This is a genomic window from Rheinheimera baltica DSM 14885 (genome assembly GCF_000425345.1).
Taxonomy (GTDB): Bacteria; Pseudomonadota; Gammaproteobacteria; order Enterobacterales; family Alteromonadaceae; genus Alishewanella; species Alishewanella baltica.
In genome coordinates this window covers 115,344-173,014 of sequence record NZ_AUDG01000004.1, presented here as the reverse complement: position 1 = coordinate 173,014, position 57,671 = coordinate 115,344, and the positions used below count along the sequence as shown (strand labels likewise).

The window sequence follows — 57,671 nt, the reverse complement described above, 5'->3', positions numbered from 1 at the left end:
TGGGCGCGCGGTGTGGCCAATTTAACGGTGTTTGTCGTTGGGATATTATTGCTGTTGATGGGTTTTTACTGGTTAGGTTGGGGGCTGATTGTGGCGATCAGTGTGGTAGAGCTATGGGCGTTGTTTCGCGCACAAATTATTATTCAGCATTGGAATAATCAAATAATGCGCCGCTTGCTTGATAGCAAAACGCATGGAGAGGTTTAGCTGCGTGTTATTTGTGTTGTTCAACTTCAGATGCAAGTTTTAGCGTTTGCAGCCAGGTTTGCAATGCCTGATCATGGTTTTTTTCAGCGATGCTCTGCAACACCAGCTGCTGATAAGCAACTTGCTGGCTTTTTAGTTTTATTGCTTCATTGAGTAAATTAACAACGCGTTGACCACGTTCACCTTTTGAGCAAGCAAAGTAAACCAGATTAAACGGTTCAGCTTCTTGTATCGCATAATATCGCAACGACATAACGCTGCGTTCTGCAACTTTGCGATACTCCAGTGTGGCATCAATAAAACCACGTTCTAACATCGGCAGCATACTACCGGTTTCATTGCTGGAGCTGGTTCGGGTATATATTGACCAGCTGGCGTAACGCTGGCTAACCAGTGAGTCAATATTGTTGCCGTAGGTCCGGTTTAACTCTATGCCTAACAAAGGTGCTTGTTTTAATTGGAGTAAATGTGTCAAAGAGAGGGTGTTATTGTTGCCGCTTAGTCTGTCTAATAATGGTAATGCATCGGAGTCGGCGGCAACCACTAGTTGCAACGCCGCTTCAATCATATAGGGCAAACTAAACAGAAAGTCTTGCTGGCGCGCAGCAGTTTTCTTTAGCCAGGGCATGCAGGCATTATCGGCTGTTTTTTCCCATTCGCGAGCCCGATTTCGGCTCACATCGACGATACTATAATCTGCAGGATAGGCTTGCAGAAGTTGCCGCAGTAGCAGGCTTTCGTTGGTAGGTTGCGCCTGAGGCTGTAATAATGACACGGCATCGACAATGACCAACGATTCCGCCCGTAATGTTGGAGCAACTGTAAACCAGCAAGCACTGAGTAGGATCAAATACCGCCAGTAAAGTCTAACGTTTTTTATCATGGTGTATAAATTAATACCACTGGAGTTGTCAAAGTATAGTTGATGCTGTGCAGCAAAGTAGGGGCGAAAAGCGGTTAAACCGTTGACCCTGCACCTTGCTCAGTGGCTTAATGTCGGCAAGCAACAAAATAAGGAATAACGATGTTGAAACAGGCTGCTTTACTTTGTATTACGTTAGCCATGCTTACTGCATGCGCCTCGATGGATAAATCTGAATGTCTAACTGCAGATTGGCGTACTATTGGTTTTGAAGACGGTGCAAAAGGTAAAAATGAAACAGCGATTAGCGAATATCGCCAAGATTGCGCTGACCATGGTGTAACTCCTGATTTAACGGCGTATCGCCGCGGTCATCGGGAAGGTGCAGAGCAGTATTGCACCCATCGTAATGGTTTTGCAGTTGGACGTAGCGGCGGCAGTTATCAAAGTAGCTGCCCTTCGGCACTGGAAGCGGATTTTTTAAGCGGCTTTCGTGATGGTCAACAGCTATATCAGTTGCAGCGAGCTGTTAATGCGGCACGCAGTGCCTTTGACAAGCAGCAGCGGTTATTAACCCAGCTTGAGCAAGATATTGTAGTTAAAACAGAGTTGTTAGTTGAAGACGGGCTAACGCGAGATGAGCGTATTGCGTTACTTAATGAAATTGAAGATGCAAAGCACCTGTTAATTGAAACCGCGGATTACATGCCTGAATTAGAACAGAATATAAACCGCGCTGAGCAAGCGCTGGCTCGTGGTGAAAAAAACTTCGCTAAATATCAATAACAGTAAGCGCCGCATGGGTATGACTGCGGCGCTTTAGTATTACACTAAGCTTGGCGCTTAACGGCCATCGTTAATTTGATATTCTACTTTATCCTGCATAGCAGGGTTGTCCAGTTGTAGAGTGACTTGTTGCTGCAGAATTATACGGCCTTCTACCACTGCGTCGGCACCGATATGTAGGGTGGGTTTACTGTCGTTGCCCCAGCCAAAAAACGTTTTACGTTTACCACGAGGCTTATACACCAAATCTCCCTTGATCACTGTGGTGCCATTTAGCGAAATATCTCCACTAACCGTGCTGACATCTTGCGCTACTTCGCTACTGTCCAGTGTAATATCGCCGTTTACTGTATCAACATTGCCACCAATAACGGCGTTGCTGCCAGGACGTATTTTGCCGTTAACGGTTTCTAAATTTGCCGCGGTTTTTAAGCCGCCATCGGCTTCAATACTACCATTTACCGTTGATGCACTGTGAACACTAACATTTTCGCCCATCTTAATGCTGCCATTGACGACAGAGATTTCATTGGCACTGCTATCGCTGGCCATTTTTACACTGCCGTTAACCACCGAAATATCGTTGTAGTGTTGTCCGGATTCAACCGAGGCGCTGCCTAGTACCTTATCAATATCACCATAGCTATTTTCTGCTGAGGCGTTGCTAAGCAAAAAACCTGATACCACAACTAAACTGACTGCTGCAAATTGAGAGAATTTCATGCTATTACCTTTTATTATTTACTTTAAACAAGTTACAGCAAAAGGCTTGCCATTTTTAGGTTGTTGATAATTATGGAAATAATTTTACTGAGAACTTTAGCTCTAAAAATTTTGACTAATAGTTAGCAGAATAGGCCACTTTTTAAACATCAGTATTAAGTGAGGATGTAAAATTTAGATTTACCTTTAAATACACATTTGGTTATCATTTCAGCCTATTTGTTAATTGAGGCGGCAGGATGAAAATATTAACGGTGTTGTTAGTGTTAACCGGCAGTGCGCTGGCAAACCCAGCTCAACAAGAACAGCAAATAAACATGATGCTGACCATGATGGAGCGCATGGGTGAGCTAGAGCGTATATCGCAGTGTGTTGGTGTGTCACAAGATAGGCTTAAACGCGTTTATCGGCAAACCTTCGCTGAGTGTGGCATGGGTGACATGATGTCAGATGAGCCTAGCCCCGCACATCAGGCATGTTTAGAAAGTAGCATTGTAGAGCATAGCGGTGTAGCGCAGGAGCGTTGGGAGGCTTGTGACCGCGATGGTGATACGGAACAACAGGATGATCCGTTAATGGCGGAGCTTGATGCTTTATCTGACCGCATTGGCGACCGCGACCCAACTGCTGCAGAGCAACAACAAATGGACCAGCTTATCGAGCGCATGCAGCAGCATGGTGTGGCTGAGATGCAACAGATGGTTGATGCTATGATAGCGGGTAGCCAAGGTTCGGAGTCATTAATAACGTTGCCATTGTACCCAGAGGCAGAGTTGTTAATTAATATCCCTGCTCAAAGCGAGATGGAGATTGCTGAACAACGCTATGAAACATTACCGGGTGCATCGTTTATTACTAAGGCAAGTCCGGCACAAGTACTGGCTTATTATCGTCAGCAGCTGCCAACGTTTCAGATGCACAGATCGGGAAGCGATACCGTAGCGCTGATGCAAAATATACCGCCAGGTTTTGACTACAATCGCAATATGGGACAGGCGTTTAGTATTCCACATATTTATATTCAACCGGCCAGTGACAAAGATCGGCTGCGATTGGCGGGCGCGCAGACGTTATTTTTTGTGTATTACCAACCGGCAGACTAAGGTCTAGTCATCGTCATCTGCCAGGCCGGCTTTGCGTGCTTCAGCTTCAGCAAAGGCGGCTTTAATTTGCTCTAACACAGCGTCAACATCGGCGCTGTGTGTGTCTTCGGCAAATTCTCCACTTAGCTCTACGTCAGGGGTAAGCTCACCGGCTTCATACAGTGACCATATCTCCGCGGCATACTGGGTTGTTAGTAACTCAGGCGCATACAGACCATAGTAATCGCGCATATTGTTTACATCACGCTCAAACATCCACTTGGCATTATTATTTGCCGCCGCATCGACAGCTTGCGGCAAGTCAATAATAACCGGACCATGATCATCTACCAGTACGTTAAATTCAGACAAATCGCCATGCACCAGGCCTTCGCACAACATCAACACTATGTAATGGATCATGGTGGCGTGATCATCTATCGCGAGATCTGCATCCATCGCAACATCACCTAAGCGGGGGGCAACCATGCCTTCGTCATCACATACCAGTTCCATTAATAAAACGCCGTCATAGCAGCCATAAGGTTCAGGTACGCGAACACCAGCTTTGGCCAACTTAAACAAGGCATCCACTTCGGCATTTTGCCAGCTTTCTTCTTGTTGTTTACGGCCGAATTTAGAACCTTTCTCCATCGCGCGGGCACGGCGACTACTGCGAACTTTTCGGCCTTCCTGGTACAACACTGCTTGTTTAAAGCTGCGCTGGTCTGCGTCTTTGTAAACTTTAGCGCAGCGAATGTCCTCGCCACAGCGGACGATATACACAGAAGCTTCTTTCCCGCTCATTAGCGGGCGAATAACTTCATCTACTAAGCCTTCGTCTACTAAGGGTTGAATGCGTTTTGGTATTTTCATTGCGCCGTTATACCTTAGTTAACTCCGCATATAAATAGCTTGAAGTTGTTGTGTCATGAAAATAGTTGGTTGCTAACACAGATCAATATAGATCGACGAATTTAGCCTTAAAAATGTGCAACAACTATACTGATAACGTATGTTGAACTAAAAATAATGAAAGCCAGCCAGAGTATTGCTTTTTATGCTTGATTTTCGCGTTACGTCTAAGCGTTTTGGTTTTATTGTCAGTATTTTACTGTTCATGATGCCAACTATTGCCAGTGAAATTGATTTAGCCATAGAAGAAACATTAGACCGTTACATTCAGGTCATTCAACAAGACCAAACTGAAGCCAGTGTACTGTTAAATGAGTTGGCGCAAACCGACATTATGCAAGTGGCGATACAAAGCCGGGTAAGGTTAATCAGTTATTTGGTTTTTGATGCATATTACAGCAAAGACACCGCAAAAACAGAACGTCTGATGCAACAATTAATGCAGCAAGCTCAGTTCACTGAACACCCTGATGCATTGAGTGAAATATTTGCCACAGAGCTAGAATTGCTAATGTATCAACAAAAGTTAGATGATGCTGTCATTAAAGCGGATAAACTTGTGTTGCAGCTTAAAGATGCGTCAAACACCCGGGTAAGCTATTTCGCCAATAACGTTTTAGGGCGGCTGTTCAAAGCAGATAGCCAGTACGAGCGCGCACTAGAGCACTTTATTCGTGCACTCGATAGTGTCTCGGAAACAGATGATGCCTTAACTCTACGCCGTCGCGGTTTTCTAAATTTTAATATTGCCCAGGTTCATACCGAATTAAAAAACTGGCCGCAGGCGAAGGCGCTGACAAAACAGCTTATTGCTGATGCCATCAAATACCAGCATATAACAGTGTTACCCGAATTGTATTTGCTACAAGGCTATATCGCCAGTTCAGAAAAACAGTTTGATATAGCGATCAGCGTGAATAAAAAAGGTTTAGTTGCAGCTTTAGAGAACAACGACGAATACACGGCATTGACGTTTGAAAATAATTTGGGTGCTACCTATATTGAATTGCAAGATTATGCCGCGGCGAAACGTATTTTACTGCTGGCGTTGGAACGCGCTGGCAGGCTGAAAGATGAATACAGTCAGCAGCTGATTACAATGAATTTAGGATATATTCGTGTTTTTGAGGGCGAACAAAGTGCTGGTATTGAGCAAATAAAAGCGAGTATGAGCTATTTTAGTCAGCACGCGACAAAAGCTGAGTTTGAACCGTACTATGAATGGCTGGCAAAGGCATATGCTGCCGCAGGCATGTATCAGCAGCAAGCGGACACCCTGCTAGAGCAAATGACGTTACGCGAGGATATTCGCTCAGCAGGGCGTGAGGCACGGCTAAATGAACTGCAAAATCGATACAACACTAAAGCACAAGCTCAGCAAATTACTATTTTGGAACAGGAAAATAATTTAAAGGCGCAGCTGTTGGAGAATAAACAGCTACAACAGAAGCTAACCTTATTGTTTGTGCTGCTTATGTTATTTGCGGCAATGGCTTTGCTGCAATTATATCGTAAAGTACGCCGATCAAATCGGAAATTATACGAAACCAACAAGCAACTGGCATTTCAGTCGCAACGTGATCACTTAACCGGGTTATACAACCGGCGGGCTTTGCAAGAGCATATGCAATTGCGCAGTAAACAACGCCGCGAGCAGGATGCCAGCGGTAATTTAACCGGGCTGCTGTTACTGGATATCGACTTTTTTAAACGTATTAATGACCATTATGGTCATAGTGCGGGTGATGCGGTATTAATAGATATTAGTCGCCGCTTGCAAAAAACCTGTCGTGAAAATGATATGGTTGTGCGCTGGGGCGGCGAGGAAATACTGCTTGTGCTGGAGAATATTAGCCCTTCTCTGCTCGATGGTTTTATTCAGCGTATTTTACATGTCATCGCCGAACCCACGGTTAAGTTCGAGCAATACGATATTCATGTTACTGCCAGCGGTGGTTTTATTCACTTACCCTTTTCCGGCATCAAAGAAGAGCATCTCGATTGGGAAAAAGTCATGCAAATTGTGGATATGGCACTTTATCTTAGTAAAGCCAATGGCCGTAACCAGGTATGCATGATTAAAGGGTTAACTGTCAGCTTTGAGCAAGCTGAAGCATTACTATACAGCGATTTAACCGGCGCAATTCAACAGGGTATGTTGGATGTCGGCACAGTTCACGGTCCAGGTGGTACTGTAAGCTAAATGGGGTTTGCGCTTCATGTAAAATGCTTTGGCATGAAAATGGCGTTAACGACGACTTAGCCTGTAAAGTGCGTTAAAGGTGGTAATTGCAGATGAATTTTGTTAAAAACTTAAAGTATTAATATTAGCAATTTACTGGTCAATCGACGTTAAGGTGTAATGGATGTTGTGGTTAAAATGGATAAAATTGATTTTTAAGGTGGTTGCGACGCTATTGTCTATAGTAGTTACAATATACGTTGTGTTGCTTGTAATAAATTGGCAAGACGAGGCACCATCCACCGCAGCTTCTACTATGCGTACTCTGCAGGAAGTTCTGGCAGAAATTACCCCTGATAATAATGGCTATGAATACTTTCGTCAGCATGCAGGTGCAACTGAACATATGGTGTCAGACACTTTTTCTCAGTTGATGCGTCAGTGCGATACAGAAGACTGCAATACGGTTTTAGCCGCCCAACCTAATGTAGCTCAACTTATTGACGAGCATAAGCCGCTGATAGATTTTTACCAACAGGTGCGCAGTTATCCTCATTGGTATGAACCAGCATTGGCTGACGCAGCACAAGCATTGCCGTCTTATCACGGCATTATGCATGCCCAACAGCTGCTTTTTTTACAAGCCTGGCTAGCGGCACAGCAACAGGATATCCCGACTGTCAGATTATTGTTGCAGCAAGACCTTCAATTCTGGCGCACCGTTTTATCTGGTAATAATTTGTTGCTTAGCAAAATGATCAGTATTGAGGCGGTAAAACGCCACTTTAGTTTTGCCACTGTGCTTAAACAACAAATTGAACCACAACAGCAAGCCGATATGATGCCAGATAGCTGGCTAGCGCCCTTTACACCTGAGGAGTTAAGTTTGTTACAAGCATTATCGGGCGAATGGGTGTTTGGTGATAATGCTATAGCCGCTGCGCTAAAAGAAGACTTGGCTAGGGATGATATAGCAATCACAGAACAACTCAGCATAGTTCTGTTAAAGCCCTTTTTCTTAATGCAAGCTACCAGTAACGATCGTGCGGCAATGTTATTGGCACAGGCTAATGCAGAAGTACAGCCAATACAGCCGTGGTACAGTTGGGTATATAACCCCGCGGGTAAGTTAATAAATAGTGTTACCCCTGATTACTCATCGTATCAGAAGCGTTTAGAGGGACTTGAGCCACTGCGCCAGCAAGCTATCGCGATTAATTAGCGGCTTTTATCCTGGGTGGGCCTGTTGGCCTACCCAGGGCTTAATAGGTTAGCTAGACATAGGCTGGCTTTGCATTTTATCAGGCGAGTAAGAGCCTGGAACTGTATAGCGCCAATATCGCCACTGCAGATAACATCAGTACCGATAATGTCAGTATTGTGCCAAACACGCGGAATTTTAGTGGCTCAGAAACCTGACGTACGCCCCAGGCATGGCTTAGCCTGCCCAGTAGTAGTGCAATTCCGAGTATGTGAAGATAAAGCGGCGCTAATCCGCTATATTCAGCGAAAAATATCAGTAACAGCGCAAAAGGTACATACTCAGCAAAGTTACCATGCACTCGTATGGCGCGCTCCAAAGCCATTTCACCATTGCTACCAATACCCACCTTAAACTGACGGCGTTTACCAACCACTTTAAAACTCAACACAATGTAAAAGAGTGCCAGCAATGCGGCATACAATGCAGTTATCATAACGACTCCTTGGTATAGATTAACTTATGTCGTTCTATCATAACGGAATATCGAGCTATTGTAAGTGTGCTGATTTATGCATCTTATAAGCTTGCTGTCTGCTTGATTTACTATTAGTCTGAAGTATCAAATATCTGCCCGGAAACTCAATGCGTTTTGTACTATGGTGCTTAGTATTTCTGTCCGGTTATGCCGCGGCAATTCAGCAACCGCCAACCCTTCATTTATATACCGAGCATCTGCCACCGTACAGCTATATTGTTGATGGCCGGCCAGATGGTATTAATGTCGAGCTTATGCATCAGTTGTGTCAGCGTCTTGAGCTTGACTGCAATATCACGGTATTACCCTGGCGGCGGGCTTACGAAAATGCTCAGCATCAGCAGATGAGTGGTGTGTTTTCAACTGCGCGAAGCGCCGCCCGCGAACCGTTGTTTCGCTGGGTTGGGCCAATCGCATCAGACTGGGGTTATTTGTTTCGTTTAAAAGGCAGAACCGAGGTTAACCCGACTAATCTTGAGGAAGCAAAAAATTTTAAGCTGGCCGTTGCTCGTGGCGATGTGTACGAAAGCTATTTCAAGCGTCATGGCTTTGAGTTTGGTCGCAATATGTTAGATTTCGCCACTAAGTCTGAGCCCGTACCATTGTTTATGGCAAAACGGGTAGACTTGCTGGTGGGCTCTAAGCGCTCTTTACGTACCTGGTTACGTAATAACAAGTTACCAGAAGACAGTGCTGAGGCATTATTTAAATTGGAAGATGTTGGCGATAACTATCTGGCGTTAAACCTTCTCTTCCCGGTAAAGCTTGCTGAGCGCATGCAGTTGGAATTAGAACAGATGCGCCAAGAAGGCACTATTAATGTCTTAATCCAACGCTATACAGATGCTAGTAACCCATGAGTAATATCTTTACTACTCTACTGCTTCTTTTGTGCTGTTGCTGGCATCTTAGCGCCAAAGGGGATAACTGGCCCCATGGTGCTAAAGCTGCAGTTAGCCTGGCGTATGACGATACGCTGGCATCGCAGCTGGATGTGGCCATTCCGGCGCTTAATGCGTACGGCCTGAAAGCCAGCTTTTATCTGCAATTATCCAGTCCGCTTATCACGTCACGTTTAAGTGAGTGGCGTGCTGCAGCAACACAGGGTCATGAACTGGGTAACCATACTTTATTCCACCAATGCTCGGCCAGCAAACCCGGACGTGACTGGGTTGGCGCTGACGATGATCTAGATAACATCAGTGCTACGCAGCTGGTACAACAAATTCGGCTAGCCAATAGCATGTTATTTACTATTGACGGCCAAACCGAGCGCACGTTTACTGCTCCTTGCGGTGATGCGCTGGCACGAGGGCAGCCATACTGGCCGTTAATTCATAAAGATTTTGTAGCGATAAAGGCAAAGCCGGGGGCAATAATCGCCGATATGGCAGAGTTTGATGTTTATGCGGTAGAAGTCATAGTCCCTGTTGGTAGCAGTGGTGCTGAGTTAATCGCCTTCGTTAAGCAAGCCGCGAAGCACGGCACAATGGTTAATCTCACCTTTCATGGCGTCGGTGGCGATCACCTAAGTGTTTCTGCTCAGGCACATGATCAATTGCTGGCGTACCTCGCTGCAAATCGAGCGACCTACTGGACAGATACCTTTATAAATATAATGCGATACGTGAAAGCACAGTAGCCAGTTTACTGGTTGCTGGTTACGCCATAACCTGTCGGTTTATAACCTAAATTCCATTCACGCACACCGCTGACAAAAGGGTTGTCGTGGCCCATTTCTTTGGCGGTTTGCCGGTTTAGATCCTGCTCTTTTGTCGTGACAGGGTCTTGCTTGTGCCAGGCCATAAACAGCTGTTGCTGTGCACGCGACAGGTTAAGGTTATATTTGTCTGCCATATAAAAATAAATACGCGCAATATCGCCACGCACTGGCGGAGCGGGTTCAAACACGCGTTGTTTAAAATCGACTTTTACCGGACAAGCGCCATGTTGCGCCGGGGTTGAAGGCAATACACCAAAGCGATAATTGCTGCGATCGCCGTTTACCTCGCCAATGGCGGGTTTTAGGTTATATAAATCAGCTTCCATGGCACGAAATACGCTGTCGGTTTTGACGCAGTTTTTCCGGCCACCCTCTTGCCAGCACTGGCGTTGGTGGCCAAAGTGGTGAGCAGGCATAATATGTTCCCATTCTATTCTGTTGGCGCGCTGGTTGTTTTTGCGCACCTGATAACCACAGGCCGCCAAATTGGGGCTGCCTTTTTTGCCTTGCCAGCTAATATCACAATCGCAATAAAAGCTTTTGGCATCTGCTGCGTGAATACCCTGGGCTAAACGTTTTGCCTGATCAAAGTTAGCGGGTGCGGCTAAGGTAAATACCGAATACAGCAGCACCAAGCTGCCGGTACAAAAAGATAAAAATTTCATTCACTACCACTTACTTCAGTGAGACCTAAATCCAGTTCTTGGGATTCTGGCAGCTAAAAAAGCTGCATCAGCTTTGGGCTGACTTAATGCGTTTTACCGGCAATTTGCTCGATATCCTGCTGTAACGGTTTTCGCAGACCCAGTTTAAAGCTTAATTCGGCAACGATAAACAGCGGTCCAACAAAGAGCCCAATAATATCATCGACAAAAGCCGGTTTTTTGCCTTCAAAGTAATGACCAACAAACTGCAATAACCAGCCTACAACAAATAATACGATTGAACTGCCCAGCCATAGCCAGAGCGATAAGCTTGCCAGTTGTGCCGCCAGCAACAGGCAAGTTCCACTAAACAGCAGCATTACTACTGCAAAGCGCAGATCAAGCCGCAGGTAAAAAGCCATAGCGGCTATAAACAATACCAACGAGGGTGTAATAGTTAAGCCAGCCAAGCTAAAAAGCGGCCAGTACAGCAAGCCAAATACTGCAATGATAATGAGCGGGATGCCGGCGTAATGGGTGAGGATATTACGTTCGTCGCGATGGTACTGCGCGTACTGGCTTAGGTGTTCGGTTAAGTTTTTCATCGGTTACCACGTGCAGCAAACAAGGTTGGCATTAGCCTAAATCTACCGCGTAGCAGGGTCAATGAGACACTTTGTTCCTAATGTAGCTAAGTTGTAAACTTGGCGTGTATAAGCAATAAATTTTCTGGCTAAAGGCGTAGCTTAAGAGTGTGTTAACGGAGCTAGTAGTCACTAACACTTAGTGATGCTGCAGTAACAGCATCGCTGCCCGCTCATGGATGACTAGCATAAACCAATAAAAAATAAAGGATAGACACATGCAAGTAATCAAGACGTTGTTCAAGCGTCAGCTTCTCCGGCTGATGTTGCTTATTACCCCGTTGCTGTTTAGCGGCTATGCCAGTGCTGAGGCAATTTTGCACGCTTTTGACTGGCACTATGATGAAGTAGCCGCTAAAGCGACAGAAATTAAAAACCTTGGCTATAAAGCGGTGTTGGTTGCACCACCGCTAAAATCCAATGCAGCTAATTGTGCCTGGTGGCAGCGTTACCAACCTCAGGATATCCGCGTAATTGACCACTGCAAAGGCAATAAGCAGTCGTTTGTTAATATGATTAATGCGTTAAACGACAGTAACCCTGCGCGAAAAGTGGATGTGTATGCCGATATCGTGCTTAACCACATGGCAAATGAGCGCGGCGGTGCTACCGATTTCCCAGGTCAGGCGGCGCTAAATAGCTATAGTAGCAACAGCAGCTACTGGAATAACCAGAAGTTGTTTGGCAATCTTAGCCAGGGGTTGTTTAGCCCGTGGGATTTTAATCCGGCAAATTGCATTAGTAACTATAACGATGTCTGGCAAGTACAGAACTGGCGACTGTGCGGTGGTGCTGGCGATAGCGGCTTGCCAGATTTAAACCCAAATAATTGGGTGGTGCAACAACAGCGTGCTTACTTAAGTGCACTAAAAAGCTTAGGCGTAAAAGGCTTTCGGGTTGATGCTGCCAAACATATGAGCAATTGGCATATTAATCAGATTTTCACCAGCACCATCAAAAATGGTATGTACGTGTTTGGTGAAATTATTACCAGTGGTGGTGCTGGCAATAACGAATACAACAGCTTTTTATCACCCTATTTGGCCAATACTGATCACAAAGCCTATGACTTTCCTTTGTTTAATACTATTCGCAGCGCCTTTGGCTTTGGCGGCAGTTTAAGCCAGTTGGTCAATCCGGCAGCTTACGGTCAGGCATTACAAAATAATCGGGCAGTGACCTTTACCGTTACGCATGATATTCCAACAAATGATGGCTTTCGTTATCTCATCATGGACCCAACGGACGAATACCTGGCTTATGCCTATGTAATGGGCCGTGATGGTGGCAAGCCGTTGATTTTCAGCGACAGCACCGGTACCGATAATAACCGCTGGGTAAATGCTTATAAAGCCAGCCATATCAGTAAAATGCTGAATTTTCATAATCGTATGCAAGGGCAGGGCATGGAAATGTTGGCCTGGAACGACTGCGCCATTTTATTTCGTCGTGGTCAGGAAGGCGTAGTGGGCATTAATAAGTGCGGTAGCAGCCAAAACTTTAATGTTAATACCAATGGTAGGTTTTACTGGTACCGCAATTATCGTGACGCGTTAAGCGGGGCTAATTTGGTGTATATCAGCGGTGGAAATTATACCTTCAGCATTCCGGCCCGTCAGGCCAGAATGTGGTACGCCGATTAACCTAGACAGCGATAAACTTAGTCTGTAGTAAATAGCGCCAGTAAATCTTCAGCCTTACCTTGCCACGGTTGGCCTTTGCCGCCGGAGAACAATTGGTCGGCTAGCTGGCGCTTATGTTCTTGTAGTAATTGCACTTTTTGTTCTACGGTATTGCTGGCAATTAATTTATAAACAAACACATTTTTTTGCTGACCTATACGGTGAGCGCGGTCTGTCGCCTGCGCTTCGGCTGCCGGGTTCCACCAGGGATCGTAGTGAATAACGGTATCGGCAGCGGTAAGGTTTAGGCCGGTGCCACCGGCTTTTAAACTGATTAAAAACACCCGTGTTTCGCCATTTTGAAAGGCATCTATTTGCGCTTGGCGATGTTTGGTTTGGCCGGTCAGCTTGCTGTAGCGAATACCCAGTGCATTCAGGTCGTCTTCAATTAGCGTTAGCATGCTGGCAAACTGGCTAAACAGTAAAATATTACGCCCTTCTTCCAGCATTTCTGGCAGCGTATCGCGCAGCCATTGTAATTTAGCATTGCTTTGCACCGAGCGGGCATGTTCTACCGGCACTAATCTGGCGTCGCAACAGGCCTGGCGTAATTTTAACAGTGCATCAAGAAACTGGATTTGGCTTGCAGCAACGCCTTTTTGTACAAACAGTTCACGTACCTTGGTTTCCATCACCAAACGGATACTTTCGTACAGGTTGCGCTGGTCGCTTTCTAATTCCAGCAACTGCACTATTTCAGTTTTTTCAGGCAGTTCACTGGCGACTTGTGCTTTAGTACGGCGCAGCATAAAGGGAGCAATGCGGGCTTTTAACGCATGCGCGCGTTCAGTATCGCCGTGTTTTTCTATCGGTTTACGATACACCTGATTAAAATGCGTATCGTTACCCAGCAGGCCAGGTAATACGAAGTCGAAAATAGATTTTAATTCGCCCAGATGATTTTCCAACGGCGTGCCAGATAGCGCTAGTTTGAAATCGGCTTTGAGTAAACGTACTGCTTTAGCGGCCTGGCTGCCCGAGTTTTTAATATGTTGTGCTTCATCCAATATAACGGCGCTTAAAAGTTGGCTTTGGTAATACTTATGATCCCGCACCACCAACGGGTAACTGGTGACAATAACATCGTAGTCAGCTAAAGCATTAAACAACGGTTGACGCTTGTTGCCATGTATCTGTAGCACGCGCAACTGCGGCGTAAAGCGTGCCGCTTCTGCCAACCAGTTTCCTAACAGGCTGGTAGGGCAAATGATTAAGGCTGGATGTGTCAGCTCGCCTCGTTGTTTTAATGCTAACAACAAACTCAAGGTTTGTAGCGTCTTACCCAGCCCCATATCGTCGGCCAAAATGCCGCCAAGCCCAAACTCACGTAAAAAGCTTAACCAACTTAGGCCTTGCAACTGATAGTCGCGTAAAGACGCTTGCAGGCCCTCTGGCACATCGCACGGTGTTATACCTGCAAAGTTGTGCAGCAGTGAGGTTAATTTTTGTGCCCGTTGTGCATTTAAAAATTGAATGTCTCTTGCTGTTTCAGGCGGCAATAGCGCCGCTTTAAAAGCCGGTAAGTCCATGCTGAACTGTGGCCTATTGGGGTTTAGCAGCTCGATAATGGTGTCAATAAACGGTTGGATCAGTGCCAAAGGTAACGCCAATTTTCCTTGCGGTAACGACAGCCAGATGGGCTTATCGGCATCTGGCAAACCATGTTGGCGCAGCCATTGGCTGATCAGAGGTAATAGCGGCACCTGGGTGCCATCGATATCAACCTGTATTGCCAATGCAAAGCCGCCAACGGCATTGTCTTGCACTTGCAAATAGGGGTTGCCCGTGAGGATGTCCAGATTAAAGTTTTCATCGCGTGCAATATGCCAGCCTTGTTGCTCAAGCTCTGGCAGCGCATCTAGCAGCGGTTGCCAAAGTAGCGGGTTATCGGGGCCTTCACCAACGCCAAAACCACATTGGTCAGTATAAGGCGCTGCCAATGGGGGTAATTGCACTAGCTCCAGGACCCGTAACTGTTCCAAAGCATGCGTTTCGCTGCTGCGATCACGCTTTACAAATATGGTATCGCCGTCTTGTTTCAATTCGGTTTGGGCCTGTGTCAGATCTAATGGCAACAGGTAGTTGTCGTATTGAAACTGCAGTACCGCAGTAGGCTCGTTTCGTCCGCGGCTTTTTTGCGGCAACATTTTTAGCTGTAACACGGGCCTGGGTTTGGCTTTAATTTGCTTTAAACCCGGTGCAGCCGGAAGTGGCAGGCTGGTTTGTTTAAACAGTTGTTGTAGGCGGCTAACGCTAGACATTAAAGCTTGCTGCGGTATAGGCGGCATTTTGTTAAGCAGCTTGAGTTGGTTGCTACTGAGGTTGGTATCCAGTTCGCCGAGCTGATAATAACTGGTGTCTAAATAACAAGGCGGGTCGGTATAGACTAATTCAAAATCGCGGTCTGCATCGTCTAACTGCCAACCCAGTTGTTGGCCAGCTACTGTTTCTTGCCAAATAAATTGCAGTGTCCGCTTTGGCCCAGAGGTAACCGGATAGCGTGCTTCAGAGAAAAAACAGCGTTCGCTGCTTAGCAATTGTTGTAACAACTGATAGCCCCAGTCGCCTTCTAACAATGGCAGATCGCGCAAACTTTGCGCACGAAAGTAACTTAATAGCCGGTAATCCTGCTGCTCTATCCAATGCGGTATCGCCGGGCTGACCAAGTCATATTTGCCGATGGCTACGCCTTTGGTATAACCGCCTTTTTTGCTCTCTCTAACCCGACGCGGGCTGAGTTGTAAGCCCGCCTGGCCATACGACAACAGATACAGTACGACGTCTTTTTCTTCCCGAGCCGGTATTTGCGACTGCTCAACCTGGTCAAACCATTGATTAAGCTGGCGCACCGGACGCTGCTCAAGTTGCAGCTTATGTTGCTGATAATCGCGTTGCAGGCGCAATAATACGGCCAGTACATGCTTACAATTGGCGCCAACCGGGCAGGTACACCGATTCTGCAGCTGCCAGCCCGCGCTGGTGTGTTTAAGATTGATAAATTGCCGGTAGGGCGTAAATGCCGCGCCCCACACCTGAGCGCTAATGTCAGACAGGTCGCTATTGTATTCCAGCTTAACCACTTTACCCGCTTGCAGATACGCCTGCGCCCGGTGAAAGGTAACAGCATCAAACCATTGTTCCAGCTGTTGCTGGCTAAGGGGGAACGCAGTTTCTGTAGTCATAACGCCTGAAAGTTGAACGCAAAGGCGTAATGCTACCGCAGTTTTGCCTTAAGCCAAATGCGATAGCGTGAAATAAAGCAAATATCTGCAATTATTATCCAGTGAGCTAATGAGTTAACGTCAGTTTTGTCTTGAAGTGGAGGGTTAATAAAAAGCCAGCTATGTTTAAGCGGAAAAGTGGCATGGTATAACGGTTCGCCATTATTAGGGTGAAAAATATAACTATAAGGATAATTCACTATGCTAAAAAAATTATTGTTGGTCATCGGTGTGCTGGTAGCCATACCGCTGATTACTGCGCTGTTTATCAAGCAAGATTACAAAGTGGATACCACGGTAGTGATAAAGCAGCCCAAGGAGGTGGTGTTTGACTACATCCGTTTTTTATCAAACCAGGATAATTACAGCGTTTGGGCGAGCATGGACCCCAATATGCAAAAGTCTTCTCGTGGCATAGATGGTACCGTTGGTTTTGTCTCGAGTTGGCACAGTGACAACCCGGATGTGGGTACCGGCGAGCAGGAAATTAAAGCGATAGTGGAAGCGCAGCGCATCGATTATGAGCTACGTTTTATGGCACCTTTTGCTGCAACATCGCCGGCCTATATGCAGACAGAGGCCATCTCGCCCGAGCAAACCCGCGTAACCTGGGGCTTTGAGGGGCATGTGCCTTATCCAATGAACCTGATGCTGTTGTTTATGGATGTGGAAAACGTGATAGCGACAGACTTGCAGCAAGGGCTTGATAATTTACGGTTAATTTTAGAAAGCCCGACGGCAACAGAGTAAGCGGTCAAATAAGCTAGCTAAACTCAATGCAAAAATTAAAAATAATAGTCCAGACTCAGCTGAAAATAATCGTCATGTCGAATAAAGTACAGTGTGTCAGACGGAAGATTACTTTGAAATAACCAGGCGTCTATTCTAAGCCGTAGCGTGTTAGACAGCCGCATGGAGGCTTCCAGTTTGACACTCTTACTGGCACTGTTATCCAAGTCTTGCAACAGGCCCAGCAACATTTCGCTACCCGCGGCATCGTTGGCAACAAAACGGCTGCCTATAAACAGGTCGTTTTGCCCTGGTACCGGCGCGAGCTGCTGGCGGCTGTCATACTGATACTCAGCAATCCAAGCCCAATCCCAGTCGGTTTCAAATACGCCAACCTGGGTATATTCAAAGCCTAATGTGGCGGCGCTGAAATCCTGCTGCCGGGTTTTACGATAAATGCTTTCCAGTTTCCAAATCCAGCTCCCGCTGATGAGCTGCGCCTCAATGCCCAATTGCTGCATTTGCAGGTACATCGGTTGCAGGGTGTTTTCAGCGCTTGGCAGTAATATCGGCTCACGGTTGTTGCCTTCGAAATAGCTTAAAGCCAAGTCCAGGGCACCAAACTGCTGGCTCCAGCGCAAGGCGAAATCCAGATTGCGCTCAGCTTGTGCCGATTCATACAAAGGCTGATCCGAATTTACCGGCAGAGGAGGTCGTAAGCGGCCGTCCTGTCCTGCAAGTGTGCGTGGACGAAAGTACGGCAAAATATATACCGCCAGCTTGCCGGCGCTGCCATACCTATTCAGATTGAACATGGGTTGGCCAAGCTTTGCCTCACCATCAACACCGGCTATTAAATCTGTTTGATTAATGACATCTACCAGATGTTGGGACTCGGTAACGCCCCAAAACACAATGTCTACGCCGGTTTTAATATCATAGCCGTCGCCAGCGTATTGCCAGTATGCCTGGCGCAGGTCGATTAAATTACCTTCAGTATCTTGCTGATCCCAGCGTAAAAACGGTTCTAGCGCCAACAGGTGTGCACGGTCGTTACTTTGCCATACCCATTCGGCACTCACGCTGGCGCGACTATGTGATTTTGCTTGTGCCTGATCGCCTGGCTTGGCGTAATAACGTTGTTGCAAGGTTAAGGTATAATCCTGACTGGGCGGGGTAAACCCAGAGACAGAGGTTGTTGCTTGGGTTTTAGTTTGTTGTCGCGCAGGTATTGCAGGCACTGAGGTGGGTTGCGGTGGTGTATCGTCATGTTGTTCAGTTGCTTGTGTAACTACCGGTACGGCTGTTGGTTGTTCTGCTTCGGCAGCGGCTTGGTTTGATACGTTGGCAGAGGCTTTAGCGGGCCTGCCAGCAGGAATGGTAATCGCATTGTTGTACCACTGCCTGGCAACCGCAACCGGAATGCTAAGCATGTGTTGGCGCTGCGGTATATTTAATTGACTACCTTGACGTAATGCGTTGATATTATTAAGCGTAAATGCGTGCGGGTTTGCTTGCCACAATGCGTAAATGACCTGCACCATAGCTACCTGATCATCAGGCCTGGCTTGGGTAGCAAGTTTCCACAAGGTATCGGCGCTTTGTACCGGTCCTAAGGTTGTTTCAGTTGCCTGTGCCTGAGTACAAATAAGAGCCACAACTGTTAAAAGTGTACGCATTGCGTCAACGTCCTGCTGCTAGCGCGCGCGTTGCAGCGCATTGGTGTCAAAGTCAGCCGCTGTGCGGCCGGTGTTAAAGCGAATGTTGTGGATCAGTAAATCAGTACTCTTGCCGGTTTGGTGATTTTCCATGGTAAGTTTGTGCGGCCGCCAGTATTTTTCCAAATAGAGTTTGTAGTCCTCTAAGCTAAGCGTTTTCAGCAAACTGTTCTTACGGTCGTAGTAGGTTACTTTAATCGGCTGGTAATGAGTTTTATCGAGCCAGGCAACTGTTTTACTATAACTGGAGTATTCATCAGCAGGGGTTTGCTCAATAACAAAACACTGGCCGTCACCGCAGGGTTCGTCCCGCAGATAATTAAAGCGATATTTAGCCAGCTCAAATGAGCTTAAATCTTCATAGGCAAATTCGCTACCCATAAAGGGGCCGGATTTATTGCGTGATGCAATGCGTTTAACCCGTTTTAATGCGGGTAAATATAGCCATTGGTCATCCTCTGCAGTGGGGTGGGCGTGGTTTAAAAACGCGGTGCCGCGCACATCGCGAGGTTCATCAAATAGGGTTAACCCCTTGTCACCATCACCTTGTACCTCAAGCGCTGCGGTACGCATTTCGCGGCGGCTTTCGTCACCACCCGCGCTGCGTAATATCATAGAAGTAAGGCTTTCACTATCACCCCAACCTGCATCGCGGTTTTTACGTTCCTGTGCGATAGCCAGGCCCTTCGCTTCATCGGCCAATAGCGTGGCACAGTTAACCGCGCTAACCAGGCTAAGCAATAGCAATGAGGTAGAGAGATAATTACGCATGGCGCTTGGGTTCCTTGGTGTCAAATTTCAACAAAAACGCAGGTAAGAATAAAAAGTCTATTACCAGTGCGGTAAAGATAATGATAGCTGTTAACAGCCCCATGTCCGAATTTAACCGGAAATTGGATAGCATTAGTACGCTAAAACCGACGATGAGCACCGCAGTTGTGATCCAGAGTGCCCGGCCAACACTGGTAAACGCATAACGCACGGCGGCCTCGGTGTTACGGCCCTCCTGACGAGCGTGCTGATATTTCGCTAAAAAGTGTACGGTGTCATCGACAATAATGCCTAAGCTCAGGCTGGCAACAACCGATAATCCCAGGTTTATTTCACCCGAGTACCAGCCCCAGATACCAAAGCCGATAGCGGCAGGCGCAATGTTTGGCGCTAAACTAATTAACCCCATACGCCAGGATCGCAAGCTTAACGCCAGTAACAGTGAAATAAGTAACAATGCCAGTGGCAGTGTTTGTAGCATGGAGGCCATATTACGCTCGCCAATGTGACCAAACATCAATGCGGTACTGGCGGCACTAGCGGAGTATTGCGGATAATGTTGTGCCAGATAACTGAGTGCTTTTCGCTCAAACTCAGTAATTTGCTTACTACCCATATTCTGTAGCGATACCGCAATGCGTGTCGCGCTTTTATCCAGATTAAGCTGATTGTTTAAATCCAAGCCATACGGCAGTGACATTTCGTACATCAACAGATACTGTGCGGCTTCGTCCGGCGCAGTCGGTATGCGGTAATACGCCGGGTCATCGCCATGCATATTTTTATTTAACCGCTTAAAGGTGTCGCTAATAGCGTTGACGTGCACAACTTCTGGTTGTTGCGCTAACCATTGGCTAAAACTGTCTACAGCAGCAATAAACTCTGGCTGGTTTATGCCACTGCTTTGTCCGCTATTTAACGCAAAATCAATGGAAGCCGACGCGCTAAGATGTTGATCAAGAAAGTCCATCGACTGGCGAAATTGGGTATTGGGCGAAAAGTACTTCACCGCCTCATCATTAATTTTATTCAGGCTTATTAAGCCGGTAAATGCCAGCATTATGAGTAACATTATCGGCAATAACAGGTTATGGCGGCGAATAACAAAACTGGCCAACCTATCCATAACGGTACTGCTCTCTGGTTTCGGTACCAGGCTGGCCTTAAGTGGCAGTAAATACAGCAAGGCAGGCAAGGTTATCAGGCTAAAACCACATGCCAGCATGACACCGGTTGCACTCATATTTCCCAAATCCGCCAGAATAGGGACTTCGGAAAAGTTAAGTGTTAAAAAGCCAATGGCCGTAGTTGAACTGGTAATAAACACCGGCATGATATTACGTTGCATGCTGTAGCGAATAGCATTGGCTTTGTTATCGCCGCGCTGCAGGGCAAATTGCATGGATGCGATAACATGCACACAGTCTGCCACCGCCAGAGTCATTAATATGGTTGGGACATTCACTGTGGTCATACTTAAGAAAATACCAGCCCAACCTGCTAATCCTAAGGTACTAACAATAGCAATAACAATAATAATAATGGTCGCCAGTGCACCCACTATAGAACGCAGTAACAGCGCTAACATGATAATGATCATCAAAAACATCAGCGGAATAAGTGTGCGCGCGTCTTGCTCTGCTTCAGAGGCCAGTGCGTTGTTCATAGCAATAACACCGCCCAGATGGAACTGAACCTGAGGATATTGCCGACTGAACTCGTCAGTGAGTTGCTTCACAAAATTATAAGTATCAAACACCTCCCGGTTTTTATCTACCTCAGGAAATTGCACAGTAATGTTAATAGCGGCAACTTTGCCAGTGTCGGCTACAAGCCGTTTAACTATGCTTGGTTCGTTAAGAGCAATCTGGCGAATTCGGGCTAACGCCTGTGGGGCTAATGGCATCGACTGCGAGACTAGATCGCCTACCATGAGGTCATCCTCGTCGGCCTCGGTATGCTGATAGTTAGTTAACGAGTCAACCCGGATAGAGTGCGGGGTCTGCCAGGCCGCGTCAGTCAGCTGAAGGATCAGGCTGAGGGTCTCTGCACTAAACACATTGCCGTCAGCAGGGGCGATGCCAATAAGTATATTGTCACTTTTATTAAACGCATTTTGCATTTGCTCAAAGGCGAGCAATTGTGGGTTATCGGCTGAGAAGAAAATACGGTAATCGCCGCGAAACTCTAGCTTGCTAATGCCTGCACCCATTAACAAGGTTAGTAGCAATGAGCCAAACAACACCCGCCAAGGCGTGTTTAATACGCTGGTTAACCAAAGTTGTTTCATGTTTTCTCCAAAGCCCATTTTGTTATGCCGAGCAACAGCTTGAGCGATAATAATTGCCTTTCCCTGGCTCGGTTAACAGTGTAGCTGATTTAACTGCAGGCTAATTGGAATATTTATGCTTGCTAATAGTTAACATTATGCTAAACATTATTTATCTTTTAAATGTCAAAGACAGGAGACAGGATGTCACTGGCCGTGGTGTACAGTCGGGCCCGACATGGCCTGGATGCCCCTTTAGTTACCGTTGAAGTGCATATTAGTAATGGTTTGCCGGCATTTCAGCTGGTTGGTTTGCCAGAAACGTCTGTAAAGGAATCTCGCGACAGAGTAAGAAGTGCGATGGTAAACAGCGGCTTTGCGTTTCCAGACCGTAAAATTACCGTTAACCTTGCCCCGGCCGATTTACCCAAAGAAGGCGGTCGGTTTGATTTACCCATAGCGCTGGGCATTATTGTGGCCTCTGGCCAGCTTGCCGAAAAAAGTTTGCAGGGGTATGAATTTTGCGGCGAGCTGGCGTTGTCTGGTGAAATACGGACGATAGTGGGCGAAATTCCTGTGGCGATAGCGTGTCGGGATGCCGGGCGTGAAGTGGTGCTACCAATGCTTAATGCTCAGCAAGCTCAGCAGGTGCCAAAGGTGTCGGTGCACGGTGCCGAGCATTTGTTGCAAGTGCACAGCTTTTTACTGGCACAACAGGCATTGCCGGCGATACCTGCGCTTCCGGCACGTGAAGTGTCAAAGCAAGCTGATCTGGCCGATGTAAAAGGGCAGGCTCATGCCAAGCGGGTATTAGAAATTGCTGCGGCTGGCGAGCATAACTTGCTAATGCTGGGCCCTGCTGGTACCGGAAAATCGATGCTGGCGCAGCGCCTGCCCGGCATTATGCCACCGTTGACGGAACAGGAAGCACTGGCAACGGCGGCCATTTATTCTATTGCAGGCTTGCAACGTAATTTAACCGACTGGCAGCAACGGCCATTTCGTAGCCCGCACCATACCAGCTCGGCAGTAGCGTTAGTCGGGGGTGGTTCAGTGCCAAGGCCAGGTGAAATTTCGTTGTCACACCATGGCATTCTTTTTTTAGACGAGTTGCCGGAGTTTCCGCGCAAGGTGCTGGATGTTTTAAGAGAGCCATTGGAAACCGGCGTAGTGCATATTAGCCGGGCGGCACGGCAAGCCGAATTTCCGGCACAATTTCAATTGGTGGCGGCGTTAAATCCCAGCCCAACCGGACATCATCAGGATGGCCGTGCCACCCCGGAACAGGTGATGCGCTATTTAAATCGTTTATCCGGGCCCTTTATTGACCGCATTGAGCTGCAAATTGAAGTGCCGCTATTGCCCAAAGGTATGTTAAGCCAACGAACACAGGAAGAAAGCAGTGCTAAGGTGCGCGAAAGAGTACTGGCAGCACGTGAGTTGCAATTGGCCCGGCAGGGTAAAGCCAATGCGCGCTTAAGTGGCAGTGAAATTGCCGATTTTTGCCCGTTGCAACAGGCCGATGCCCAATTTCTGGAAGACACTATTCATCGCTTTAAGCTGTCGGCCCGCACCTACCATAAAATAATTAAAGTCGCCCGCAGTATTGCCGATTTGCAACAGCAACCAAAAATAAGTCGTGCACATTTAATGGAGGCACTCAGCTACCGTGCGTTAGAGCGGCTGCTGAGTTATTTAAAGAACTGACCCACGGGTAGATTAAAGCAGGAGTCGATGTACTCTAAGTCAACCGCTGCAGGCCTGGATGGCCAAATCGAGCCCCCAGGGATGGGTTTACGGCGTGTTGACGTGAGTATATAGGCTCATGCGTTACGCCTGAGCCGATAAGTTAAACTAATTTCCAGTTTAATGTTTCACCGGCATAAAACGGTACTATTGGGTTACCGTTTGGCAGGCTAATTTCATTGGGTACCTGCCACTGCTGTTTTTGCAACGTTACGGTACCGCTATTTCGCGGCAGGCCGTAAAAGTCTGCGCCGTAGTGGCTGGCGAAGCCTTCCAGTTTATCCAGACAACCTAAGTCGTCAAACACCTGAGCATAAAGCTCTATTGCACTGTGTGCACTGTAACAACCGGCGCAGCCGCAAGCGGACTCCTTGCGATGTTTTTCATGTGGTGCAGAGTCTGTACCTAAGAAAAATTTTGCCGACCCTGATGCTACCGCAGCGCGTAACGCCTCTTGATGTGTGCGACGCTTTAATACCGGTAAACAGTAATTGTGCGGCCGTACGCCGCCCACCAGCAAGTCGTTGCGGTTTAATAGCAAGTGCTGTGGCGTAATGGTGGCGGCAATATTGGCGGCATTGCTGGCGACAAAGCTGGCTGCATCCGCAGTAGTGATATGTTCAAACACTACTTTTAGCGTTGGAATACGGTTAACGATATGCTGCAGGTAACGGTCGATAAAGATTTTTTCCCGATCAAAGATATCAATATCATGATCGGTTACCTCACCATGCACCAGCAGCAACATACCCTGCTCAGCCATGGCTTCAAACACCGGGTACAAGCTATCCAATGCGCTAACGGCATCTGATGAATTAGTTGTCGCGCCAGCCGGATACAGTTTCGCCGCGACCACACCCGCCGCCTTAGCCTCAGCAATATCTGTGGCACTGGTTTTGTCAGTTAAAAATAACGTAACTAACGGCTGAAACTTGCTGCCCGCAGGGCGTGCTGCCAATATCCGCTCGCGATACGCCACCGCCATGGCTGCGGTAGTTACTGGCGGCACTAAGTTTGGCATGACGATAGCACGGGCAAACTGGCGTGCTGTTGCGGGGACGGTTTCCAGCAACATATCACCATCACGAAAATGTAAATGCCAGTCGTCCGGGGTTTGAATGGTTAAGCTAGTCATGCGTGGCTCCTGCAGGCGGTGGGGCGAAAACTGCCGACTATTCTATCAAGTTCAGTGGCGAGCTGCATTGGTTAAATCATCTTTAGCAATGGCCATTTTGTTTGCTACACTTTGTGCCATTACCTGACAGGAGCTTGACAATGTCTGACTTAGATTTCGATCTGGACCATCTTGATTTTACTGCCGCTGAACAGAATGTAGAGCGCCAGCAGCAAGCCGAATTGGAGCGTGCTGAGGCGCCGCAGTTTGGTGATGACGACGATGAATGCAGCGGCGGTGCTTGCAAGATTTAGTTTGCTGTAGATTGCTCAGTGGGTTTGTGCCATAACTGGCTAACTGCAATACAAAGCACGCCGAGCAGCATTAACAATGAAAATGGCAGCGCTGTGCCATTATAAAAAAAGGCCAGCAGTGGCCCGGCCAGTGCGCCTATGCCAAAGCGTAAGGTGCCAATAACTGCTGTTGCGGTACCGCTGTTATCAGGAAATTTCATCAGAATCATCGCGTCTGCATTGGTGGCAATTAAGCTTAAACTTGCCATTAACGGCGCAATGGATACTACAGTGTAAACCAGAGATAACTGCCAGAAATTAAACAACGCCAACGCGCTGGCACTGATCATGGCTAGCACCAGCCCAACACGCAACATGCGTTGTGGCCCAAGGCGCGTTACCACTTTGCTGTTGACAAAATTTGCCAGCATCAACATTGCGACGTTAAAACCAAACAACAGGCTAAATTGCTGCTCGTTCACACCAAAGAATTTGATGTAAACAAAGGGCACAGCGGTAAGGAAACAGAAAAAAGAAAAAGACGCGAACATGGATGTTGCGATGTCAGGCCGGGCTGATACACGGGAAAATACTACCTTGTAGCCAGATAGAAATGTGGGTTTTACCTGTTGAGCCGAAGTACGGATTTCAGGCAAATAACGCCAGCTTAGCAACAGCACCACGGCGCCGTAACCGGCCAGCGTGACAAAAATCATTTGCCAGTTTGCCAGCCATAGCACGCCACTGCCAATTGCAGGGGCTAGCAGCGGCGCGAGCATCATAATCATAGAAACATATGACATACCTTTAGCAGTATGCTCTTGGTAAATGTGACGGACTATACCAGGCACTACAACGGTGGCAGCTGCACCACACAGTGCTTGCACCGCCCGCCAGGCTAAAAACCATTCAATTGAGCTCACTAAACTCAATGCAATACTGGCCAGCACAAAGCCGCTTAGGCCGAAAATTGCCAGGGGACGCCGCCCCAGGCTATCCGCTAACGGGCCACACACCAGCATGCTGATACCGAAAAATGCTAAAAAGATACTAAGAGATTGCTGCACCATGCCAATAGAGGTATCTAACTGCTGCGCCATAATTGGCATCGCGGGCAGATACATATCAATAGCCAGCGGCGTAGTGGCAACAACGGCTGCAAGCAGTAAAATAATCCAGCCAGCGGGTTTATGTGACATCGGGTTAAGGCTCTCCAATTGGCGGCGCATTATAATACGTAGTTTTGGCCGTCACGGCTAATATTGAAGTGTAAGTATAAGTTAACAGATATGTCTGCAAATCAAGGAAGACATTGCTTTTGCAGTTCTATCGCTATTTAATAGTCGTACATAAGAAAAACCTGTTGTAGAGCCATGATTGTATCTTGTTTACGAATATTGATTATCTATTTGGCTTTATTAGCAACGTCGGTTAAGGCTGCTGAAATATTGCGGGTAGGCTTGCATTTATCTGCGCCCTGGTCTTTTTATAATGACGCTGGCGCGCTTGATGGCATTGAGTATCAATTGATGTCACGGATATTTAGCCAGGCTGGATATCAGGTAGAGTTCGAGTTGCACAGCTATAGCAGGTTGTTAAAGCAGTTTAGCGATCATAAGTTGGACTGTATTTCTCCCGCAGCTGTAGATATTGCTGGCGCTATTTACACACAACCGTATTTACCCTTTAAAGACGTCGCAATTAGCTTGCAGCAGGCAGCAATAACACTAAACAGCGTGTCTGATTTGTCAGGGAAACGTATTGTCGCTTATCAGCAAGCGGAAAAGATATTAGGCCAGAACTACCAACATGCTATCAGCGAGGCAAGTTATCTAGAACTGGCAGAGAGAAAACTGCAACTAGAGTTGCTGTTTAGCCATCGTGTTGATTTAGTTATTGGTGAGCAGCGAGTATTGCACTATTTAGCCAATAAAGTTGCACCGCAACAACCACTTGAAACGCATTATTTATTTAATGAGGCTTTGTATCCTGCGGCTTGCTGGCAAGCTGAATGGGTAACGGTGTTTAATCGGGGATTGGCACAACTGCAGCAGTCAGGAAAACTGAAGCAACTGTTGTTGCAATATCTTCCCAATTGAGCGAGTGGGATAATATAGCCTAAGCTCACAGAATACGCTTATACTGTTCTTACTTAGGCAGTTGGATTGAAACAATGAAAAAAACTAAAACGATAACAACAGACGAAATATTACTGACGCTTTGCCAATCAGTAACTAAAGTACTCTCTGGCGCGGGCAACAATAACGTTGCGCACTCGCCGATGGTACAAAAAATACAGAAAACTTGCTTGCGCCCTGACTTAGGCTGCTTTGTACTGTTTGATGGTGGTTTCTCTGGTTTAGTAATCATTAACTTCACTGCCCAGGCAGCGATGGAAATTTATAAGAAATACCTTAAGAGCATGGGTATGCCGGAAGAAGAGTTGGCGCAATTTCATACCTCGGATGAGGTCGGAAATGTGATGGGTGAATTGATGAATCAGATTGTAGGTGACTTTACCAACACTGTTCGATATGACCTGCACACCTCTATCAACCAGAGTCAGCCCAAGATGATGGCGATTAATAAACAGGTACAAATTTTAATTAATACTCAACTGGATCAACCACAAGCCAGACGAGTGACTTTCAGTACGCCAGAACACAATATTTTTTATCTGGAACTGGCGATGGATAAAACCGAGTTTATACAGTTGCATGAATTTGACAAAATTGAACAGGAACATCCTGACGATATTTTGGCAAACGCACAGCAGTATACGCCAGAGAATACCGTTAGCGTTGATGTCGATGTAGATGTAGACGACGACTTTATGAAAAACCTTGGTTTGTAATTGGTATATTTTTAAGGATGCTGAGGCAGGCGCAGCACAAAATGCGCGCCGCCCAATGTCGACTGCATAACACCTATGTCACCTTTGTGCCATATGGCTACTCGTTGGACAATGGCTAACCCCAGTCCAAATCCGCCGGCTTGTTTATTGCGACTGGCCTCGACCCGAAAAAAAGGTTTAAAAATTTCCTGACGTAAATGCTCAGGTATTCCAGGGCCATCATCTTCAATATCAAATTGCCAACATTGCTTATGCTTGCTCAGCCTTAATCGAATGTGTTGCACCGCATATTTTTTTGCATTAACCAGCAGATTCTGAAGTGCGCGCTCTAAGTAATGGCCATCACCATATAGCACGGCGTGTTCAGGTAATTGCAGGATTATCGCAGCACCGGGCAACGGTTCAAGTTTCTCCTGGACATTGGCAATGAGTTCGGTGAGATCAATTTGTTGCATTTGCAGGGGTATCTGGCCTGTTTCAAGCCGGGCGTAGTCGAGAATTTCATCGACCAACTGTTGCAGCTCTCGTACATCCTGCAACATTAACTGCCTTTCTTGCTCTGGCAGTTGCTGTGCCATTTCCAGTGCAAAGCTGAGGCGGGCAATGGGCGTTCTTAATTCATGAGATACGGCTTGTGTCATTTCACGCTGCAATTTTAGTAGTTCACGTATTTGCATGCTCATCTGCTGAAAGCTTTGCGCGATAGGGGCAATAAATGAGCGGCTGGGTAATTGCAATGTGGTATCAATATTGACGGAAAATTTTGTCAGACTGTGTTGTAAACTATTGATGTCGCGCGCTACCGGCCATAACCACGCGGCAACAGCTATGGCTAGCAAGACGAAAAATAAGAGCGTAAACCAGCTAGCACCATCATTTTGTACTAATGTCAGCGGACCGAGCTGCAAAAGTTGCTGGTTGCTCAGATAATAAAAATACACTTTTTCTGCTTCAAATAAGCTGATGACATTGCCTTGTTGTAATTGAGCCAGTTCGTCTGGTAGCCAGCTAATACTGTCAGCAGGCTGAGCCAGAATGGTTAGAGGAATAGTGTCAGGCCAGGTCGACGCTGGCTGTTGTAATTGCTGTTGCAATAACGCGGTGTAGCTTGCCAGCCAAGGCTGCTGTGCTGGTGGATTCCAGTGCTGCCATAGCTGCTCTACTGCCCAGCCAGAACCCAGCAGCACCAAAAAAATAAACAGATAAAAATGCCAGAAAAGGCGTTGCATAGGCAAAGTGTTATAGCCACGCATCGGCGACAAATAGGTAGCCTTTGCCCCAAACGGTTTTTATTCGAAAAGGTGTTTCAGCGTTATCGCCCAGTTTGCGGCGCAGGTGCGAGATGCGCACATCTACTGTACGATCTAAGCCATCATACTCACGACCAATTATTTGTTGATGAATAGCTTCACGTTTTACCGTTTGCCCGGCATGTTTTGCTAGCATCCACAGTAAGTCGAATTCATAGCTGGTTAAATCTACCCGTTCGTTGTCATACCAGGTTTCGCGGGAACGCTGTTTTAACAGTAAACGGTCAAATTGCAGCTCTTGCTGTTCGCTCTTATGACTACTTTGGCTGCGACGTAACAAAGCATTAATTCGGGCGACTAAAACGCGCGGTTCCACCGGCTTAATAACATAATCATCGGCGCCTAATTCTAACCCCAACACTTGATCAATGTCGCCTTGCTTAGCCGTAAGTATAAGTACAGGCCCTTTGTACCATGGGCGGATCTGCCTACAGACACCAAAACCATCCAGCCCGGGTAACATTAAATCCAATACGATAAGATCAGGTTGAAATTGGCGGCAATGCTCAGCCACAGCATCCCCCTGGCTTTGTAGCTGCACAACGAAACCATGTTGTGTAAGAAAACTTTGCACCAAAGAAGCAAGGCGAATATCGTCTTCTACCAGTAAAATTTTTGCCATTAGAAAATGCTCCATGGACTGCTTAAGCGACGTCTTGCCGGTTTACGGCTTAGTACTTGCAGTTCAGTTTGTAACAATATTTGGTTGTCGGGGCTGCGTAAGGTGAGTGCTGCATTTTCCCAGCTGAGCTTTTGTTTCCAGTGACCTTGGGTCACATTTTGCCAACATTGCAGTTTTTGCTCTGCCAGATATAAGCAAGTATTTTGGGCGGTGTCACTGTACCAATGCAGTTGCAGTTGAGATTGGCAGCTTTGCTTTTGTTGTTCAGTAACGCAAATTTGCGGACTCACGTCCCAGCAAATGTTTGCGTCGCAGTTCACAGGCAAGTCATGCTGTGTTGTCATACCGCTTAATGCCAGTAATAACCAAAAAGACTGCATTAAAATAACCGGTAACTTACGCCAAAGAACCAGGTTGTAATATTGTTGGTACGCAGCAGCGGGCTGTCGGTCATAGCATCATCCAGATGTAAGTAACGCAAAAACCCTAACACAGCAAATCGCTCTGACAAAGGGTGTTGCCAGCTTAAACGCAGTTCCGGTTGCCAGCTTGGCTTGCCATTATAACGGCGTAAATAGAATGGGTCATTATTATCAATACCATAGTAAGTATCAATAAGTTTGGCACTTTTCCAGTTTAACTTTGCAATAAACTGCCATCGACCAAAGGCGTTTTCCCAGTAGCGACCAACGCTAATGCTGGCATGCTGGCCCTGATAGGTGTTGCTGATATCCTGCCACACATTTGATTGCACCTGCCAGTTATCGCTAAACCAATCAAGCTGCAAGCCTGCATCTACTGCAGTAGGGCGTTTACTGATTTCGTGTACTGACGCCTGCATCGGGCCAATTCGCTCTTCAGATATCGATGCATTAGTGAAACTTTGACTAAATTGAAAAACGTTGCCACCAAACCATTTTTGAAAATAGCCTTTTTCTGAATTGAGTTGGCTAACCAGACTTAAATGCCATTGTTCAGATAACGCCCAGCTAGTGCCTAGCTTACCGTTGTCAAAGAACCAATTTTCACCGTAGTAATACACTTCCGGCAACAATATCAAAGGAAGCTCTTCGCCGTCATACAGCGGGTTACTGCGTTGTCCATAACCTAGCGCCAGGCTTAAATACAGCTTTTGCTCAGTGGCACAGCCCGGGTCGTCAAGGCACACCTCTGCGGTGTCAGCTTTCGCTGCCATGCTTAGTACAAAAAGTATTAGTAACCAGTATCGCAATTCGCACCTTAATATTTAGGTTTATTTTCCACTACATCAGTTTAGCAAGTTGCTGCATTAGACATAAGACAACATAACAATGTTTCACAATTTGCTGTGAATAGTCACAGTATGTCTATTGTTGCGTGGCTAGACTAGCTTAAAAAATAGGTGAGGACATGTTATGAAGCTAAGTATGCTATTTATTGCTGTTACATCGCTTTGGTTGTTAAGCGGTTGTGTAGAAGACTTAACGGCAGACGACACTTCGGCTTATCAGTATTTGGCGCGTGGTAACAGTGCGCAAAGTGACGATAAAATTATTCAGGTAATTAGTAGTCAAGCCAGTTTCGATGATGTTTTTTATCAGGTGCTTAACCGCAGCGGCACGCCGGAAACTATTAACTTTGCTGAATATCAGGTTCTGTTGGTGATGAGCGGCTCACAGCAGCCAGCCAAAGCGTTAGCGGTGGGGGCCTTTCAGGGCCAGGCCACGCAGGTGAATATTGTACTTAAGGCAGAATATGCCGGTGAGAATTGTGCGGTGCCAACAGTCGTGCTACAGCCTTGGATGCTGGTGTTGTTTCCGCGTGTCGACAAACCCTTGTCTATTCAGGAGCAGGTTAAAGTTACCCCCTGCTAGCAGTTCATAGTTGTGAGAGTTCTGAAAGTAGGGCAATGTAATGCTTTAATAACAAAATTGAATCCATCTGCAATACCCTCTATGATAACGTTATAAAAATCATAAGGCGGCGCCCATACGCCCATTCTGATGGCGCGCTCAGATGTATAATTTTCTGTTACAACAGAGCATCAGATGAAAGACAAAGCTACTTCATTCGACATTGCTTACATGGCTGGCGTTTCGCAGTCAACGGTGTCACGTGCACTACGCAATAGCCCGCAGGTAAATAAAGAAACCCGCGAGAAAGTTCAGGCTATTGCCCGGCAACTTAATTACAAAGTAGATAAAAATGCCAGCAATCTGCGTAATCAACGTAGTAGTACGCTGGCGCTGCTGTTGTTTGAAGACCCCACTACCGAACAGTCTCTAATTAACCCGTTTTTCTTATCTATGTTGGGCAGTATTACCCGTGCCTGTGCCAAACGGGGGCAAGATTTATTAGTCTCTTTTCAGCAGCTTAGTGACGACTGGCATGCTGACTATGAAGACAGCAACAAAGCCGATGGCATTATTTTGTTGGGTTACGGTGACTATAAAGATTACGAGGAAAAACTAGAAAAACTGTTAGCGCAGGAAACCCACTTCGTATGCTGGGGGGCTGACGTGCATGGTCATCCTGAATTTACGCTACGCAGCAATAACCGGCTTGGCGGACGCATCGCGGGAGAGCATTTATTGGCCACTGGCCATAAAGCGTTTGCTTTTGTGGGGAATGCCTCTGCCGGTAGCCCGGAATTTTCAGAGCGGTATTTGGGGTTTGTTGATGCCTTGGTTGATGCAGGCATGGATATTAGCCAGGTACCGCAATATGACGCTAACTTTACCGAAAGTGCTGGTGATCATGCCACAGAGCAATTGCTGGCATCGGGGCAGCAAGTTGATGCTATTTTCTGTGCCAGTGATTTAATTGCCATTGGGGTAATGCGCTGTTTAAAAAGGCGTAACCTAAGAGTGCCGGAAGATATTGCCGTGATGGGCTTCGATGACATCCCCGTAGCATCATTTTCTTCACCCCCTTTAACCACCATACAACAAGACACTACACAAGCTGGCGAGTTGCTGGTAAATAACCTGCTGCAATTAATCAATAATCAGCCAATTACGGTAAATCAGATAGAACCTAAGTTAATAATCCGCCAGTCTTGCGGCCATAATTTGTAATAGGGTTACTCATCAAGTGGTACTGCTGTGGCAAAAGTGAATGTGGCAGCCTGGACATATAGCGGCTCTAATGCTTCGCGTAGCGTGGGGTAAAAGCTTAGTGTGCCAGGTATGGGTTTTACGCCGGCTTTGGCCAACGTTTTTAATGGCTGAAACTGTAAATCGGCAATAACCAACTGGGTTTGGTTTTTATGGCATTTGCTAATGAGCTTGTTTAGCGCTGCAAGGCCGCCGGCGTCCAGCAGTGGCACGCCGTCCATATATAACACTATGCCGCGGCTATGGTCTGTTAAACGGGCAATATCGGCAAAAATCCGATCGGCGGCGGCAAAAAACAGCGGCCCGCTAATTTTTAATACCTGCCAGCCATGAGGAATTGGCTGTTCAACCTGTTTGCGGTTGCCGCTGATATCAGTCACTTTGCTCATTTCAGCAATTTCTTTAACAAACAATAACGCCGCCAGCAGGATGCCGGTGGTAATAGCAATTACCATATCAAACAGTACGGTGAGGCTAAAGCAGGTGACAAACACCCAGATATCGCTGCGCGGTGCGGTTTTAAGTAAATGCAGCGCTTTGGGCGCTTCGCTCATATTCCATGCCACCATTAACAGCAATGCCGCCAGTGCAGCCATTGGCACGTAAGATAACAGTGGTGCCAGCAAGACAAGGCCCAGCAGTAACACCAGCGCATGAATCATCGCTGCTACCGGCGATTGGGCACCGGCTTTAAAATTCGCTGATGAGCGCGCCAGTGCCGCCGTGGAGGTAATGCCGCCGAAAAACGGCGTAATAATATTGCCAATACCCTGGCCCAGCAACTCGCTGTTGGCACTGTGGCGCCGCCCCGACATACCATCCAACACCACAGCACACAGCAGTGATTCAATTGCGCCCAGCATGGCCATAGCAAAGGCGGCGCCAAGTAAGTCTTTCACTAATTGCCAGCTAAAAACCAGTGCAGCACCGTCTGGGCCGGGGCGCAACCAGGGCCAGTCAAAGTAGGGTAAGTAGGGCGGAATACCATTGCCGCTGTTGCCGTTGGCTAAGTTATAGCTAAAACGTGAACCGATGGTATCAAGCTCAAAACCCAGACTAAGCAGTAGTAGCGCGAGTAAGGTGCCGATAAACAACGCTGGTAGGTGCGCAGGAATGATGGTTTTCAGTTTTGGCCATAGCAGCATTACTGCCAGTGTGATGCCAGCAACAAACAGGCTAGGCCAGGACATGTGTGGTAAATGTAGTGCCAGAGCCGCAATTTTTTCAACATAATGTTCTGGCATATGTGGGATAGCCAAGCCAAAGAAATCTTTAACCTGCAAGGTGGCAATAACCACCGCAATACCGGCAGTAAAGCCTAAGGTGACTGACTCAGGGATATATTCTATTAAACGGCCCAGTCGCATTGCCGCCATCAGTAACAACAATACACCTGACAGCACAGTAGCCAACAATAAACCACTTAAACCGTACTTGAGTGCGACAGGATATAAAATAACTACAAAAGCAGCAGTCGGGCCGCTAATGCTATAACGCGAGCCGCCGGTTAGCGCGATAACAAAACCGGCAATAATCGCGGTATATAAACCGTACTGCGGTGCCACACCGGAGGCAATAGCCAACGCCATTGCTAGCGGTATGGCAATAATGCCGACAGTAATACCAGCCAGCAGATCTTTACCGAGTTTATTCAGGCCATAGCCTTCGGCCAGCACCTCACGTAGCGCATGGCCAATACGCAGGGAAAACAGATGGGAACGGTCAGACACCACAACTCCGCAACAGCAGAACAGGTGTAATGAGCTTAGCAACAAACCCTGCTTGGCGGTATGCGCTATTAGTCTGACAACTAATTGTTTTTATGCCGCTGCAGTTTAGTAATGCAGCGGCAGAATGGCTTACAGGTATTGTTTTAACCAGGCCGCGGTTTCGGCATCGGCTTCAGCACGGTTGGGGTGCATACCATGATTGGCGCCCGGGTATACTATCAGTTTATGCGGATGACCTTTTTCGGCCAGTGCTTTTGCCAAATTCTGCGATTGCGCCACTTCTACCCTTTCGTCTTTATCGCCATGTAAAAGCAGTATCGGCAACTTGGGCGGTAGTTTATCCAGCCATTGCAGCACCGAGCGCGCCTGTAATTGTGCGGATTTTTCTGTAGCATAGTTAGGAATAAATCTGGTGAAGATATTTTCCATCGCTGGGCGTACTACCAGGCTGGCTTCCAGATCGGCCACACCTGCTTCAACAATCAATGCCTTTAGTTTTGGCATATCACGTGCGGCCAGATAACTCATCATGCCGCCACGGCTAAAACCTTTCATCGCAATCCGCTCGCTGTCAGCTTCGGGCATGCCGTTAATGATTGGCAGCAGGTTTTTAATGTCGTTTACATCATTGCCGCCAAACTGATCAAGCTGCATGTCACCAGTGACAAGGGTTGGAAAGGCTTTAGCACCGCGATACTGGCTGGCAATGACAATATAGCCAAGCTCTGCCAGTGGCATTACATTGTGCTGAATTGCGCCATAAACCAAAGTGCCACCCTTAGCATTGCCACCGCGGTTATAAATCACAACGGGTAACTTTGCATCTGCTGCAGTATTTTTTGGTCGTACCATTACGCCTTCCACCAGAACACCGTCAGATTCATAGGCGAATACACGACAATCCAGCGTCTGCTGCCGCCGTTCAACATCAGCTCTGGAGAAGCGTTGGCCAAACATTGCGGCATTAAATTTTGGCTTTTTACTCATCATAGCCAACCAGCTGTCATAGCTGGCAAAGGGGCCCATATAGCAGCTGAAGTTTTGTTTTAGCGAGCTTGCTGTGGAAAACGCCGGTAATAACTGCGGGCCTTTTGGGCTTTTTATCGGTTCAGCATGTGTGGCAGTTGTCAGCAGTAAGCTGCTGAGTAACATAAGATAAAGCTTCATACACATTCCTTGTTAAGTTTATTGAAACGATAAATTAACAAGCTGGCGAAGGCAAGAAAAAACCGCCGCTAAACTAGCCGGCGGTTTCAGGGAGAGCGATATCTACTTAGTGCTGGCTGCTTAAAATCAGCAAACCATGGGCTGCAAGCTGCTGACCATTAACATCAAACGCCCAGTTAGCGCTTAAGCCGTCGTGGTTAATGGTGCTAATATCCTGCGCACTGTCGGCAAAATTCAGTACAAAAACGCTTTTACTGCCGTTTAACTCTCGTGTTATTTGCACTATGCCATTGGCTAACTGGTTTACCTGATAGCTGCCATCAGTTCCCAGCTCTGGTCGATGCTTTTTCAGTGCAATTAACTGTTTATAAAGTTGCCAGACTGAATTGGGTTGCGCTTGTTGTGCTGAGACACTGCGGTTGGCTGCACTAAGTTGCTTCGCCAGAAAATCCGGATACCAATTTGGGAAGCCGTCGCCAAACAATGCTAATTGCTCAACCCAGCTATTCGCGCTTTGGGTAAAGCCGGCTTGCTGGGTGTTATCCCACAGCATGGGCGCACGTTTAAACACGTCGTGGCCGCTACGGTCCTGGGTTAAGCCAATTTCTTCACCGTAATAAATGTACGGCGTGCCGGGTGAGCTGAACAGCATGGCTGCGGCTAACTTGGCTTTGGCGTCATCTTGCTTAAGCTGGTAGGCAATACGCTCTTGATCGTGGTTGGTTAAAAACGGCGCAAAAAAGCTAAGCGGTGCGACAGAATCAGCACGTTGCTGCACATTCTGCTGTAGTACCGAGGCATCAGCAGTTTTTTGTGCATTAGACTGCATAGTACCAAACTGTGCTTCGCCGCTGGCATCGGGTTTTAATAATCCCAAAATTTTGTAGCCCACTTCAAAATCAAAACCCTGGTCTAAACCGGTGCCGTCGCCGAAGTAACGCGCTGCAACAGGAATATCTACCCAGGCTTCGCCAACTAAATAGGCTTGTGGGTTTACGCTTTTGACAAACTGGTTAAAATCCTGCCAATAGGCAATGGTTTCGGCTGTGTCGGCTTGAGCATCCGGGCCACCTTCCATGGCAAAGCGCACTGCGTCTAGGCGAAAACCGGCAACGCCTTTATCCAGCCAGAATTTGGCCATTTTTTTCATTTCAGCTATTACATCGGGGTGGCGCAGGTTAACATCGGGCTGGCTGGCGCCAAAGGCAGCATAATAATAAGCTTTACGCGTGTCGTTGTAGTGCCATACAGCTTCAGGGTTGTCGTTATTGCTCCAGGCGTGGCCCCAGCCGCTGCCGGCTGCTGGCATATCGTCGCGCCAAATAAAGTAATCTTTATACGGTGCTTCTCCGGCTGCTGAGCGCTTAAACCAGTCATGTTCACTAGAGATATGGTTAATCACTAAATCCAGAATCACTTTCATGCCTTTGGCATCCGCTGCCTGAATAAAGGCTTCAAATTCGGCCATGCTGCCATAGTCACTTTCTACCTGATAAAACTCGGTAAAGTCATAACCATGGTAGGACGGCGCTTCAAACATTGGCGTTAGCCACAGTGCATTTACCCCCAACTCCTGTAAATAGGGCAGCTTAGCGGTCATGCCGTTAAAATCACCATGGCCGTCGCCGTTGGTATCATAAAAGCTGCGCGGCCAAATTTGATAAAACACGGCGTTTTCCCACCAGGCTTCACTTTGTAATGTGCTGGAATGGCTATGCTGTGCCGCTGTCGAAGGTGTTATGGTGTTTGCTTGGTTACCATCATTTTGTGGCGCTGGTTTACAACCCGCCAACAATAAAGACAATGCCAGTGCGCTTAAAGTAAAGGCTTTCATTGCATCCCCGTTTGTATTTTCTATGTTGCACCATAGCGCTGCAACGCCGTGCTGCTATGCTTGCTTATGGTTCGTAATAACGCCAAAACAGTGCAACAACAAGATGAATACGTATGCACAGTTTTGCGCAAAATGGCTGCTATCGTGTAGCTTAGGCAAACAAATACGGTTTCATATCATAATAAAAATATCCGGGGACGAGTAATGAAACAACCTAAGTTATCCTTCTGGCAGATCTGGAACCTCAGTTTCGGCTTTTTAGGGGTTCAAATAGGCTTTGCACTGCAAAATGGTAACGTTAGCCGCATCTTGTCAGACTTAGGTGCTGACTTGTCGTCCCTGTCGTTATTCTGGTTGGCTGCACCTATCATGGGGCTGCTGGTTCAACCTATTGTGGGCGCTGCCTCAGATCGAACCTGGAACAAACTGGGCAGACGCTTACCCTTTATGCTTGGTGGTGCCATTGTGGCGGCTGCAGCGATGGTGTTGTTACCTAACGCGTCAATGATGGTGGCGTTTATTCCGCCAATGTTATTTGGTCTGGTGATCTTTGCCATTAAAGACGCGGCGTTTAACGTTACCTTTCAACCGTTTCGATCCTTGGTATCTGACATGGTGCCGGCGGAGCAGCGCAACCTGGGTTACTCGGTACAAACGTTGCTGATCAATATCGGTGCGGTGTTTGGCTCTATTTTGCCGTTTGTACTGACTAACGTCGTCGGGCTGGAGAACGCCTCTAAAGCCGGTGAGGTGGCGCCCTCGGTAGTGTGGGCGTTTTACATCGGCGCAACAGTGCTGTTAGGCAGTGTGTTATGGACAGTGTTTCGCACCAAAGAATACGCGCCAGAACAATATTATGCTTATAAAGGCCTGGATTCAGAGGCACAAGCGCTAGCAGAGCAGGTACGCCAATCACGTTCGTTAACTGAAAAACTCAGTGATTTCTGGCAAACAATGAAAAGCATGCCGCGCATAATGAAACAGTTGGCATTGGTGCAGTTTTTCTCCTGGTTTGCGCTGTTTATTATGTGGACTTACTTTCCCGCCGCTATTGCGCAAAACACCTGGGGTGTGGGCGTAGAATGGTACGATGGCAGCTACATTGCGCAAATGGGCGGTGTACCGGCGCATATTGCTGCAGCTAAAGGCGCAGCAGGGGACTGGGTAGGTATTTTATACGCTGGTTACTCGCTGTTTGCTGTGCTGTTCTCCTTGGTCATGGCTAAACTGGCTAACCTGTTTGGCCGTAAGTTTGTCTACTCCATGTCGTTGTTAGCCGGCGGTTTAGGCTACTTAAGCTTTGTGCTGTTTACCGATCCCAGCATGACGCACGTTAACTTGCTTATCACCCAGGTAGAAATCCCCAAAGGCGCGTTAGGCCTTATGCTACCTATGATAGGTGTAGGTATCGCCTGGGCGGCAATTTTGGCGATGCCTTATGCCATACTCGCTGGCGCGTTACCGCCAGAGAAAACCGGTGTGTACATGGGCATATTTAACTTTACCATTGCTGCGCCACAGATTATCTCAGGTTTAATTGCTGGCTGGATTTTAGGCTCCGTGTTTGAAAACCATGCCGTCTATATTGTGATGCTGGCCGGTGCTGCCATGGTGCTGGGCGCACTGTCGGTGTGGTTGGTGAAAGAACCAGACACTGTCACAGCGAAATAACATCCCGCTATATTAACAAAGGCGCCCTTGGGCGCCTTTGTTGTTTTTTAGCGATGCTGATCCAGCATAATCTGGTTGCCGTCCGGGTCTTCCAGCACAATATGCGCAGGGCCGCTGCTGTTGGCATCTGCGGCTACTGCCAGCGTAATACCTTGCTCTTGTAGCTGTTTTTGAATATCGCGTACATCGGTAAATTCAGCCAAGTGTTGCGCGTTGCTGTCCCAGCCCGGATTAAAGGTAAGAATATTCTTATCGAACATGCCTTGAAATAAACCGATAACCGTAGTGCCATTTTTCAGCACTAGCCAGCCCTGGCTTTGGTCGCCACCTTTGTAAGTAAATCCGAGCTTTTCGTAAAAGGCTTTGGAAGCGGCAATATCTTTAACCGTTAAGCTGACAGAAAATGCACCCAGATCCATTTTTATCTCTCCTTACTGGAATTGTTTAGCCAGCTTAGCTGCGTTTATAAGCCTCTGCCAGCCAATGCTTAACGTGATCATCAATATCCGTTGCACAGGTTAAGCGTATGCGGTGGCTGCACATGGCATTAAAGCTGCCAGACGCTTCAAGTTTTCCTGCCGGTTCAACTCCTTTTAAATTAAGTTCTAAGTCTAGCCGGGTTGCAGTTGAGGGGGAAATTAAGGCTTATATAGCTGCAGCATAAATCCAGCACTGGGTGCCAGATTGTAATGTGACTTGAATACGTACATACGCTTCAACTTCGTAGTCATCTGCTTGCGCCAATTCCGCATCAGTTAAATTGAATACAGTACCGCTCACCTCATTGGCAATATTACCGCTGTAACGCAAAATAGGATGCATAGCTTTACCACTCTCACGCAACACACGCGCGTCGGTAATTTCTATTTCAGCTACGATATAGCCTTGCAGTAAGTCTTTGCTGCCGTTTAACTCGCGGCCAAAATTAGCCAGTTGCACTTCACGTTGTTGCAATGTGCCGTAGGAAAATAATAAAGGCATGGTTTACCTTGTTAGTCTCTGACGCAAAACAAATCTATTAATACAAAGCATGCTGTGAAATATGCTTTGATATTTCGATAATCGCTGTTTTGCCACTGAATTCAAACCGCACCTTGCCAATGGCAGAGAAATACAGCTCCAGTTCTGAATCCAGATCAAAGGTACCAGAGGTTTCTACTGAATAAGCGACAATATTTTTGTAAGGCATTGAAGTGAAGTCTTTTTTACTGCCAGTAAGGCCTTGCACGTTTACGGCTATGATGCGTTTAGTGGTAAACACCACGCCGTCACGCATTGAACTGTAGCTGTCGACAATGCTTTCATCACCAAGCAGCAAGCTGCTAACTTTTTCGGCATACTCGGGGTTTTGTTTTAGCTTAAACACTGTTTTATTGTTAAAGTCGATCATGTTAACTCTATAGTTGTGTTAGTTTAAGTCACTCAAACTTAAGCATTATCGCTTAGTAGGTGCGTTTCTAATAGACTGACAATCTGGCTTACCGTGAGTTCTGGCCTGTCATGGTCAGAGCTACTGTGAATGTCACCAGCTTTATTACCAATGGCTACTGTAAACCTGTCAGGGCTGCTGTCAGGCAATAAGAATACAATTTTCCGGTCAAGTGCTGAACAATCAAGTGTTATAGCATCGGCAGCCACACCTTGATTACGCAAGGCTTTATCCATAATACCCATTACTGTATGTACTTTTGGGTGTTTTGCATAAAACCTATCGTTCGCTTTAGCGATGAGTTCAGACAGGGCTTTTAACGCAGGCTTCATCTCGCTAATGCTCCAATGTTTTACTGCCAAATACACTATAGAATGTTTTTTTGTGGTAAAGAAACGCCAGCTACTTCTGTTACTGTGCCAGCGTTAGCGCGGTCGATAATTTTAATTAGTACTGATTGAATGGTTTCATCGTTGCGCACATCTTGCGTGCTGGTAAAGCGCTGTTGCTGCGGTGCGTCGCCTTCAGTTAAGACAAAACTAACTACCACTTCAGTAGCACAATCTTCAGTAGCACCAAAGTAGGCCAATTCAATTTGTGGGTAACCGCCAAAGCCTTTGTTGATAAGTTTGGCGATACGTTTTTTCGCTTTATCTACGTGCATGTTAGGGCCTTATGCCGGATCAGTCTGGCAAAACTATAACACCAAACGTGAGTGGTTATAGCAGATAACGTTTAGTGGCGGTAACGCAGGGAAATGGCAGTTTGTGTGGCGGTAGTGGAAGCTAATAAGCTTTTTCAATCAGCAGTTCAATTTGCTTAAACTCAGCCGGGCAACTAGTTTTCCTCGTAGGTAACAAACATCATCGCGTCTAGCGTAAGGAATTGAGTAGCAATCACCAGTATTTAAAATAGAACAGCGTAAAGAAGTGCAACACTAAGGGGTAGTGAAAGCAGAGCAAACAGCCACACCTGCTTGGTGAGTGGTGGCAGTACAGTTTGGGCAAAGCGCTGGTGCCAACGCCATGGCAATAGCAGTAATACCATACTAGTAACAACAATCAACCAGCCAAACAGCTTAAATACGTAGGAGAAATGCATGCTTGGGGCTGCCAGTATAAGGGCCGCACCAACAAGCAGCCTTAGGCTGATTTCGCTGTAATGTGCCCGCGCAGAGTTGGCAAACCCATTCAGAAAATGCGCCGCTAGTCTTGGCCTGAATACCGAAGCCACTGCCAGGCAAAGAAGAAAAACCCCAGTTAGAGTAACAATCGCCTGGGCGAATAACGTAATCATCGAATACTTGTCCTGCGTAACAGCAAGGTTATAAGCTAGAAAGATGGCTTGTAGTGTTGTCTATAAGACTAGATCTTAATTAGCTATAACGCCCGCCACTCACGCGAGCAACTCGCGATTCCAGTCCCGTGGAGGCCACGATGTTAGTGGCCGGAACGAAATTTAGTAACTTGTTAGCTGCCAACCTTATTTACCAGTAGCGTCAGTTTTTGAGCACCAATTTCCATTGTTGCCTCTTTACCGTAGGCAACAGTAAATGAAGGATTCATCGTACTATCACCAACGGTAACTGCAGCAACAATACCTGCGGTTTCATCTTGGTTTGGTTTAACTGTAAGGTTATAGCTGAAGCCATTATCCATAGTGATTGAGGCCATTTTATCTGCCTCAACTACCATGGTTGGAGAAGCAACCAGTTTGCCCTGAGAGTACACAGACGTGGATACTTGGTAAGTATCAGCCGCGAAGCATGACACCGACGCCAGTAAAGTAGTAACCAGTAAACTTGCCTTAATTTTCATTTTATCTTCCTTATGTGATTTGAGGCCGAAACACAGCTAACGCAAAGCTTTGGGGCGACAATAGCGCCTTGTCATACATCATCGTTTAACAACCTGTGCAACGCATCTATACGCTTATTGATTTTTTTGCTTTCTGCATGCAATTCGGCACTCATACCAAAAATAAGTATTAAAAAAACATACAATACAGGCTGCTGCATGATTTCTGGGTACATCAAGATTAAAAATGCTATACCTAAAACCATGCTAGCAAATCTGATTACACTGCCTTTCCAATTTGGACGAAGCCTTTCAAACTCCTCTAATATTGCTTCTTTTCTTTGCATTTTATTAAAAAGCAAATGAGCTTCAACTTCATTCTTGGTCATGAGGCGTCCCTATTTTTAAACGGAAATTTTCTTTATATCCAGTATTTACATTTTGTTAAACTAGCTAATATTTTTCACTAAATCAACTACATCTTACCTGCTCGAAGCATAAAATGGGTGTTGAAAGTGGGGGCAAACTTGCGGTGTGTTGATTAACGAAAAAAGCGCTGATTTTCAGCGCTTTGTAGAACGTTTTGCGTGGGTTTAGTTTTCTGCTTTAAAGCGGATGGCGGCGCCGCCGCTGCTGGCGAGTGGTAAAGTTAAGCTGTCGTTGTCGGTTACTCTTTGCTGCTCGATAATCATCTCGTACGGTTTAGTACGCCAGTCGGCGTCTTTACCATCGCGGTAAATTTGCGCGCTAAAGCGTTTACCAGCCGGTAAAAAGTCCAGTTTTACCGTAACAGTGCGGGGCTTTTCGTCGGTAAGCGCGCCAACATACCAGTCATCGCTGTGTTTATCCTGGCGGGCGAATACCACAAAATCGCCGACTTCGCCTTGCAGTGCTTTGCTTTGTGCCCAGTCGGAGGGTACGTCTTTAATAAACTGAAACGCAGCAGGGTGGGCGTCGTAATGCTCGGGTAAGTCGGCCACCATCTGAATGGGGCTGTACAGCACCACATATAATGCTAACTGTTTGGCTAGTGTGGTTTGCACGCGGTTTTCTGCATCCAGCCCGTTATAAGCCAAATTAAAAATGCCGGGCGTGAAGTCCATCGGGCCGGATAACATCCGGGTAAACGGTAGCATGGCCGTATGCTCTGGTGGGTTCGGTGGTGAGCCCCAGGCGTTATATTCCTGGCCACGGGCGCCTTCGCGGCTAAGCCAGTTCGGGTAGGTGCGGCGCAGGCCGGTGTCTTTGATGGGTTCATGGGTATTAATACTAAGCTGGCGTTTAGCTGCTTCAGTCACTGAATACAGATAATGGTTTACCATCAACTGGCCGTCGTGCCACTCTTTGCGCTCTATACCGTTTTCATCTATTCGTGTCGCCTGGCCGCCGTCGGCAACATAGCCGGTTTTTATTTGGCTAATGCCATGTTTGGCATATAAGTCGTAGGCATCTGCTATTTGCGCTTCATAATTGCTGATATGGCCAGAGGTTTCATGATGGCCAATCAGTTTTACGCCTTTTTCTTTGCCGTAGGCGCTAATGGCAGCAAAATCAAAGTCGGGGTAGGGCTTAGTAAAGTTAAATACCGCGCCGTTTAAAAACCACTCGCCGTCCCAACCGATATTCCAGCCTTCTACTAATACGCCGTCGAAACCATTTTTGGCAGCAAAGTCGATATACTGTTTAGTATTCTCAGTGGTGGCGCCGTGCTTAGGCCCGCTGCCCCAGGTCTGGGTCGCCAGGTGCATACCCCACCAGATGCCAGCATATTTACCCGGTTTTACCCAGGAAACGTCGCCAAGTTTATTTGGCTCGTTCAAATTTAATATAAGGTCAGAATTTATCAGGCCAACGGCATTATTGGCGATTTGGATAGTGCGCCATGGCGTGGTAAAGCTGCCGTTGGTTTTTACCCGGATACCGTCTGACCAGGGTGTTAAATCGCTTTTAAGTACGCCGTCGCGTTGCTGATCCAACACCATGGCAGCAAAATCGACCAACGCTGCTTCATGAATACTAAGATGCACTCCGCTGGGCAGTTTAAAGGTAAAGGGCGTATGGGCGCGGTCGACTTCGTTTAGCGCTGTAGTGCGATACAGCATTTCATAGCGGTTCCAACCGCGGCCAGGTATCCACCAGGCGGTACTTTGTTTGCTGTCGCTAATACGAAATTCCGTTAGCTCATCAATAATGTCCAGCTTAGCCACGCCTTGCTGCGGTACTTCGTAGCGAAAGCCCAGGCCGTCGTTAAACAGCTTAACGCGCAGCGTAAAAGGCGCTTTGCGCTCTGGGTGCTTAAGCGTTACTGCTAATTCGTTATGCTGGTCTAGTACCGTTGCACGTTCGCCCCACGGCTGCTGCCAGTTTTGGTTCACGCTATTGCGGCTATGGCCGGTAATTTTATAGCCTTCCCCCAGCGCTGGTAGCTGCAGAAAACGAAAGCCCAGTGCAGAAGGCGCTATGACCTGTTGGCCGTGAAACTGCACCTTATAGCTAAGGTGGGTGTCGTCTAGTATCAGTTCGATATTGCCATCTGGTGATGTCACACTTAAGGTGGCGGCGGACAAAGATAAGCTGGTTATAACGGCAAACAGCGGACACAGGGCAGAAAACAGGCGCATAATTTTTCCGATACAGTAACAAAGGTTTAACCCTAGAGTATCGAAGCAGTGTGTAGCAAGCCAAACCATGGTATTGCATACGTATTCAATAACTGCCCTGACCAGTTGTAGAGCCATAGTCAGCCAGCAGTGTGATGGCTGACTTTAGCTCATTGCACAGCGGTGTCAGATTTAAACATCATCATTGATGTAATTTAACACTAAACGGCGTTCTGAAGCGGAAACACTATTATTGTGCATGAGATTAGACACAGCTTCCAGTTTGCGATTAGCCCATAACGCCACGCTTTCTAATATGTTGTAGTAATGAATTGCTGACGGCCTTGGTGCATTCAGGCAGTCTAGGTATTGCACATAATTGTTGCCGCCATGGCGACAGCGAATTTCATATTTAATCACATTGCCCAAGTGACGACCGTGCAAGTTATCGATACACGCCGCTGAAATATTCATTTCGAACATATTTTCACAGCGGTACATCTGCAGTGCGCTTTCAATCGCCAATTGCTCAGAGTTGTTACCTTTAACCGCAGCGACAATATTCGTCTGGTTGTCGGCTCCTGCCATGGAATGTGCCAGAAGATGACACCATTCCCACTGCAATGTGGTTTTTATGCCCCGTTGCGGATGATTGCCGTCGTACCAAATGGCGTAACTCGTGGCGGAGCGAGCCGTTCCGGTCAGTGCCAGCATGCAGGGGCTCATTCCTTGATTTGTTTGGCGGCGGGAGGTAGGGCGGGTTTGCGGTAGTGGCGTCCAGCCGCTGCTTATTCTGTGAACACTGGTATTGTAGGCCACCGCCAGTGCGCCCTGATTTCGGGTGCGGCCGGTAAAGCGTCTACTGTTACTAAAATCTACCCGGCCATAAATAGGCCCCAGACTGGTAATGCCCGTGCCGGTTTGTCGTACTTGCTGGCCGTTTACGCGGTAACACAAATAGCGACCCGCCCGGTCGCGTGCATAAACGGTATCGGTGCCTACTCTGCGATACAACCAGCTAGGTGTGAGTTCACGACGTCTTTTAACCATCTTGGCTCTCCTTGATATAAAGGTGGTTTTTACTAAACCCTGCAAAAGGGAAGAGTAAAACGTTAAGTTCCGATGGGCGTTAATGCAATGATAAAAGTTGATAAAAAGTAAATATTTTAACTTTAGGTATGCAATTTGTGTTTTTTGTGGGGTGTTTATTGGCGAGGTATTGGCCAAACAGTGTGGGTTTGACCCGCTAGCCGGCAGCGATTAAGCCATCACAATATGCTAGCGGTAGTTCGATTAATTACAGGCTTTTCTATGGCGGTAAGGCGACGTTGGCAAATATTAGCCCGGCGACCAGTGACATAAAGATTAAGAAGGTTTGTTGGCCCACCCCGGTTGATACTACAAAATCCTGGCCTGAAATAAGCGAATTTAAGCCAATGTAGGTTTTACTGCCCGGCACCAACACAATAAGACCATGCATAGCGACAATAACGGCTGGCGCTTTGGCTAAGCGGGTAAACAGGTTACTGTAAATGCCTACAGCGAAAGCCCCAAGAAAAGCGCCTATGGTGTAGTCAAACCATGCGGCGCCTTGCACACTTACCGCATAGGCAATAAAGCCTGATGCCAAAGACCACAGGGTGTACTTGGGACGGCTTTTAAATAAAATCATTAGCGAGATGCCAAGAATGCCAATAGCTAGCCAGGCAAAGTCACGTGATATTGGCTCTGGTTTAACAAAGTCGACCTGACCAAATAGGGCAAAACCAATAGCGATACCGACAAAGGCGCCAAAATACAGCTTAAATAGCAGCATCATGGCGTCCATAATACGGGCATTGCCCGACACCAAATGGCGCGCGGCGAGTTCGGCAAAGCCCAGCGTTAGGGCCAAGCCGGGAATAAACGCAATAATGGCGGACAGCACCACTAAACGAATATTAATACCGGGGTCGATATAACGGCTAATGGCACAGGCGGCAAGTGCAGCTGACAAGGCAACCAGCGGTTCTAACATGTGCGCTAACCGGGGCGAGCGTTCGGACCACAGCATAAAGCCATAGACTAAAAGCGACAGCAAAGACGCCCACAATACGTCATTCCAACTGGTGGCCATTAGCATGGCAAAAGCCCCGCCTGACATCATCATGGCAAGTGCCGTGGGTAATTTGCCATAGGGGTTGGGGCGCGCATCTATGGCATCAAGCAGCGCATCAGCTTCATTTACGCTTACTTTGCCTTGCAACAGTTGGTCAACCAGCTCGTCAGTGCGCGATAGTGCGCCTAAATCCATGCCGCCCGGTTCAACCCGCACGGCTTGGGTATATTCTTGCTCATGGCCTTCTGTCCAAATAACGAAGATCATGGCCGTAGGTGAAATAATATAGGACGCCTTCACATCAAGGTGCAGCGCAAGCTCGTGCAGGTGAGCTTCAAGCCGATAAGCCGGTGTGCCGTATTTATGCAGCATTTTGCCCAGTTTAACGATAAATTTGCGTTTTTGCGTGAAGTCGGCGCTGTACACGTAAAGGATCCATATGGCTGTTTAAGCAGTTAATTGTAATGGAAATATTCACAGATATCAGCCTATACACTGGCTTTAGGCTAAACAAACCGGTTTATTCGTGCCAACACGCTGTGAACCCATCCATGGGTTCGTTGCAGTCCATCCCGGGCTTTAACGTTGGTTTGGAATAATCCGGCTCTCTCATAATAAAAATTAGCCTGGTTCGCCAGACGACAAGCTCACTGTTGTAGTATTTTACTTTTGTACAAGGAGTTGCACTTTGTCTGCCTGCCAATCCAGTTTTACCTTAAGCTGACGGTTGGCCTTATCATACCAAGCCACATTTTGCATACGGTTAAAGCGCGCTTGCTGCGGTACCAACTGAATATAACGGCCATCAACGCTGATATGCTCTGGTGTGGCGGTTTGGTTGTGTACCACCAGTGTGAGTTCGCGGCTTTCAGGTTTGCCGGCATAGTCACCACTGCGGCGCAGTTCAAACTTTTGCTGTTCATCTTGCTGCAGATAGTAAAAATTCAGCAGCTCAAACTGGCCTTTCGCTACGGCGTCTGGTGTTTTGCCATCGTCTTCATACATTTCGCCTTTGGCGCAGTTTACGCTGGCATCGGCGTAGTAATGTAGCGTCAGCTTTTTGCTGGAGTAATCACGCGTTGTTTGTACCAGTGGTGCCATCGGCACAAAGCTACCAGCTTTCACCAGCACGGGTATCGTATCCAGTGTTACCGGCAGCTCCACTTTGTTAGCACCGGCATAGCGCTGGCCAGAGAAATAGTCAAACCATACACCACCGGGTAACTGCACTGGCCAGCTTGTTACGCCGGGTTCTGTTACCGGTGCAACTAAGAAGGCGTCGCCCCACAGGTAGCTGTTTTTTTCTTCCATTAAATCGGTGATATTTGCTAAATCGTCGGCCATAAAAAACAGCGGGCGCATTAGCGGCATACCAGTGGTACTGTTTTGGTACGCCAGGGTATAGTTGTAGGGCAATAACTGATAGCGCAGGTTTAACCAGGGCCGCAGTGTGTCAATGGTGTGCTTATCGTGAAACACCATTTCCGGCGCGATATGCTCCTGGGCATGTGGGCGAAATACCGGCTGAAATACCCCATACTGCAGCCAGCGGATATATAATTCAGCATCAAATTGTTCGCCCCCGGCGAAGCCACCTAAGTCAGAATGAATATAGCCAAAGCCGGATAACCCCATGGTTAGCGCCAGTTCAACCTGAGGTTTAAGGCCACCCCAACTGCGCTCAACGTCGCCAGTCCAGGGCACCATGCCAAAGCGTTGGCTACCGGCGTTACCTGCACGCATCATAATAAAGGGCCGTTGCGCGGGGAAATGCTGTCGCATACCGCTATACACCATGTCAGCCCATTGATGGCCATACGCGTTGTGTACCTCGTTGGCCATGCCTATGGCGTGCACGGTATCGTCCGGGTGTACTTCTGGTTCACCTAAGTCGCCCCAAACGCCTGCCACACCTTGCTCAGCTAAGCCCTGATAAATTGGCCAAAACCAGTCGCGGGCCTTAGGGTTAAACACATCAATTAAGCCGGTGTTGCCAAAATAGAAATCAAAAGTTTTAGGCTTGCCATCTAAGCCCGGTGCAATAGCCCCTGCCGCTACGGCTTCTTGCCAGCGTTTTGAGCTGGTGAGCACAAAGGGCTCGGTAACCAAAATAGTATTAACGCCGTCGGCGGTAAAGTCGGCCAGCATTTGCTCCGGCTTGGGAAACGCATTGAGATCCCAGGCTAAATTACCCATATGGCCTTTAATATCCGGGCCAAACCAGTAAAGGTCCAGCACAATGGCATCCAGTGGCAGCCTTAGATCACGGAATTTTTTTACCACGTCGCGGGCTTCAGTTTCCGTGCGGTAACCAAAGCGTGAGGCATAGTTGCCTAAGGTCCAACGTGCAGGTAGTGGTTGGCGGCCGGTTAAGCTGGTGTAGTTGGTTACTAGTTCGGAGTAGCTGTCTGCGGCGACAACAACGTAGCTACTGCGGCCTCCTTCGGCGCTAAACTGCAGTATATCAGCTTGGCTGTTGCCTAGATCCGCTTCGCCTTTAGCTGAATTATCAAACAATAACATGTACTTATTGCTAGATATTAACAATGGCAGGCTAAAGTACATTTGGCTGGACTGGGTGCTGTAACCATAGTGCGCTTTGTTATACAACGGAAACTTCTCGCCGCGCCGGTTCATGCCTAATACCCGTTGGCCACCACCTAGCAGTTTTTCGTCCGGCGATAGCATAAAACGAAAGCCATGGCTTTGTTGCTCTGGTTGCTGTACATAGCCTTGCTCTTCGCTGAGGAGTAACTTACCGGCGCGATAATAGCTCAGCTTAATGGGCGCTTTATCTATTGTTACCTTTAAGCTGTCGCTGGCCAGGGTTAACTGGCTGGCTGTTTCACTGATATTCAGTGTTACAGGCTCAGGCTGTTGACTGATAGAAAACGACGGTAACTGTTTTACGCCGGTGGGCTGATAAAAGGCTTCTACCACATCGCTTTGAAAGAAGGTCAGGCTTAGTTGACCTTCATCGGTATTAATACTCAGCTGATTACCGTTCAGGCTATGCTGTTGGTATTGCGCCGCAAGTGTTGCACCAGAGCAGCACAGTGCCAGTAAAACAAAAAGTAACCGCATGTTAAAGCTCCAAAATTACTGATGCTAATGGCGCCAGTTGCAGCGCAACCTTACCTACGCCGTCTGTTACCTGCAAGGTATAGGCTGCGTCATTTAGCTTGTCGTGTAATGGGTGTTGGCCATCGGCCAACTGCCAGTTTGTCATAAGCGTGGCGGGAATATGTAAGTCAAACTGACTGGATTGCTGCGCATTAAAGTTACTGACGATAACTAAGCGTTGCTCGTTGTTGTAACGGGCAAATGCCAGTTGCTGTTCGCTATAGGCAGTGTTGTTGGCAAGGTTACTGCTGTGTAGCTCTACATAGTCACCCATTAACGCCGGTGCACTGGCAGTAAAGCTAAGCAAGGTTTGATAAAAATTATGCAGTGCCAGCGCTTCAGCAGACAGTGCAGCACCATCAAATTTGCCGTCGTTCATCCACGCTTGATGTTGTGGCTCACCCCAGTAATCAAAAATGGTGGTGCGGCTGGCCTTGCCAAAGCCAGCGTCGGTAGCCGCTGGCTCGCCGACATGCTGGCCAAAATACAGCATAGTAGGCGACGTGCTAATGGTTGCTGACACCACCATCGCCGGCATGCCTTTGCGGGCATCCCCGGCAAATTCCGGGCTGGCAATACGCTGCTCGTCGTGGTTTTCTAAAAAGTGCAACATGTGGTGCTCAATGTCGGCCATACGCTGTTGCGTTTCAACCAATGCCGACGTCGGGCCCTTACCTTGCATCACCCGTTTTAAACTATCGTAAAACTCCACTTTGTCGTACAGGTAGTCCATTTTGCCTAAGCGAATATAGTCACGGTATAAATGGGGCTGATACACCTCAGCCAACAGAAAGGCGTCGGGGTTGGTTTGCTTAATATGTGAGTTTAAATAGCTCCAAAATTCAACGGGTACCATTTCTGCCATGTCGTAGCGAAAGCCATCTACGCCCTTAGCCAGCCAATATTGGGTAATGTCGCGAAACTTAAGCCAGGAATCTGGCACGGTTTTGCCTTGCCAAAACGCATAGTGCGCTGGCCAGTCTTTGCTTGCGTATTCTGCGGGCAGTTGCGTGAAGTCGAAGCTGCCGTCTGGTTTTACGCCATAGTTAATTTTTACCGTTTCGTACCAGTCATCAAACGCGGGCTGTGCGGCGCGCGAGCCATTGCCTGTCCACTTTGCGGGCACTTCGTTAAACTTGCCGTCAACAGCCGGATGCGCTTCACCGCCCAGTACCTTATAGTCTGCGGGCCACTGTGGCACGCTAAACGCCTGATCAGGTACATAGTAAAAGTTATTGTCGCGGGCATAGGCAACGCTGGTGTCATCGTTGGCGCCAAAATCAGCTACACCATCAGGGGTAGACATTGATTGGTACGCACGGGCAACATGGTTTGGCACAATATCAATCAGCACTTTCATATCGTGCTGATGAGTACGGGCAATTAACTGTTCAAATTCGGCCAGCCTGTTGGCCGGGTCAAGGGCTAAATCCGGGTTAACGTTGTAATAGTCTTTTACCGCATAAGGTGAACCCGCACGGCCTTTAATCACATCCGGGTCGTCGTTACTAATGCCAAAGGCGGTGTAATCTTGCACTAATACGTGGTGTGGTACGCCGGTGTACCAAATATGGCTCACACCCATGGCTTTAATCGCATTTAAAGCTTCAGGCGTGAAGTCAGCAAACTTACCTACGCCATTTTGTTGTAGTGTACCCCAAGGGGCGTTGGTGGTGTTCTTGTTGCCAAATAAACGGGTAAACACTTGATATACCACTACCTTTGAGCCAGTTGTGGTTGGCGTCACAGTGCGTTCCTCATCTGCTGGTGTGCTTTGCTGTGGTGCCTGGCCACACGACAGCAGCAGGCTGGAGGCGACACTTAGCATCAATATGGTGGCGGTTTTACGCATAAATCTACCCTGTATAGTGTTATTTTTATACTTAACCACTGAGTGTATTACAGCTTGCAGGCAGATTTCTGCTGCATACGTATGCACTTAGTCATAAGGGTTAACGTCGTATTGGTGCTGATGCCGGTGGTGGTGTTATGTCGTGCAGCGGTCGCTGCACAAACCAGCGGCCTAAATGCCACAAAATCCACAATGACAATAACGGAAATACCAGGGTTTGCAGGCTATACACCACGATAAGTTGAATCAGCTTTTCTACCATTTCATCGAAAAAGCTTTTTACAGCCGCAAACATATCGTTGGCTTGGGTTGCCATTTGCCGTAGCCAGCTAAGTGAGCCTTCTTTGTTGCTTTGCAAGGGTTGGTCTAACCGTTGCAAGGCAAGGGTTTCACCACTGAGTGCCGCCTCAGCAGCAATGCGTTGCGGCATCAATACCCAGTCAGACAATGCAGAAACGCCAAAAGCTGCCAGCGGCACACCAATCCGGATTAGCAGTAGCAACGCGATAAAAATACGCAGTAAGTAAGTACTTGTTTTACGCCAACCGACAGAGCCAAATAAAGTTGCCGCCAGACATAATGCAATACCGCTACCAAACAGCGGCAGTGCGGCGAGTTTGCCAAACTCTAATAAAAACAACTGCAGGCCAATGGATGTCATCGCGACAACCATTAAATCAGAGTAACGCACGGCCATATCTTGTAGCGGTTTTAACAACTGCCCGGGTTTGACACTGGCAACGCCTACGCCCACTTCAGCTTCAGAAACAAAAGCAATGCCGCGGTCAATTAAGCGTGCAGTAGCGAAAGACGCGCTACTGAGCACTAAACTGTGCTGTAACGCGGCCTGCGCTTTTTGGTCTAACGGCGCCAGTGCTGGGTTTACCACGCGTTGCTGTAATACGCCGCTGTAAATTCCAACGGCTAGCGCGAAGACTAACAACAGTAATCCGCCGGTACGTTGCAGTGGAGTTAGCTTACTAAGTAATGTCATTGACGCCTCTGTAACACGTTATAGTAGGGGGGTTATGCCAGTATTGACCATTCGTCGCAGTAGATAAAGCAAAGGCGCTGCGAAGCACCTTTTCAATCGCAGGATTTCAAATCTGGTGTCGCAATGGCCAGATACTGCAAATTCAGCCCATCTTCGATTTGTTGTAGTTCCGCTAAGGTTATTTCGCGCGCCAAACAATATGCAAGTAGTTGTTTGCTGTGCTGCAGCGGCTGTTCTAACTGCTTTCGTTATGCAACAACTGCCAGTACATTGTTGATTTGTCTTGCATTCAGGCTTCACTTTTTATCGGGTAACAATTGATGTAATGCACCATGCGCGGTGTGTTTGTGGTATTTGTGCTTGCCCCATGAGGCAACGCGTGATGCCAGACAATCAAGTCTCCTGCTTTGGCAGCAATAGCTTTCACCGGCCAGTCTGCCCATTGCTGTTGCTGTAACTCAAACTCCGTTTTATTTTGGCTGTTTATCCAGTCTTCGGCCTGTAAATGAAAACCAGGCACACAACAAAAAGCCCCTTGTTGCTCAGTGGTATCTGTTAAATAAATTAAGCCCTGAGTTGCAAACTCAACAGGAACACGAAGTGGCATATCCCAATGCAAATCTGGCCCCGGGAATCTCCATTCTGCGGTTTGTGGCGGGTTAAAACTTACCCTGTCAGTGCTCATAACTAAATCGGTTCTTTGCCAAAGTTGTTCAAAGACTTGCCTTATCAGGGGCACTTTGCGGTTGGCATCTAACGCTGGATGACGAAACAGCGGCAACATGATTTTTTCACACAAATCTAAATGTTGGTACCAGCTGTGAGGATGCTCAGGCGTAGCTTTAAGATAGTGCCAGATAGCGGCTTGGCTTTGTGCGCATTGCTCAGCTGTTAGTACGCCGGGAATCACCAGATACCCCTGTTGCTGCCAAAAAGCCAGTTTTTGTTCTGACAATACCGAGGGTATTTCTTTATGTTGCTCACCAGCACTGAGGCCGAGTAAGTGTTGGTTGATGTGTTGCTTTTGTTTCGCGCTAAGTGAGAGCTTGCGTATCTCCTGTTGTAACTCAGACAGTCTGTCGCAGCGATACAGCAGCTGCAAACCCGGATGCAGGCCTAAGCCTGCCAAATCTAACAATGCTCTGTCGACTAACCATTCGTCCGCCGGTAATGCAGTGGGACGTTTCAACTTTTTGATCTGTATTTTTTGCCACAACCGGTAGAAATGGAATAGTCCTTCGACGCTTAAATCATCGCTACCTGCTAACTCAAATTCCGGAGTTTGATAACTTAATTCCCATACCGGTAGTTGCCCGGTTTGATAACTAAACTCCAGTGCAGAGCCTGGTTTGATCAGCAATTGCTTACGATATTTTGCTAAGGTAAGCTGGCTTTGTTTTTCTACCAGGCAAAACTGCTTATACACCTGAATTTCAGTACACAATTTAATGTCTACAGGGCCAGGCTCAAACTCAGGTAAGGGTAATTGGCTTTGTAATAAACCGTTTTGACCTTGAGCTAGCGCTTTAGCACTTTGCAAATCCAAACAAAACACGGGTCCTAATTTATGCTTTCGCAGTTGTTGCTGGTGTTGCCACTCCAGTTCTGCCGACAGCAATACTTGTTGTGGGATAAGGCAGCCGTCGTCTTTCAGGTAGCGCTGCAAATGAACAAAAATTTGTACCTGAGGTTCCTGTTCTAAAAACTGATTCATCGTTTCAGACAAGATGATGTCATAGCTAACGCCAGAGTCAGGCTGCCAGACGGTTGCATCGGCACATACCCAGGCTGTAATTCTGTCTTCCACGTCAAGTGTTTTACATAAACTACGAAAGCTGTCGAGGGAGAACGGGTGAATATCCAAAGCTGTTACCTGAAGCTGCTGCGCATTGAATACGCTAAGCAAAGGTAATATCAGCCAACCTAACGGACCTGTGCCAGCATACAAAACCTGTATGGGCCGTTTTGATGTCAGACGTTCCTGCACCGCCGCATAAATAGCTTGTATAAAGACCCGGCTGCGTTCAATGTCTTCGGCGCATTGGGCTGCAGTGGTTGGCGATACAGCTTTACCGCAAGGAGTAAGAGTAAAGTCTTCATCTTTATATTGATCAGGATGCAACTCCAGGCTTAGCTGTTGGCAAAGTGAATTTAGCAGTGAAATAACCAAAGGTCTGGCATCATCAGCCCCCTGACATTGTAATATCCCGCTGGAAAACTGTGCCAGCAGCTGCTTGTTCAGCTGTGGGCAACTAACGACTTCATCCTGCATAAACTGACTCCTTTGGTTCATTATTGACCATGTTATCCAATACCAGCTTGGTAATGTGGATCAGGCCTTTTCATTTCGGGGCGATTGGTTTAAGCCCCTTATGCAAACGCATTTATCTGACGCCTTCAGTAGCTTGAGTAAAAGAGTGGTAACACGCTGAGTTTCTGCTGCATATGCAAATATACACGGCTAATTAGTTAACTTTATTTTATAAAAATATAGGCTAACAGAAAAAAGTACTAATAAAGCTACTCGTTTTCAGATCAATTGACCGGGACTGTAATGATGACCGATGAACTGCGTAAAATATTAGATTTTTTCAACACTATTGGTATTAACTGGAAGTTTCAGTCGTTGCAAAAGGCGGGTTTTTTACCAGGAGTTCAGATTGAAAATGGTTGCTTGCGTATTGCCCCAGAGCAACTGGCGAATCCGGGAGATTTGCTGCATGAAGCCGGCCATATTGCGATAATGCCGACAGCTAGCCGGCACTTTCTGCAGGATGATGTGAGAATATCTGCTGGCCAGGGAGCGGCTGAAGAAATGGCGGCTATTGCCTGGTCCTGGGCTGCATTAATGGCCTTGCAGTTACCTCCAGAGTTTTTGTTTCATCCTGATGGTTATAAAGGTAGTTCAGCTGCTTATATCACGGCGTTTTGTGAGCAGGGGGGCTTTGGTCACCCGTTGTTAAGCTGGTATGGCTTGTGCCTGCCTGCCGGACAAGCCGATGGTTACCCTAAAATGCAATGTTGGTTGCGGGCTTAGTAGCGTATTAGTATCTAACAACACCGGAGGCAGAGCCTCCGGTGTTGGTGATTAGAACGAGTAACTCACGCCCAACATCAGATTGTCTGCGTTGTTGCGGTCGAGCTTATAGCGGGTAAAGCTGGCTTGTGCGGTGAGCTTGTCACTGATGCGATAGCCGGTGTTTAGCGCCCAGTAGATATCAGTGCCGTCATGTTTATTGTTGATAACGGCGGTGCCTGCCTGACTGGTTTGGCTGCTTTTCCAGCTAAACACGCCCGCTTGCGCGGCGAGGTGCCAGTTATTGAATTGCCAAAAGCGGTAAGACGCGCCCAGACGAGCGCCTTCGGCCAGTATGGGGCCCACGTTGGCGATAGTCTGGTGCAATTGTTCGGGCGTTAAGGTTTCAGCTTGTAATGCAACTGAGGTATCGCCTAAGTCGACATAATAGGCTTGTACCGCCAGCTGGTCATTGAAGGCATAACTGGCCCCCAGCGACCAACTGGTGTCGCTGTTATCCAGGCTCAGTAAGCTTACATTGTCCGGTAAGCGGCTTTGCAATTGGGCACTACTTTGCTTCGCCTTGCTTTGGCCAATAAAACCATCAAGGCTCCAATTGGCCTGGGCATTAAAACTTAAGGCACTCAGTAAGGTGGCAATAACCGCCACGCCTGGCTTACGACGCAGCACCAGCAACATAGACAACAGTAACAACGGCCAGCCATTGAATGTACCGCCAGACGATTTATTCACCACAGTAATCACCTCATACGCTTTTACGGTAACTGTCACGGTAGCTGCACTGCTGTTACCACGGCCGTCACTGACGGTAAAGCTAATGGTGTCATTACCGTCAAAGCCGGTGCGCGGAACATAACGCAAGGTTTGCTCTGGGGTAATGGTCACCACGCCCTGTGTTGCCGTGGCGGTTGCAATGGTGAGTGTATCGTTATCAGCATCGGTTGCTGTGGCCAGCACATCAATCACAATGGCGGTTTTATCGTCGGTGTTGACGCTAAGGTTATTCACCACGGGCGCGCGGTTGTAGTACACCGACACGTTAACTGTGGCACTGCCGCTGCCGCCCTGACCATCACTGACACTGTAACTTAAGGTATCCGGGCCAATAAAGTCATTATCCGGCGTGTACCACAGGCTTTGGCCATCTTCACTGATAGTGACAGTACCAAAGTACGCACTGGCCAGGTTGATGATTAAGTTATCATTGTCTGCATCACTGTCATTCGCTAATACATTTAGCAGATGCGGCTGATTCCACAGCAGGGTGTAGTTGTCATCAACGGCAACCGGTCGTGCGTTACTGCTAACTAATACTGCTACACCGCCCGGGTCAACAATGCTGCCGTTAACAATACCATCTGCATCATTCGGTCCGCCATCTTCAATAGTCAGCTGCACACACCAATGTC

The 57,671-nt window shown here is 47.4% G+C and carries 53 protein-coding genes (2 of these 53 cut by a window edge); 17 read left to right on the top strand and 36 right to left on the bottom strand.

Features of this window, described 5'->3' with window-relative positions; all coding sequences use genetic code 11:
- Positions 1 to 207, top strand: the 3' portion of a protein-coding gene (locus H595_RS0103935) for a TM2 domain-containing protein (RefSeq protein ID WP_027670024.1). Its footprint begins 183 nt before the window's first position; only the last 207 of its 390 coding nucleotides appear in the window; its start codon lies off the left edge, out of view; its stop codon occupies positions 205 to 207.
- A 7-nt stretch (positions 208 to 214) separates the two neighbouring features.
- Here H595_RS0103935 and H595_RS0103930 read toward each other — a convergent pair whose 3' ends face one another.
- The gene (locus H595_RS0103930; RefSeq protein ID WP_156885916.1) at positions 215 to 1,000 is read right to left on the bottom strand and encodes a hypothetical protein; all 786 of its coding nucleotides are present in this window, start codon (positions 998 to 1,000) and stop codon (positions 215 to 217) included.
- A 231-nt stretch (positions 1,001 to 1,231) separates the two neighbouring features.
- Here H595_RS0103930 and H595_RS0103925 point away from each other — a divergent pair, with 231 nt between their 5' ends.
- Complete coding sequence (locus H595_RS0103925; protein WP_027670022.1) at positions 1,232 to 1,855, top strand: DUF2799 domain-containing protein; 624 nt, start codon at positions 1,232 to 1,234, stop codon at positions 1,853 to 1,855.
- A gap of 57 nt (positions 1,856 to 1,912) precedes the next feature.
- On the opposite strand, the gene H595_RS0103920 is transcribed toward H595_RS0103925, so the two are convergent.
- Positions 1,913 to 2,578, bottom strand: a complete 666-nt coding sequence (locus tag H595_RS0103920) for a DUF4097 family beta strand repeat-containing protein (RefSeq protein ID WP_027670021.1) — start codon at positions 2,576 to 2,578, stop codon at positions 1,913 to 1,915.
- Positions 2,579 to 2,817: 239 nt separating this feature from the next.
- On the opposite strand from H595_RS0103920, the gene H595_RS0103915 reads away from it, so the two are divergent.
- A complete protein-coding gene (locus H595_RS0103915) occupies positions 2,818 to 3,681 on the top strand; it encodes a hypothetical protein (RefSeq protein ID WP_027670020.1) in 864 nt (287 codons plus the stop codon).
- Positions 3,682 to 3,684: 3 nt separating this feature from the next.
- Here the strand turns inward: H595_RS0103915 and H595_RS0103910 are convergent, their stop codons facing one another.
- Positions 3,685 to 4,536: a PA4780 family RIO1-like protein kinase gene (locus H595_RS0103910; protein WP_027670019.1), complete on the bottom strand. Its 852-nt coding sequence runs from the start codon at positions 4,534 to 4,536 to the stop codon at positions 3,685 to 3,687.
- Positions 4,537 to 4,720: 184 nt separating this feature from the next.
- On the opposite strand from H595_RS0103910, the gene H595_RS21585 reads away from it, so the two are divergent.
- Both H595_RS21585 and H595_RS0103900 read left to right on the top strand, forming a co-directional pair.
- Complete coding sequence (locus tag H595_RS21585; protein WP_037053583.1) at positions 4,721 to 6,778, top strand: tetratricopeptide repeat-containing diguanylate cyclase; 2,058 nt, start codon at positions 4,721 to 4,723, stop codon at positions 6,776 to 6,778.
- 295 nt (positions 6,779 to 7,073) lie between these two features.
- The gene (locus H595_RS0103900) at positions 7,074 to 7,979 is read left to right on the top strand and encodes a hypothetical protein (RefSeq protein WP_156885915.1); all 906 of its coding nucleotides are present in this window, start codon (positions 7,074 to 7,076) and stop codon (positions 7,977 to 7,979) included.
- A 79-nt stretch (positions 7,980 to 8,058) separates the two neighbouring features.
- Here H595_RS0103900 and H595_RS0103895 read toward each other — a convergent pair whose 3' ends face one another.
- Positions 8,059 to 8,454 carry an MAPEG family protein gene (locus H595_RS0103895; RefSeq protein ID WP_027670017.1) on the bottom strand — a complete coding sequence of 132 codons (396 nt, stop codon included), beginning with the start codon at positions 8,452 to 8,454 and terminating at the stop codon, positions 8,059 to 8,061.
- 149 nt (positions 8,455 to 8,603) lie between these two features.
- Between H595_RS0103895 and H595_RS21580 the strand changes: the two genes are divergently transcribed.
- Both H595_RS21580 and H595_RS0103885 read left to right on the top strand, forming a co-directional pair.
- Positions 8,604 to 9,356 (top strand): substrate-binding periplasmic protein, encoded by a 753-nt coding sequence (locus H595_RS21580; protein ID WP_051219723.1) that lies wholly within the window; start codon positions 8,604 to 8,606, stop codon positions 9,354 to 9,356.
- Positions 9,353 to 10,138: a polysaccharide deacetylase family protein gene (locus H595_RS0103885; protein ID WP_027670016.1), complete on the top strand. Its 786-nt coding sequence runs from the start codon at positions 9,353 to 9,355 to the stop codon at positions 10,136 to 10,138. The genes H595_RS21580 and H595_RS0103885 overlap by 4 nt, the downstream gene beginning before the upstream one ends.
- Positions 10,139 to 10,143: 5 nt before the next feature.
- Here the strand turns inward: H595_RS0103885 and H595_RS0103880 are convergent, their stop codons facing one another.
- Complete coding sequence (locus H595_RS0103880) at positions 10,144 to 10,884, bottom strand: endonuclease (protein ID WP_027670015.1); 741 nt, start codon at positions 10,882 to 10,884, stop codon at positions 10,144 to 10,146.
- 83 nt (positions 10,885 to 10,967) lie between these two features.
- On the bottom strand, positions 10,968 to 11,468 hold the full coding sequence (locus tag H595_RS0103875) for an Mpo1 family 2-hydroxy fatty acid dioxygenase (RefSeq protein ID WP_027670014.1): 501 nt from the start codon (positions 11,466 to 11,468) through the stop codon (positions 10,968 to 10,970).
- 257 nt (positions 11,469 to 11,725) lie between these two features.
- Between H595_RS0103875 and H595_RS0103870 the strand changes: the two genes are divergently transcribed.
- Entirely contained in the window at positions 11,726 to 13,150 is a 1,425-nt protein-coding gene (locus H595_RS0103870; protein WP_027670013.1) for an alpha-amylase family protein, read from the top strand.
- A 17-nt stretch (positions 13,151 to 13,167) separates the two neighbouring features.
- Here H595_RS0103870 and H595_RS0103865 read toward each other — a convergent pair whose 3' ends face one another.
- Positions 13,168 to 16,371 (bottom strand): DEAD/DEAH box helicase, encoded by a 3,204-nt coding sequence (locus tag H595_RS0103865; protein WP_027670012.1) that lies wholly within the window; start codon positions 16,369 to 16,371, stop codon positions 13,168 to 13,170.
- A gap of 240 nt (positions 16,372 to 16,611) precedes the next feature.
- On the opposite strand from H595_RS0103865, the gene H595_RS0103855 reads away from it, so the two are divergent.
- Positions 16,612 to 17,160 carry an SRPBCC family protein gene (locus tag H595_RS0103855; RefSeq protein WP_027670010.1) on the top strand — a complete coding sequence of 183 codons (549 nt, stop codon included), beginning with the start codon at positions 16,612 to 16,614 and terminating at the stop codon, positions 17,158 to 17,160.
- A 35-nt stretch (positions 17,161 to 17,195) separates the two neighbouring features.
- On the opposite strand, the gene H595_RS0103850 is transcribed toward H595_RS0103855, so the two are convergent.
- From H595_RS0103850 to H595_RS0103840, 3 genes are read right to left on the bottom strand one after another with little or no spacing between them, the layout of a single operon-like run.
- Positions 17,196 to 18,818, bottom strand: coding sequence for a FimV/HubP family polar landmark protein (locus H595_RS0103850; protein ID WP_027670009.1), 1,623 nt, complete (start codon positions 18,816 to 18,818; stop codon positions 17,196 to 17,198).
- Positions 18,819 to 18,836: 18 nt separating this feature from the next.
- Complete coding sequence (locus H595_RS0103845) at positions 18,837 to 19,628, bottom strand: outer membrane lipoprotein-sorting protein (protein WP_027670008.1); 792 nt, start codon at positions 19,626 to 19,628, stop codon at positions 18,837 to 18,839.
- On the bottom strand, positions 19,621 to 21,918 hold the full coding sequence (locus H595_RS0103840) for an efflux RND transporter permease subunit (RefSeq protein ID WP_027670007.1): 2,298 nt from the start codon (positions 21,916 to 21,918) through the stop codon (positions 19,621 to 19,623). Before H595_RS0103840 ends, H595_RS0103845 begins: the two co-directional genes overlap by 8 nt.
- A 183-nt stretch (positions 21,919 to 22,101) precedes the next feature.
- Between H595_RS0103840 and H595_RS0103835 the strand changes: the two genes are divergently transcribed.
- The gene (locus H595_RS0103835) at positions 22,102 to 23,604 is read left to right on the top strand and encodes a YifB family Mg chelatase-like AAA ATPase (protein WP_027670006.1); all 1,503 of its coding nucleotides are present in this window, start codon (positions 22,102 to 22,104) and stop codon (positions 23,602 to 23,604) included.
- A gap of 142 nt (positions 23,605 to 23,746) precedes the next feature.
- Here H595_RS0103835 and pyrC read toward each other — a convergent pair whose 3' ends face one another.
- Entirely contained in the window at positions 23,747 to 24,778 is a 1,032-nt protein-coding gene (gene pyrC / locus H595_RS0103830; RefSeq protein WP_027670005.1) for a dihydroorotase, read from the bottom strand.
- A 140-nt stretch (positions 24,779 to 24,918) separates the two neighbouring features.
- Here pyrC and H595_RS24255 point away from each other — a divergent pair, with 140 nt between their 5' ends.
- Entirely contained in the window at positions 24,919 to 25,071 is a 153-nt protein-coding gene (locus H595_RS24255) for a hypothetical protein (RefSeq protein WP_169338535.1), read from the top strand.
- Here H595_RS24255 and H595_RS0103820 read toward each other — a convergent pair.
- Complete coding sequence (locus tag H595_RS0103820; protein ID WP_027670004.1) at positions 25,068 to 26,249, bottom strand: multidrug effflux MFS transporter; 1,182 nt, start codon at positions 26,247 to 26,249, stop codon at positions 25,068 to 25,070. The genes H595_RS24255 and H595_RS0103820 overlap by 4 nt on opposite strands.
- Positions 26,250 to 26,459: 210 nt before the next feature.
- Between H595_RS0103820 and H595_RS0103815 the strand changes: the two genes are divergently transcribed.
- Together H595_RS0103815 and H595_RS0103810 are read left to right on the top strand one after the other, a co-directional pair.
- Positions 26,460 to 27,149: a substrate-binding periplasmic protein gene (locus H595_RS0103815; protein ID WP_169338534.1), complete on the top strand. Its 690-nt coding sequence runs from the start codon at positions 26,460 to 26,462 to the stop codon at positions 27,147 to 27,149.
- A gap of 74 nt (positions 27,150 to 27,223) precedes the next feature.
- A complete protein-coding gene (locus H595_RS0103810; protein ID WP_027670002.1) occupies positions 27,224 to 27,904 on the top strand; it encodes a DUF3334 family protein in 681 nt (226 codons plus the stop codon).
- Positions 27,905 to 27,915: 11 nt separating this feature from the next.
- On the opposite strand, the gene H595_RS0103805 is transcribed toward H595_RS0103810, so the two are convergent.
- The 4 genes from H595_RS0103805 to H595_RS0103790 are packed head-to-tail and all read right to left on the bottom strand — an operon-like array spanning position 27,916 to position 31,031.
- A complete protein-coding gene (locus H595_RS0103805; protein WP_027670001.1) occupies positions 27,916 to 29,133 on the bottom strand; it encodes an ATP-binding protein in 1,218 nt (405 codons plus the stop codon).
- A gap of 10 nt (positions 29,134 to 29,143) precedes the next feature.
- A complete protein-coding gene (locus tag H595_RS0103800; RefSeq protein WP_027670000.1) occupies positions 29,144 to 29,836 on the bottom strand; it encodes a winged helix-turn-helix domain-containing protein in 693 nt (230 codons plus the stop codon).
- On the bottom strand, positions 29,836 to 30,216 hold the full coding sequence (locus H595_RS0103795; RefSeq protein ID WP_027669999.1) for a DUF3019 domain-containing protein: 381 nt from the start codon (positions 30,214 to 30,216) through the stop codon (positions 29,836 to 29,838). The genes H595_RS0103800 and H595_RS0103795 overlap by 1 nt, the downstream gene beginning before the upstream one ends.
- The gene (locus H595_RS0103790) at positions 30,216 to 31,031 is read right to left on the bottom strand and encodes a MipA/OmpV family protein (RefSeq protein WP_240474820.1); all 816 of its coding nucleotides are present in this window, start codon (positions 31,029 to 31,031) and stop codon (positions 30,216 to 30,218) included. The genes H595_RS0103795 and H595_RS0103790 overlap by 1 nt, the downstream gene beginning before the upstream one ends.
- A 199-nt stretch (positions 31,032 to 31,230) precedes the next feature.
- On the opposite strand from H595_RS0103790, the gene H595_RS0103785 reads away from it, so the two are divergent.
- Together H595_RS0103785 and H595_RS0103780 are read left to right on the top strand one after the other, a co-directional pair.
- A complete protein-coding gene (locus tag H595_RS0103785) occupies positions 31,231 to 31,689 on the top strand; it encodes a hypothetical protein (RefSeq protein WP_027669997.1) in 459 nt (152 codons plus the stop codon).
- Between the two features lie 174 nt (positions 31,690 to 31,863).
- On the top strand, positions 31,864 to 32,892 hold the full coding sequence (locus H595_RS0103780) for a LacI family DNA-binding transcriptional regulator (RefSeq protein ID WP_027669996.1): 1,029 nt from the start codon (positions 31,864 to 31,866) through the stop codon (positions 32,890 to 32,892).
- Positions 32,893 to 32,897: 5 nt separating this feature from the next.
- On the opposite strand, the gene dauA is transcribed toward H595_RS0103780, so the two are convergent.
- The 3 genes from dauA to H595_RS0103765 all read right to left on the bottom strand — a co-directional run bounded on the left by dauA (position 32,898) and on the right by H595_RS0103765 (position 37,662).
- Positions 32,898 to 34,661: a C4-dicarboxylic acid transporter DauA gene (gene dauA, locus H595_RS0103775; RefSeq protein WP_027669995.1), complete on the bottom strand. Its 1,764-nt coding sequence runs from the start codon at positions 34,659 to 34,661 to the stop codon at positions 32,898 to 32,900.
- A 129-nt stretch (positions 34,662 to 34,790) separates the two neighbouring features.
- Entirely contained in the window at positions 34,791 to 35,828 is a 1,038-nt protein-coding gene (locus tag H595_RS21575) for an alpha/beta hydrolase family protein (RefSeq protein ID WP_051219722.1), read from the bottom strand.
- Between the two features lie 106 nt (positions 35,829 to 35,934).
- Entirely contained in the window at positions 35,935 to 37,662 is a 1,728-nt protein-coding gene (locus H595_RS0103765; protein WP_027669994.1) for an alpha-amylase family glycosyl hydrolase, read from the bottom strand.
- Positions 37,663 to 37,866: 204 nt separating this feature from the next.
- Here H595_RS0103765 and H595_RS0103760 point away from each other — a divergent pair, with 204 nt between their 5' ends.
- Positions 37,867 to 39,333: an MFS transporter gene (locus H595_RS0103760; protein WP_027669993.1), complete on the top strand. Its 1,467-nt coding sequence runs from the start codon at positions 37,867 to 37,869 to the stop codon at positions 39,331 to 39,333.
- 47 nt (positions 39,334 to 39,380) lie between these two features.
- Here H595_RS0103760 and H595_RS0103755 read toward each other — a convergent pair whose 3' ends face one another.
- The 16 genes from H595_RS0103755 to H595_RS0103675 all read right to left on the bottom strand — a co-directional run bounded on the left by H595_RS0103755 (position 39,381) and on the right by H595_RS0103675 (position 55,497).
- On the bottom strand, positions 39,381 to 39,752 hold the full coding sequence (locus H595_RS0103755; RefSeq protein ID WP_027669992.1) for a VOC family protein: 372 nt from the start codon (positions 39,750 to 39,752) through the stop codon (positions 39,381 to 39,383).
- 34 nt (positions 39,753 to 39,786) lie between these two features.
- Positions 39,787 to 39,972: a DUF5655 domain-containing protein gene (locus H595_RS24540; protein WP_240474822.1), complete on the bottom strand. Its 186-nt coding sequence runs from the start codon at positions 39,970 to 39,972 to the stop codon at positions 39,787 to 39,789.
- A 6-nt stretch (positions 39,973 to 39,978) separates the two neighbouring features.
- Positions 39,979 to 40,314, bottom strand: coding sequence for a gamma-glutamylcyclotransferase family protein (locus tag H595_RS0103740; protein ID WP_027669991.1), 336 nt, complete (start codon positions 40,312 to 40,314; stop codon positions 39,979 to 39,981).
- 37 nt (positions 40,315 to 40,351) lie between these two features.
- Positions 40,352 to 40,723 carry a PH domain-containing protein gene (locus H595_RS0103735; protein ID WP_027669990.1) on the bottom strand — a complete coding sequence of 124 codons (372 nt, stop codon included), beginning with the start codon at positions 40,721 to 40,723 and terminating at the stop codon, positions 40,352 to 40,354.
- Positions 40,724 to 40,761: 38 nt separating this feature from the next.
- Positions 40,762 to 41,094 carry a hypothetical protein gene (locus H595_RS0103730; RefSeq protein WP_027669989.1) on the bottom strand — a complete coding sequence of 111 codons (333 nt, stop codon included), beginning with the start codon at positions 41,092 to 41,094 and terminating at the stop codon, positions 40,762 to 40,764.
- Positions 41,095 to 41,129: 35 nt separating this feature from the next.
- On the bottom strand, positions 41,130 to 41,426 hold the full coding sequence (locus H595_RS0103725) for a hypothetical protein (RefSeq protein WP_027669988.1): 297 nt from the start codon (positions 41,424 to 41,426) through the stop codon (positions 41,130 to 41,132).
- A 242-nt stretch (positions 41,427 to 41,668) separates the two neighbouring features.
- Positions 41,669 to 42,058 (bottom strand): hypothetical protein, encoded by a 390-nt coding sequence (locus H595_RS0103720; RefSeq protein ID WP_027669987.1) that lies wholly within the window; start codon positions 42,056 to 42,058, stop codon positions 41,669 to 41,671.
- Between the two features lie 173 nt (positions 42,059 to 42,231).
- Positions 42,232 to 42,579, bottom strand: a complete 348-nt coding sequence (locus tag H595_RS0103715; protein WP_027669986.1) for a hypothetical protein — start codon at positions 42,577 to 42,579, stop codon at positions 42,232 to 42,234.
- A 71-nt stretch (positions 42,580 to 42,650) separates the two neighbouring features.
- The gene (locus H595_RS0103710) at positions 42,651 to 42,947 is read right to left on the bottom strand and encodes a hypothetical protein (RefSeq protein ID WP_027669985.1); all 297 of its coding nucleotides are present in this window, start codon (positions 42,945 to 42,947) and stop codon (positions 42,651 to 42,653) included.
- Positions 42,948 to 43,151: 204 nt separating this feature from the next.
- Positions 43,152 to 45,179 (bottom strand): glycoside hydrolase family 97 protein, encoded by a 2,028-nt coding sequence (locus H595_RS0103705; RefSeq protein ID WP_027669984.1) that lies wholly within the window; start codon positions 45,177 to 45,179, stop codon positions 43,152 to 43,154.
- Between the two features lie 171 nt (positions 45,180 to 45,350).
- Positions 45,351 to 46,208, bottom strand: coding sequence for a hypothetical protein (locus H595_RS0103700; protein ID WP_027669983.1), 858 nt, complete (start codon positions 46,206 to 46,208; stop codon positions 45,351 to 45,353).
- 259 nt (positions 46,209 to 46,467) lie between these two features.
- Positions 46,468 to 47,682: a threonine/serine exporter family protein gene (locus tag H595_RS0103695; RefSeq protein WP_027669982.1), complete on the bottom strand. Its 1,215-nt coding sequence runs from the start codon at positions 47,680 to 47,682 to the stop codon at positions 46,468 to 46,470.
- 237 nt (positions 47,683 to 47,919) lie between these two features.
- Positions 47,920 to 50,340 (bottom strand): glycoside hydrolase family 31 protein, encoded by a 2,421-nt coding sequence (locus H595_RS0103690; RefSeq protein ID WP_027669981.1) that lies wholly within the window; start codon positions 50,338 to 50,340, stop codon positions 47,920 to 47,922.
- A 1-nt stretch (position 50,341) separates the two neighbouring features.
- On the bottom strand, positions 50,342 to 52,231 hold the full coding sequence (locus H595_RS0103685; protein ID WP_027669980.1) for an alpha-amylase family glycosyl hydrolase: 1,890 nt from the start codon (positions 52,229 to 52,231) through the stop codon (positions 50,342 to 50,344).
- Positions 52,232 to 52,331: 100 nt separating this feature from the next.
- Complete coding sequence (locus tag H595_RS0103680) at positions 52,332 to 53,225, bottom strand: hypothetical protein (RefSeq protein ID WP_027669979.1); 894 nt, start codon at positions 53,223 to 53,225, stop codon at positions 52,332 to 52,334.
- A gap of 289 nt (positions 53,226 to 53,514) precedes the next feature.
- Entirely contained in the window at positions 53,515 to 55,497 is a 1,983-nt protein-coding gene (locus tag H595_RS0103675) for a phytanoyl-CoA dioxygenase family protein (RefSeq protein ID WP_156885914.1), read from the bottom strand.
- Positions 55,498 to 55,779: 282 nt separating this feature from the next.
- On the opposite strand from H595_RS0103675, the gene H595_RS0103670 reads away from it, so the two are divergent.
- Positions 55,780 to 56,262 carry a hypothetical protein gene (locus tag H595_RS0103670; protein ID WP_051219721.1) on the top strand — a complete coding sequence of 161 codons (483 nt, stop codon included), beginning with the start codon at positions 55,780 to 55,782 and terminating at the stop codon, positions 56,260 to 56,262.
- A 51-nt stretch (positions 56,263 to 56,313) separates the two neighbouring features.
- Here the strand turns inward: H595_RS0103670 and H595_RS23395 are convergent, their stop codons facing one another.
- Positions 56,314 to 57,671: the final stretch of a tandem-95 repeat protein gene (locus tag H595_RS23395; protein ID WP_156885913.1), read on the bottom strand. It continues 8,428 nt past the right edge of the window; the window shows 1,358 of its 9,786 coding nt (coding positions 8,429-9,786); the start codon falls outside the window, past its right edge — the gene reads right to left on this strand; it ends in the stop codon at positions 56,314 to 56,316.

Coding starts and splice junctions, on each gene's coding strand:
- H595_RS0103925 (WP_027670022.1), top strand. CDS start 1,232: ATGTTGAAACAGGCTGCTTTACTTTGTATTACGTTAGCCATGCTTACT.
- H595_RS0103920 (WP_027670021.1), bottom strand. CDS start 2,578: ATGAAATTCTCTCAATTTGCAGCAGTCAGTTTAGTTGTGGTATCAGGT.
- H595_RS0103915 (WP_027670020.1), top strand. CDS start 2,818: ATGAAAATATTAACGGTGTTGTTAGTGTTAACCGGCAGTGCGCTGGCA.
- H595_RS0103910 (WP_027670019.1), bottom strand. CDS start 4,536: ATGAAAATACCAAAACGCATTCAACCCTTAGTAGACGAAGGCTTAGTA.
- H595_RS21585 (WP_037053583.1), top strand. CDS start 4,721: ATGCTTGATTTTCGCGTTACGTCTAAGCGTTTTGGTTTTATTGTCAGT.
- H595_RS0103900 (WP_156885915.1), top strand. CDS start 7,074: ATGCGTACTCTGCAGGAAGTTCTGGCAGAAATTACCCCTGATAATAAT.
- H595_RS0103895 (WP_027670017.1), bottom strand. CDS start 8,454: ATGATAACTGCATTGTATGCCGCATTGCTGGCACTCTTTTACATTGTG.
- H595_RS21580 (WP_051219723.1), top strand. CDS start 8,604: ATGCGTTTTGTACTATGGTGCTTAGTATTTCTGTCCGGTTATGCCGCG.
- H595_RS0103885 (WP_027670016.1), top strand. CDS start 9,353: ATGAGTAATATCTTTACTACTCTACTGCTTCTTTTGTGCTGTTGCTGG.
- H595_RS0103880 (WP_027670015.1), bottom strand. CDS start 10,884: ATGAAATTTTTATCTTTTTGTACCGGCAGCTTGGTGCTGCTGTATTCG.
- H595_RS0103875 (WP_027670014.1), bottom strand. CDS start 11,468: ATGAAAAACTTAACCGAACACCTAAGCCAGTACGCGCAGTACCATCGC.
- H595_RS0103870 (WP_027670013.1), top strand. CDS start 11,726: ATGCAAGTAATCAAGACGTTGTTCAAGCGTCAGCTTCTCCGGCTGATG.
- H595_RS0103865 (WP_027670012.1), bottom strand. CDS start 16,371: ATGACTACAGAAACTGCGTTCCCCCTTAGCCAGCAACAGCTGGAACAA.
- H595_RS0103855 (WP_027670010.1), top strand. CDS start 16,612: ATGCTAAAAAAATTATTGTTGGTCATCGGTGTGCTGGTAGCCATACCG.
- H595_RS0103850 (WP_027670009.1), bottom strand. CDS start 18,818: ATGCGTACACTTTTAACAGTTGTGGCTCTTATTTGTACTCAGGCACAG.
- H595_RS0103845 (WP_027670008.1), bottom strand. CDS start 19,628: ATGCGTAATTATCTCTCTACCTCATTGCTATTGCTTAGCCTGGTTAGC.
- H595_RS0103840 (WP_027670007.1), bottom strand. CDS start 21,918: ATGAAACAACTTTGGTTAACCAGCGTATTAAACACGCCTTGGCGGGTG.
- H595_RS0103835 (WP_027670006.1), top strand. CDS start 22,102: ATGTCACTGGCCGTGGTGTACAGTCGGGCCCGACATGGCCTGGATGCC.
- pyrC (WP_027670005.1), bottom strand. CDS start 24,778: ATGACTAGCTTAACCATTCAAACCCCGGACGACTGGCATTTACATTTT.
- H595_RS24255 (WP_169338535.1), top strand. CDS start 24,919: ATGTCTGACTTAGATTTCGATCTGGACCATCTTGATTTTACTGCCGCT.
- H595_RS0103820 (WP_027670004.1), bottom strand. CDS start 26,249: ATGTCACATAAACCCGCTGGCTGGATTATTTTACTGCTTGCAGCCGTT.
- H595_RS0103810 (WP_027670002.1), top strand. CDS start 27,224: ATGAAAAAAACTAAAACGATAACAACAGACGAAATATTACTGACGCTT.
- H595_RS0103805 (WP_027670001.1), bottom strand. CDS start 29,133: ATGCAACGCCTTTTCTGGCATTTTTATCTGTTTATTTTTTTGGTGCTG.
- H595_RS0103800 (WP_027670000.1), bottom strand. CDS start 29,836: ATGGCAAAAATTTTACTGGTAGAAGACGATATTCGCCTTGCTTCTTTG.
- H595_RS0103795 (WP_027669999.1), bottom strand. CDS start 30,216: ATGCAGTCTTTTTGGTTATTACTGGCATTAAGCGGTATGACAACACAG.
- H595_RS0103790 (WP_240474820.1), bottom strand. CDS start 31,031: ATGGCAGCGAAAGCTGACACCGCAGAGGTGTGCCTTGACGACCCGGGC.
- H595_RS0103785 (WP_027669997.1), top strand. CDS start 31,231: ATGAAGCTAAGTATGCTATTTATTGCTGTTACATCGCTTTGGTTGTTA.
- H595_RS0103780 (WP_027669996.1), top strand. CDS start 31,864: ATGAAAGACAAAGCTACTTCATTCGACATTGCTTACATGGCTGGCGTT.
- H595_RS21575 (WP_051219722.1), bottom strand. CDS start 35,828: ATGAAGCTTTATCTTATGTTACTCAGCAGCTTACTGCTGACAACTGCC.
- H595_RS0103765 (WP_027669994.1), bottom strand. CDS start 37,662: ATGAAAGCCTTTACTTTAAGCGCACTGGCATTGTCTTTATTGTTGGCG.
- H595_RS0103760 (WP_027669993.1), top strand. CDS start 37,867: ATGAAACAACCTAAGTTATCCTTCTGGCAGATCTGGAACCTCAGTTTC.
- H595_RS0103755 (WP_027669992.1), bottom strand. CDS start 39,752: ATGGATCTGGGTGCATTTTCTGTCAGCTTAACGGTTAAAGATATTGCC.
- H595_RS0103740 (WP_027669991.1), bottom strand. CDS start 40,314: ATGCCTTTATTATTTTCCTACGGCACATTGCAACAACGTGAAGTGCAA.
- H595_RS0103735 (WP_027669990.1), bottom strand. CDS start 40,723: ATGATCGACTTTAACAATAAAACAGTGTTTAAGCTAAAACAAAACCCC.
- H595_RS0103730 (WP_027669989.1), bottom strand. CDS start 41,094: ATGAAGCCTGCGTTAAAAGCCCTGTCTGAACTCATCGCTAAAGCGAAC.
- H595_RS0103725 (WP_027669988.1), bottom strand. CDS start 41,426: ATGCACGTAGATAAAGCGAAAAAACGTATCGCCAAACTTATCAACAAA.
- H595_RS0103720 (WP_027669987.1), bottom strand. CDS start 42,058: ATGATTACGTTATTCGCCCAGGCGATTGTTACTCTAACTGGGGTTTTT.
- H595_RS0103715 (WP_027669986.1), bottom strand. CDS start 42,579: ATGAAAATTAAGGCAAGTTTACTGGTTACTACTTTACTGGCGTCGGTG.
- H595_RS0103710 (WP_027669985.1), bottom strand. CDS start 42,947: ATGACCAAGAATGAAGTTGAAGCTCATTTGCTTTTTAATAAAATGCAA.
- H595_RS0103705 (WP_027669984.1), bottom strand. CDS start 45,179: ATGCGCCTGTTTTCTGCCCTGTGTCCGCTGTTTGCCGTTATAACCAGC.
- H595_RS0103700 (WP_027669983.1), bottom strand. CDS start 46,208: ATGGTTAAAAGACGTCGTGAACTCACACCTAGCTGGTTGTATCGCAGA.
- H595_RS0103690 (WP_027669981.1), bottom strand. CDS start 50,340: ATGCGGTTACTTTTTGTTTTACTGGCACTGTGCTGCTCTGGTGCAACA.
- H595_RS0103685 (WP_027669980.1), bottom strand. CDS start 52,231: ATGCGTAAAACCGCCACCATATTGATGCTAAGTGTCGCCTCCAGCCTG.
- H595_RS0103680 (WP_027669979.1), bottom strand. CDS start 53,225: ATGACATTACTTAGTAAGCTAACTCCACTGCAACGTACCGGCGGATTA.
- H595_RS0103675 (WP_156885914.1), bottom strand. CDS start 55,497: ATGCAGGATGAAGTCGTTAGTTGCCCACAGCTGAACAAGCAGCTGCTG.
- H595_RS0103670 (WP_051219721.1), top strand. CDS start 55,780: ATGATGACCGATGAACTGCGTAAAATATTAGATTTTTTCAACACTATT.